This window comes from Pseudanabaena minima str. Chao 2107 (assembly GCF_051131155.1).
In the GTDB taxonomy this organism is placed as follows: domain Bacteria; phylum Cyanobacteriota; class Cyanobacteriia; order Pseudanabaenales; family Pseudanabaenaceae; genus Pseudanabaena; species Pseudanabaena minima.
Map to the genome: position 1 here is coordinate 1,383,518 of NZ_CP159508.1, position 57,671 is coordinate 1,441,188.

At 41.4% G+C, this 57,671-nt stretch carries 50 protein-coding genes and 3 pseudogenes (2 of these 53 running past the window's edge); 26 read left to right on the forward strand and 27 right to left on the reverse strand.

What is annotated here, in order from left to right; genetic code table 11:
• Positions 1 to 76: the 3' portion of a heme oxygenase (biliverdin-producing) gene (locus ABM313_RS05975; RefSeq protein ID WP_434686768.1), read on the forward strand. Its footprint begins 659 nt before the window's first position; 76 of the gene's 735 nt are visible here — the last part of the coding sequence; its start codon lies off the left edge, out of view; it ends in the stop codon at positions 74 to 76.
• Positions 77 to 127: 51 nt separating this feature from the next.
• Here ABM313_RS05975 and hemH read toward each other — a convergent pair whose 3' ends face one another.
• Positions 128 to 1,279 carry a ferrochelatase gene (gene hemH / locus ABM313_RS05980; protein WP_434686769.1) on the reverse strand — a complete coding sequence of 384 codons (1,152 nt, stop codon included), beginning with the start codon at positions 1,277 to 1,279 and terminating at the stop codon, positions 128 to 130.
• A gap of 227 nt (positions 1,280 to 1,506) precedes the next feature.
• Positions 1,507 to 2,250 (reverse strand): cobalt-precorrin-6A reductase, encoded by a 744-nt coding sequence (locus tag ABM313_RS05985; protein ID WP_434686770.1) that lies wholly within the window; start codon positions 2,248 to 2,250, stop codon positions 1,507 to 1,509.
• Positions 2,251 to 2,595: 345 nt separating this feature from the next.
• Here ABM313_RS05985 and ABM313_RS05990 point away from each other — a divergent pair, with 345 nt between their 5' ends.
• Both ABM313_RS05990 and ABM313_RS05995 read left to right on the forward strand, forming a co-directional pair.
• Positions 2,596 to 4,644: an eCIS core domain-containing protein gene (locus ABM313_RS05990; RefSeq protein WP_434686771.1), complete on the forward strand. Its 2,049-nt coding sequence runs from the start codon at positions 2,596 to 2,598 to the stop codon at positions 4,642 to 4,644.
• A 242-nt stretch (positions 4,645 to 4,886) separates the two neighbouring features.
• Complete coding sequence (locus ABM313_RS05995; RefSeq protein ID WP_434686772.1) at positions 4,887 to 5,378, forward strand: DUF4255 domain-containing protein; 492 nt, start codon at positions 4,887 to 4,889, stop codon at positions 5,376 to 5,378.
• Positions 5,379 to 5,382: 4 nt separating this feature from the next.
• Here the strand turns inward: ABM313_RS05995 and tnpC (ABM313_RS06000) are convergent, their stop codons facing one another.
• Positions 5,383 to 6,738 carry an IS66 family transposase gene (tnpC, locus tag ABM313_RS06000; protein ID WP_434683540.1) on the reverse strand — a complete coding sequence of 452 codons (1,356 nt, stop codon included), beginning with the start codon at positions 6,736 to 6,738 and terminating at the stop codon, positions 5,383 to 5,385.
• Between the two features lie 166 nt (positions 6,739 to 6,904).
• On the opposite strand from tnpC (ABM313_RS06000), the gene ABM313_RS06005 reads away from it, so the two are divergent.
• From ABM313_RS06005 to ABM313_RS06040, 8 genes are all read left to right on the forward strand, one after another.
• Complete coding sequence (locus ABM313_RS06005) at positions 6,905 to 7,615, forward strand: carboxypeptidase regulatory-like domain-containing protein (protein WP_434686773.1); 711 nt, start codon at positions 6,905 to 6,907, stop codon at positions 7,613 to 7,615.
• Positions 7,616 to 7,742: 127 nt separating this feature from the next.
• On the forward strand, positions 7,743 to 8,906 hold the full coding sequence (locus tag ABM313_RS06010; RefSeq protein ID WP_434686774.1) for a phage tail sheath family protein: 1,164 nt from the start codon (positions 7,743 to 7,745) through the stop codon (positions 8,904 to 8,906).
• Between the two features lie 15 nt (positions 8,907 to 8,921).
• Positions 8,922 to 10,079, forward strand: coding sequence for a phage tail sheath family protein (locus tag ABM313_RS06015; RefSeq protein WP_434686775.1), 1,158 nt, complete (start codon positions 8,922 to 8,924; stop codon positions 10,077 to 10,079).
• Positions 10,080 to 10,146: 67 nt separating this feature from the next.
• Positions 10,147 to 10,587: a phage tail protein gene (locus ABM313_RS06020; protein WP_434686776.1), complete on the forward strand. Its 441-nt coding sequence runs from the start codon at positions 10,147 to 10,149 to the stop codon at positions 10,585 to 10,587.
• A gap of 32 nt (positions 10,588 to 10,619) precedes the next feature.
• A complete protein-coding gene (locus tag ABM313_RS06025; RefSeq protein ID WP_434686777.1) occupies positions 10,620 to 10,982 on the forward strand; it encodes a phage tail assembly protein in 363 nt (120 codons plus the stop codon).
• On the forward strand, positions 10,979 to 11,137 hold the full coding sequence (locus tag ABM313_RS06030) for a DUF6760 family protein (RefSeq protein ID WP_434686778.1): 159 nt from the start codon (positions 10,979 to 10,981) through the stop codon (positions 11,135 to 11,137). Before ABM313_RS06025 ends, ABM313_RS06030 begins: the two co-directional genes overlap by 4 nt.
• A 90-nt stretch (positions 11,138 to 11,227) precedes the next feature.
• Positions 11,228 to 11,632 (forward strand): phage tail protein, encoded by a 405-nt coding sequence (locus ABM313_RS06035; protein WP_434688382.1) that lies wholly within the window; start codon positions 11,228 to 11,230, stop codon positions 11,630 to 11,632.
• A gap of 51 nt (positions 11,633 to 11,683) precedes the next feature.
• Positions 11,684 to 12,820: a hypothetical protein gene (locus ABM313_RS06040; RefSeq protein ID WP_434686779.1), complete on the forward strand. Its 1,137-nt coding sequence runs from the start codon at positions 11,684 to 11,686 to the stop codon at positions 12,818 to 12,820.
• Here ABM313_RS06040 and ABM313_RS06045 read toward each other — a convergent pair.
• A complete protein-coding gene (locus tag ABM313_RS06045) occupies positions 12,741 to 14,330 on the reverse strand; it encodes an IS5 family transposase (RefSeq protein ID WP_434683668.1) in 1,590 nt (529 codons plus the stop codon). The two genes, ABM313_RS06040 and ABM313_RS06045, sit on opposite strands and share 80 nt — an antisense overlap.
• A 190-nt stretch (positions 14,331 to 14,520) precedes the next feature.
• On the opposite strand from ABM313_RS06045, the gene msrA reads away from it, so the two are divergent.
• Complete coding sequence (gene msrA, locus ABM313_RS06050; RefSeq protein ID WP_434688384.1) at positions 14,521 to 15,243, forward strand: peptide-methionine (S)-S-oxide reductase MsrA; 723 nt, start codon at positions 14,521 to 14,523, stop codon at positions 15,241 to 15,243.
• 52 nt (positions 15,244 to 15,295) lie between these two features.
• Here msrA and ABM313_RS06055 read toward each other — a convergent pair whose 3' ends face one another.
• Positions 15,296 to 17,413 carry a TIGR00300 family protein gene (locus ABM313_RS06055; RefSeq protein ID WP_434686780.1) on the reverse strand — a complete coding sequence of 706 codons (2,118 nt, stop codon included), beginning with the start codon at positions 17,411 to 17,413 and terminating at the stop codon, positions 15,296 to 15,298.
• 448 nt (positions 17,414 to 17,861) lie between these two features.
• Positions 17,862 to 18,845 (reverse strand): GTP 3',8-cyclase MoaA, encoded by a 984-nt coding sequence (gene moaA / locus ABM313_RS06060; protein ID WP_434688385.1) that lies wholly within the window; start codon positions 18,843 to 18,845, stop codon positions 17,862 to 17,864.
• A 168-nt stretch (positions 18,846 to 19,013) separates the two neighbouring features.
• On the opposite strand from moaA, the gene ABM313_RS06065 reads away from it, so the two are divergent.
• Positions 19,014 to 19,934, forward strand: coding sequence for a branched-chain amino acid transaminase (locus ABM313_RS06065; protein WP_434686781.1), 921 nt, complete (start codon positions 19,014 to 19,016; stop codon positions 19,932 to 19,934).
• Between the two features lie 85 nt (positions 19,935 to 20,019).
• Here ABM313_RS06065 and ABM313_RS06070 read toward each other — a convergent pair whose 3' ends face one another.
• On the reverse strand, positions 20,020 to 20,160 hold the full coding sequence (locus ABM313_RS06070) for a hypothetical protein (RefSeq protein WP_434686782.1): 141 nt from the start codon (positions 20,158 to 20,160) through the stop codon (positions 20,020 to 20,022).
• Between the two features lie 87 nt (positions 20,161 to 20,247).
• Here ABM313_RS06070 and ABM313_RS06075 point away from each other — a divergent pair, with 87 nt between their 5' ends.
• A complete protein-coding gene (locus ABM313_RS06075; RefSeq protein WP_434686783.1) occupies positions 20,248 to 20,412 on the forward strand; it encodes a hypothetical protein in 165 nt (54 codons plus the stop codon).
• A gap of 21 nt (positions 20,413 to 20,433) precedes the next feature.
• On the opposite strand, the gene ABM313_RS06080 is transcribed toward ABM313_RS06075, so the two are convergent.
• Both ABM313_RS06080 and ABM313_RS06085 read right to left on the reverse strand, forming a co-directional pair.
• Positions 20,434 to 20,808, reverse strand: a complete 375-nt coding sequence (locus ABM313_RS06080) for a type II toxin-antitoxin system VapC family toxin (RefSeq protein WP_434686784.1) — start codon at positions 20,806 to 20,808, stop codon at positions 20,434 to 20,436.
• The gene (locus tag ABM313_RS06085; RefSeq protein WP_434686785.1) at positions 20,795 to 21,031 is read right to left on the reverse strand and encodes a type II toxin-antitoxin system Phd/YefM family antitoxin; all 237 of its coding nucleotides are present in this window, start codon (positions 21,029 to 21,031) and stop codon (positions 20,795 to 20,797) included. Before ABM313_RS06085 ends, ABM313_RS06080 begins: the two co-directional genes overlap by 14 nt.
• A gap of 201 nt (positions 21,032 to 21,232) precedes the next feature.
• Here ABM313_RS06085 and ABM313_RS06090 point away from each other — a divergent pair, with 201 nt between their 5' ends.
• Complete coding sequence (locus ABM313_RS06090) at positions 21,233 to 21,502, forward strand: hypothetical protein (protein WP_434686786.1); 270 nt, start codon at positions 21,233 to 21,235, stop codon at positions 21,500 to 21,502.
• Positions 21,503 to 21,506: 4 nt separating this feature from the next.
• Here ABM313_RS06090 and ABM313_RS06095 read toward each other — a convergent pair whose 3' ends face one another.
• The 3 genes from ABM313_RS06095 to ABM313_RS06105 all read right to left on the reverse strand — a co-directional run bounded on the left by ABM313_RS06095 (position 21,507) and on the right by ABM313_RS06105 (position 28,468).
• Positions 21,507 to 24,488, reverse strand: a complete 2,982-nt coding sequence (locus ABM313_RS06095; RefSeq protein ID WP_434686787.1) for a DUF4365 domain-containing protein — start codon at positions 24,486 to 24,488, stop codon at positions 21,507 to 21,509.
• A gap of 415 nt (positions 24,489 to 24,903) precedes the next feature.
• Entirely contained in the window at positions 24,904 to 27,357 is a 2,454-nt protein-coding gene (gene recG / locus ABM313_RS06100; protein ID WP_434686788.1) for an ATP-dependent DNA helicase RecG, read from the reverse strand.
• A 448-nt stretch (positions 27,358 to 27,805) separates the two neighbouring features.
• A complete protein-coding gene (locus tag ABM313_RS06105; RefSeq protein WP_434686789.1) occupies positions 27,806 to 28,468 on the reverse strand; it encodes a cadmium resistance transporter in 663 nt (220 codons plus the stop codon).
• A gap of 371 nt (positions 28,469 to 28,839) precedes the next feature.
• Between ABM313_RS06105 and ABM313_RS06110 the strand changes: the two genes are divergently transcribed.
• The 4 genes from ABM313_RS06110 (at position 28,840) to ABM313_RS06125 (ending at position 31,833) form a co-directional block, all read left to right on the forward strand.
• Positions 28,840 to 29,589 carry a cadmium resistance transporter gene (locus ABM313_RS06110; RefSeq protein ID WP_434686790.1) on the forward strand — a complete coding sequence of 250 codons (750 nt, stop codon included), beginning with the start codon at positions 28,840 to 28,842 and terminating at the stop codon, positions 29,587 to 29,589.
• A gap of 216 nt (positions 29,590 to 29,805) precedes the next feature.
• Positions 29,806 to 30,366: a hypothetical protein gene (locus ABM313_RS06115; protein WP_434686791.1), complete on the forward strand. Its 561-nt coding sequence runs from the start codon at positions 29,806 to 29,808 to the stop codon at positions 30,364 to 30,366.
• 181 nt (positions 30,367 to 30,547) lie between these two features.
• Complete coding sequence (locus ABM313_RS06120; protein ID WP_434686792.1) at positions 30,548 to 30,976, forward strand: YidH family protein; 429 nt, start codon at positions 30,548 to 30,550, stop codon at positions 30,974 to 30,976.
• Positions 30,977 to 30,996: 20 nt separating this feature from the next.
• A complete protein-coding gene (locus ABM313_RS06125; protein WP_434686793.1) occupies positions 30,997 to 31,833 on the forward strand; it encodes a phosphate/phosphite/phosphonate ABC transporter substrate-binding protein in 837 nt (278 codons plus the stop codon).
• Here the strand turns inward: ABM313_RS06125 and ABM313_RS06130 are convergent.
• The 5 genes from ABM313_RS06130 to ABM313_RS06150 all read right to left on the reverse strand — a co-directional run bounded on the left by ABM313_RS06130 (position 31,820) and on the right by ABM313_RS06150 (position 39,558).
• On the reverse strand, positions 31,820 to 33,670 hold the full coding sequence (locus tag ABM313_RS06130) for an ATP-dependent helicase (protein WP_434686794.1): 1,851 nt from the start codon (positions 33,668 to 33,670) through the stop codon (positions 31,820 to 31,822). The genes ABM313_RS06125 and ABM313_RS06130 overlap by 14 nt on opposite strands.
• A 5-nt stretch (positions 33,671 to 33,675) precedes the next feature.
• Positions 33,676 to 35,523 (reverse strand): ATP-dependent nuclease, encoded by a 1,848-nt coding sequence (locus tag ABM313_RS06135; protein ID WP_434686795.1) that lies wholly within the window; start codon positions 35,521 to 35,523, stop codon positions 33,676 to 33,678.
• Between the two features lie 179 nt (positions 35,524 to 35,702).
• Complete coding sequence (gene tnpC / locus ABM313_RS06140) at positions 35,703 to 37,121, reverse strand: IS66 family transposase (RefSeq protein WP_434684214.1); 1,419 nt, start codon at positions 37,119 to 37,121, stop codon at positions 35,703 to 35,705.
• A 120-nt stretch (positions 37,122 to 37,241) separates the two neighbouring features.
• Positions 37,242 to 38,504 carry a tetratricopeptide repeat protein gene (locus tag ABM313_RS06145; RefSeq protein WP_434686796.1) on the reverse strand — a complete coding sequence of 421 codons (1,263 nt, stop codon included), beginning with the start codon at positions 38,502 to 38,504 and terminating at the stop codon, positions 37,242 to 37,244.
• Between the two features lie 100 nt (positions 38,505 to 38,604).
• Positions 38,605 to 39,558 (reverse strand): LysR substrate-binding domain-containing protein, encoded by a 954-nt coding sequence (locus ABM313_RS06150; protein ID WP_434686797.1) that lies wholly within the window; start codon positions 39,556 to 39,558, stop codon positions 38,605 to 38,607.
• 200 nt (positions 39,559 to 39,758) lie between these two features.
• Here ABM313_RS06150 and ABM313_RS06155 point away from each other — a divergent pair, with 200 nt between their 5' ends.
• On the forward strand, positions 39,759 to 40,400 hold the full coding sequence (locus tag ABM313_RS06155; protein ID WP_434686798.1) for a cadmium resistance transporter: 642 nt from the start codon (positions 39,759 to 39,761) through the stop codon (positions 40,398 to 40,400).
• Here ABM313_RS06155 and ABM313_RS06160 read toward each other — a convergent pair.
• The 5 genes and pseudogenes from ABM313_RS06160 to ABM313_RS06180 all read right to left on the reverse strand — a co-directional run.
• Entirely contained in the window at positions 40,389 to 41,015 is a 627-nt protein-coding gene (locus tag ABM313_RS06160) for a phosphatase PAP2 family protein (RefSeq protein ID WP_434686799.1), read from the reverse strand. The genes ABM313_RS06155 and ABM313_RS06160 overlap by 12 nt on opposite strands.
• A 53-nt stretch (positions 41,016 to 41,068) precedes the next feature.
• The gene (locus ABM313_RS06165; protein WP_434686800.1) at positions 41,069 to 41,863 is read right to left on the reverse strand and encodes a sulfite exporter TauE/SafE family protein; all 795 of its coding nucleotides are present in this window, start codon (positions 41,861 to 41,863) and stop codon (positions 41,069 to 41,071) included.
• On the reverse strand, positions 41,860 to 42,381 hold the full coding sequence (locus ABM313_RS06170) for a hypothetical protein (protein WP_434686801.1): 522 nt from the start codon (positions 42,379 to 42,381) through the stop codon (positions 41,860 to 41,862). The genes ABM313_RS06165 and ABM313_RS06170 overlap by 4 nt, the downstream gene beginning before the upstream one ends.
• Before the next feature lie 154 nt (positions 42,382 to 42,535).
• Positions 42,536 to 43,072 (reverse strand): MgtC/SapB family protein, encoded by a 537-nt coding sequence (locus ABM313_RS06175; RefSeq protein ID WP_434688387.1) that lies wholly within the window; start codon positions 43,070 to 43,072, stop codon positions 42,536 to 42,538.
• A gap of 136 nt (positions 43,073 to 43,208) precedes the next feature.
• Positions 43,209 to 43,448: pseudogene (locus ABM313_RS06180) on the reverse strand (sulfurtransferase); the annotation flags it as partial.
• Positions 43,449 to 43,525: 77 nt separating this feature from the next.
• Here ABM313_RS06180 and ABM313_RS06185 point away from each other — a divergent pair.
• Complete coding sequence (locus ABM313_RS06185) at positions 43,526 to 43,735, forward strand: Uma2 family endonuclease (RefSeq protein ID WP_434686802.1); 210 nt, start codon at positions 43,526 to 43,528, stop codon at positions 43,733 to 43,735.
• A 93-nt stretch (positions 43,736 to 43,828) separates the two neighbouring features.
• On the opposite strand, the gene ABM313_RS06190 is transcribed toward ABM313_RS06185, so the two are convergent.
• Positions 43,829 to 43,990, reverse strand: coding sequence for a hypothetical protein (locus tag ABM313_RS06190; RefSeq protein ID WP_434686803.1), 162 nt, complete (start codon positions 43,988 to 43,990; stop codon positions 43,829 to 43,831).
• Between the two features lie 28 nt (positions 43,991 to 44,018).
• Here ABM313_RS06190 and ABM313_RS06195 point away from each other — a divergent pair, with 28 nt between their 5' ends.
• The 5 genes and pseudogenes from ABM313_RS06195 to ABM313_RS06215 all read left to right on the forward strand — a co-directional run bounded on the left by ABM313_RS06195 (position 44,019) and on the right by ABM313_RS06215 (position 51,451).
• Positions 44,019 to 45,626: a DEAD/DEAH box helicase gene (locus ABM313_RS06195; RefSeq protein ID WP_434686804.1), complete on the forward strand. Its 1,608-nt coding sequence runs from the start codon at positions 44,019 to 44,021 to the stop codon at positions 45,624 to 45,626.
• Positions 45,627 to 45,898: 272 nt separating this feature from the next.
• A pseudogene (locus tag ABM313_RS06200) lies at positions 45,899 to 46,920 on the forward strand (transposase).
• 48 nt (positions 46,921 to 46,968) lie between these two features.
• Entirely contained in the window at positions 46,969 to 47,235 is a 267-nt protein-coding gene (locus ABM313_RS06205; RefSeq protein WP_434686805.1) for a hypothetical protein, read from the forward strand.
• A gap of 277 nt (positions 47,236 to 47,512) precedes the next feature.
• A pseudogene (locus tag ABM313_RS06210) lies at positions 47,513 to 47,635 on the forward strand (long-chain fatty aldehyde decarbonylase); the annotation flags it as partial.
• A 39-nt stretch (positions 47,636 to 47,674) separates the two neighbouring features.
• Positions 47,675 to 51,451: a PAS domain-containing protein gene (locus ABM313_RS06215; RefSeq protein WP_434686806.1), complete on the forward strand. Its 3,777-nt coding sequence runs from the start codon at positions 47,675 to 47,677 to the stop codon at positions 51,449 to 51,451.
• Between the two features lie 354 nt (positions 51,452 to 51,805).
• Here the strand turns inward: ABM313_RS06215 and ABM313_RS06220 are convergent, their stop codons facing one another.
• The 4 genes from ABM313_RS06220 to cysK form a co-directional block, all read right to left on the reverse strand.
• The gene (locus ABM313_RS06220; RefSeq protein WP_434686807.1) at positions 51,806 to 55,078 is read right to left on the reverse strand and encodes a PAS domain S-box protein; all 3,273 of its coding nucleotides are present in this window, start codon (positions 55,076 to 55,078) and stop codon (positions 51,806 to 51,808) included.
• Positions 55,079 to 55,179: 101 nt separating this feature from the next.
• Positions 55,180 to 56,202: a J domain-containing protein gene (locus tag ABM313_RS06225; protein WP_434686808.1), complete on the reverse strand. Its 1,023-nt coding sequence runs from the start codon at positions 56,200 to 56,202 to the stop codon at positions 55,180 to 55,182.
• A 228-nt stretch (positions 56,203 to 56,430) separates the two neighbouring features.
• The gene (locus tag ABM313_RS06230; protein WP_434686809.1) at positions 56,431 to 56,865 is read right to left on the reverse strand and encodes an RrF2 family transcriptional regulator; all 435 of its coding nucleotides are present in this window, start codon (positions 56,863 to 56,865) and stop codon (positions 56,431 to 56,433) included.
• 133 nt (positions 56,866 to 56,998) lie between these two features.
• Positions 56,999 to 57,671 carry the 3' portion of a cysteine synthase A gene (gene cysK, locus ABM313_RS06235; protein WP_434686810.1) on the reverse strand. Its footprint extends 296 nt past the window's final position, so 673 of the gene's 969 nt are visible here — the last part of the coding sequence; its start codon lies off the right edge, out of view; it ends in the stop codon at positions 56,999 to 57,001.

Genomic DNA, 57,671 nt, shown 5'->3' on the forward strand with positions numbered 1-57,671 from the left:
GAATTCTCTAGTTACAAAGATCAAGGGTGAACCCAAGAATACCTCTGTACGGCGCGAATCTAATGCTGCTAGCTAGTTAACAACAATAAAAAAGGGGCGCTTTGCGCCCCCTTTTTTATTGGGAAATTTATTGAAAGATTTGTCCGCGTCCTAACCAAAGCTCTAGGAGCAAAATTAGAAAACCTAACATTGCTAAGCGTCCATTCCAAACTTCGGCGGATTGGGTCATTCCCCATTCCCAACGCTCTTGAGGATAGAGTTTGGTATTTTTTTGAGGCTGAATTGTTTCGGCAAAGGCAATGGGGCGATCGCGTAAAGCTTTAAGCACAACATCGGCTAAGGCTTGGATAAACGTAGGATCAGTATCAGGAGCAGGAACTCGTGCAAAGGTTTCTATGCCTGCATGTTCAGCTATTTCTCGATATTCCATATCAATTTCTTCTAAGGTTTCGATATGCTCTGATACAAAACTAATAGGAACTACGACTAGTTCCTTTACCCCCTGTGTCGCTAGCTCCTCGATCGCCACATCAGTGTATGGCTGCAACCATTCAACTGGACCCACACGACTTTGATAGGCAAGCTTATAGGAGTTGGAGCGATTGAGTTTTTGCATAATCATCGCGGCGCAAGTTTCGATTTCCTTTTGATAGGGATCGCCTGCTTCTTCGATATAGCTGACAGGTACACCGTGAGCACTAAAGAAAATATAGGCTTCGTTGGGATTTTTAACTTGATCGAGTTTTTGGGAAATGAGGTTTGCCATCGCTTGCAAATAGCCTGCATTGTCATACCAAGAAGGTACAACTGTATATTTGATTTTTTGTAATTCTGGATCGGTCTTCCAGATGCGATCAAGTAATCGAAAACTAGAACCTGTGGTGCTAATTGAAAATTGTGGATACAAGGGTAAGATCACTAATTCTTCGATCTGATCGCGTTTGATTTGGGCGATCGCCTCTTCAGTGAAGGGATGCCAATAGCGCATACCCAAATAAACATTTACATCATGCCCAGCTTGCTGAAGCTGCGATCGCAGAGCTTGTCCTTGAGCTTCAGTGATGCGCCTTAGTGGTGAGCCACCACCAATTTTTTTGTAATTTTCCTGAGATTTTTTAGCCCGTAGCGTCGAAATTAACCAAGCTAGTGGAGCTTGCAGTAATGGTGAAGGCAAGCGAATAATTTCTGGGTCAGAAAATAAGTTATACAAAAACGGGCGGACATCTTCTAATTTGTCTGGTCCACCGAGGTTCAGCAGTAAAACGCCTAGTCGCCCCATATCAATCGCTATATCCTTTTATAATTTTGGATTTGTTATTAAGATCAAGTTTCATTAATTATAGCTAGGGTCAGGATCGTTATACCGTTTTGTACTGATCTTAAACCTATAGCAATGCAAGATTTTCTTAAGACATAAAGCCCCAATCAATGAAGACGGCGCAAAGCGCCGTCTTCATTGATTGGGGCTAGTTAGCTTTTTCGTATTCCTGAGCTATTTTCAAAAAACTAAAGCTGATTTAACCATGCGATCGCTTCTTCGATACTCGTGACTTTTTCACCTTTAGGCATGACGGGGCGCTGCACCATAATAATGGGAATTCCCAATTCCCTTGCGGCGATAATCTTGGCATAGGTCGCATTGCCGCCGCTATTTTTACTAACGATCGCCTGAATTTGATAGTCTCGCAATAATTGCCGCTCCTGTTCTAAACTAAATGGTCCACGATCAAGCAGTAACATGCTATTAGGTAATTCCAGATCGGGCGGATCGATGGAGCGCATTAAGTACCAGATATGCGGACTAATGTGCGATCGCTGTAAAAATGGCTCTAGTTGTTGTCTTCCTGATGTAATAAACACTCGATTTACCGATTCAGGAATGGCAATTGCTGCGGCTTCTACACTTTCTACTTCGATCCAATTGTCGCCAGCTAGTTTCTCCCATTGGGGACGAACGAGCATGAGGTGAGGGATGTTAACTGATTGTGCCGCGATCGCGCCATTAATAGTAATTTGTCCTGCACAGGGATGGGTAGCATCCATGAGAATATCAATAGAATTTGCTTGTAAGTATTGGGCTAATCCTTCTGCGCCACCAAATCCACCAATGCGAAACTTTCCAACTAGGGCGGCTGGTTTCTTGGTACGTCCTGCGAGGGAGCTAATGACTTCTATTTCGGGAATAGTGGTTAGTTTGGCAGCGAGTTTCACTGCATCACCCGTGCCACCCAAAATGAGAACTTTTTTCATGATTAGAGATATAGAGATATCAGGAACTATTTTTTGCTACTTATGGAGTTTTTGGAGATTGTATTTAGATAACATCTAATCAGGGACGTAGTAGTCATGTGACTCACTAGTAATACCAATTCACGAAAATGTGGCAACACTTTTGTGAATTAAAAACCAAACCCAGTAAGGGTTTTAAAAACACAAAATGGCTACGCCATTTTGTGTTTGGGTATAATTTGGTTGACTACATTACAAAGTTTAGTAAAATTGCGATCGTAGGTGAATATTTAGTAAGATAATCTTGAAATAATCAAATAAAACCATACTTAAGAATCATAATCTGATAGTAAAGGGAGTTTAATAATGGGAACAAGGCGTAAAAGTTTAGTAACACCGCAAGCCGAAAAAACTTCCTATTCATTTAAACCCCAACATTTTGAGGATGAGTGGTCAAGTCCAGTTAATGTATTACTAGAAGAGACGATTAAGCCACCCAAGCCACATTTTCATGGTTTGTCGCAGGAGTTGGCTGCATCGTTTACAACAAGTTTTATCCAGCCAAAGTTAGTAATTGGCAACCCAAGCGATCGCTACGAACAGGAAGCTGATCGAGTCGCCTCTGATGTCGTCCAAAAGATTCATTCACCACAACTTACTAACCAATCTAAAACCATTCAACGTAAGGAATTTAGAGAAAATGTATCATATGACATAGAGTCTGATTTGGAATCATCAATTCAACAGACAAGAGGTCGTGGACAGTCATTAGATGCAACCCTACAAGCAACGATGGGACAGGCAATGGGTGTAGATTTTAGTGGTGTGAAAATCCATACAGATTCGCAGTCTGATCACTTAAATCAGTCAATTCAATCCAAAGCATTCACAACTGGACGAGATATTTTCTTTAGGCAAGGAGCTTATAATCCAAGTAGCCGTGATGGACATGAGTTAATTGCTCACGAATTGACTCATGTGGTACAGCAAAATCATCCAATTGGAAGTTCTCAAACTTCTACTAATGGTTTGGGTAAGATGACTGTTCAGAGAAAGACTGAAATGGATGAAGAAGATTGGTCGCCTGAGAGTGCGGCATATTATATGATGAATAAGCAGGATGGTTTAAGGGGACAAAATAAAGCGAATGCATCTGTCTGGTATAACACATTGTTCTCGTCTGGACTTACTGAAGATGATCCTAAATATAATGAAGATCAAGAAAGAGTATTAAAAGAGCAACAAGCTATGCTTAAACGACACTTTCTTGCACAAGCTGTTTTTGGAGTGCAAGGTGGTACTCAATTCAAAAAAGGGAAGAAAAGAATAGGGAGGAATGATATACCTGATGTAGCAGAAAATTACAGACCCATTGAAGAATTTCAAAGTGATGAAGTATCAGCAAACTTAGCAACATTAGCATCAGGTGGCGGTCGCTTTAATTATCGTTCAGAAACTGGTATTGGAGATCTTTTTAATAATTTTTTGATGTTAGGAGAGATGCGTAGTGATGAAAGTTTAGATAATCGTAGAGACATAACAGGAGGAGGTCATGGTGGTCAGATGCCTACTTCATACATGGGAGCATATCAACGGGTAGGAACTCATGGTGAAGACTTTAGTACTGGACATATTCAAGAAGTAGATAAAACAACAGGTGGCATTGACTCTACAGGATTTGACATTCCTATTGGAGGTATTGGGTTGAAGTTACATGATACTAAAGGACGTGATGTGACAACAGGATATCAAGGTGTATCTGAAGCTGCACGTAGAGGTAGACATAGAGGAAGCAACACTAAGAAATATCAAACTGGTCATGGATTTCATCGTCATGCAACAGATGGAATGCAAAGTCTAACTCAAATCGCTTTTGAAGGAAGCGCTCCTCATACAGATAATATTCATGGAGGTTCTCATGGAGTTGCTGCAACTGTGGGTAAAAAAGTTTTCGGTGGAGCATCGGAAAGCACTCTTACTGGTCAAGATAAGCGTAGTACGTTAGGTTTACCCTCTAAGATAGGTGGCATTAAAGCAGATGTAACTGAAGCTGGCTTAGGAACACTAGAAAAAGCATATGGCTTACTTAAAAGATTAGAAAATTCGCCTTATCCTCATCTTAAAGGTATGGAGAAAAAGTTCTATCAAAAGTTATTGACATCTACTACAGCAGAAGAACGTAATGAGATAATTGATGACATCTTAGGTTTAGAGGAAAGAATAATTCAATCTGAGATACAGACTAATAGAAATGATGAAGTTGATTCCTCGTTGTTACCTCACAAACTTCTAGGTCTTAGCCCTGAATCTCGTATAATAGAGGATTTATTCAACCATCCTATGATTGAAAAATTTCGACAGGCACAAGGAGAACAAGAATTGGTTCAGGATGATAATGATGACTGGCAGACATAGTAGTTTGATTGCTGATGATAGATTTTTAGCTAATGCGATCAGCGTTCTTGTAGGTTAGTTTGAAAAATTAAACTCAACAGCAAAATTAGCCAAGGTAAACATTTAATACAGAGTCTATACAACTAGACTTGATGCGTGACAGGATTATTTCATCAATACTCTTATAAGTACATAGTTAAAGCTTTTTACCCCCCAAGAAAGTTTGCTTAGCGAAGTAAAGATCACTAGATGAGAGCCGAGTTATGCTTCAAGACTTGGATAGTACCTTAAAGGAACTGTTAGAACGCGAACTGCCATCAGATTTACTGCCATCATTGACAGAGAATATTAGCTTCGATGCACCTGTGCAAACTAACAAACCTAATGGTATTAATCTTTTTCTGTATGACATCCGAGAGAACATGGATTTGCGTAGTGGCATTACTGAGTATGAGCGTCAAGGTATTGGCTCAGCGATAAAAAAACGTCCCGCAGTTCGCGTAAATTGTTCTTATTTGATTACAGCTTGGTCGGTATCTGATAGAGCAGTACAAGACGAGCACAAGATTTTGGGCAACGTCATGAAGGTGTTATTGCGCTATCGCAAACTTCCTCAGGAGGTACTACAGGGAAGTCTAAAGGATCAAGAACCACCGATTCGATCTGCTTTGTTAGGACCAAATCTGTTACAAAGCTTTGGTGAGTTTTGGCAAGCGATGGGTGGGAAGCCCAAAGCTGCCTTAAATTACACGTAATTGCTCAACCTATAGAAAACAATGATTTGAGAGGATTCAAAGCGATAAGAATGGACTCAAAAGCAGAAAAGCCTTGTCTTTTTCCAGTATTGACAATGGAACGAACAGCCGCAAATAAGTCACGCCCCCAATCGGAGCGAAAACCATTCGTAACTTTTCTAAAAATGACACTCCAACGTAAAGCCTGTTCGCTAGAGTTATTAGTTGGCGGGATGGTGTGGTCATCCAAAAACAGAAATAAGTTTTCTCGTAATTCTAGATATCGCTTCTGTAATCTAAGTCCATCTTCTTGAGTAGGTAACAGAGCTAAAATATTGTCGAGGTCTCGATACAATCGACATCGATATTGATAACGAGTAGAGTCAGCTAAATCCGACCATCGCCTTCGCAGCACCAAAGCTCGTAGCAGCAGCTTTTTCATCCTGCCAGAGAAAATCTGGTCTCCTGCATCAATTCCATACTGACAATCTCTGAGTTGATGGGCAAGACAAACTTGCCATTCTGTCGCTGGATTGGTCTTTTGGGCGCTAAACAAATCTGATACCCACACCTCTGGTTGATGCTCTGCCATCACTTCGGCGATGACATCTGCGCCTCTAGACGGTCGGATGATATGAAAACATACTTGTTCGTTCTGAAATACCCATTCCCATTGATTTTTACCGTTTACCCTTGCACTGGTTTCGTCACTGCATACTAGACGAGATGTTTTTAGGGCTTGGAGTATTCCTGTCACCTCCGACTCTAGTTGTCCTTTCACCCTTGTTAAGAGATTGGCGATACCTCCTTCTGATATCTCTAAGCCAAATACTTCACTCAGCATTTGCTGCATTCTTCCATAGCTTATACCGTGACTGTATCTCATCGTTGTCACTAGGGCAGCTATTCTTTCTCCAAAGGGACTTCCTACTTCAAGTCCTACGGGTAATGCTGCGATTTGTTCCTGTCCACAATGCTCACACTTGCATCCATACCTTTCGATTCTGGTAACGATGGGCTTGATTGGTGGTATATCGATCTTGTCGTATCGTTCCAGTAATACCTGCATTGATTCAGCGATCTCTTTCCCACATTCTGCACAACTTTTTACAGTTGCTTTGAGCGTTTGGTCTGGATTTTCACTCAGTTGACGACCTCCTCCATCTCTTCCTATACTTCCTGCTCGTTTGCCTTCTGTTTCTTCTGGATTATTGATTTCCGCTTTAAATCCTTTGGCTGGTGGCAAACTTGAGTTCTTTGAAGTCTTCTTTGGTTTCTTTTCTAACTGTTTCTGTAGTTTTTGTAGTTCTTCCCATAACTTAACTATCAAGGCTTCTTTTGCCTCGTCTGTTAGTTCTTTTAGGTTGGGTAGTTCTTTCATTTCTTTAATTTATCAGCTTTTGCCCCTTTGTCAATTTTCCTACGTTGAGCTATTACAATTACACAATTACTATTTCGGTTCCAGTCGATGAGGCGGGTGAAGAGTTTCCTCTTGTTACTGATAGTCAGATTTACCTGCGGTCAAATTCTTAACTTAACCCAAAACTATGATCAAGCGTGAGCAAGACAATACTCAAATAGTAATGGAGAAAGCGATCATTCGTCATCGGGTAGCGATCGCAGGTCGAGTCATGAATGCTCAAACGCAACAGGCGATCGCAGGCGCACAGATTACCCTCAGTGAAATACCAGACAAGTATCGCTCGATCCTCAAGCTCAAAGCGATGCAGTATAGAGCCGAGAGTTGGGAGAAAATGCGTCCCGATCGCACTTATGCTGATCAGGATGGATATTACTTTTTTCGTAATTTGCCAGTAGGAGATTACACCTTAGTAGCTTCTTTCCCAAAGGCAGGAACTCGCTACGGTTCAGCGACCCAATCAGTAACGGTTGTTGCTGGTTCTGAGACAAGTGGAGTCATTCATGTCGATTTATGTTTGTCACCAACGGGAGTACAGGGCAAGATTACGGCTCCAGAAAATGAGAAGTTTATTGCAAAGGTTCGGATTCAGGGACAAAATGAGTATGCATTGACTAATGGTGATGGAGAATATTTATTAACAGGAGTGGAAGCTAGTTCGCAGGAAGTTACATTGGTAATTTCCGCCTCGGGCTACGAACTTAATCTATCTCCAGAGCTTTACCCACCAAAAATTTCTCTCTTGCAAGGTCAAGTACTGACTGAACAAAATTTCCATCTAAAACGTAAAGCTGTTACCAATGGAATTTCCACATCAGCGAATCGTTCTCCTCCTTGATTTTCCCAGAACTATAAGTTTTGATTAAAAGGTTTGCTATGCAAACCTTTTAATCAAAACTTATAGTTTTACTTGAACGCAAAGCGCTGTAAGTCTATTTGCATTTATCCATACAGGAGTTTCAATAATGCCAACCTATCTATCGCCGGGTGTTTATGTTGAAGAGAAAGCTTCAGGTTCGGCTCCGATCGCTGGAGTAGGAACGAGTGTTGCTGGTTTTATTGGCACAATTAACACTAATGCTTGGTCATCTGCTGATTCATCTGATGAATCAGCACCTTCTGGCTATGCCCAAGCGGGTGAGATTAAGCTGATTACTAACTTTACCGAGTTTAAAAAATTTTTTGGTGATTTTTTGCCTCCTAGTGGTGATAGTGCAGGACAAAATACCCTAGCCCATGCTGTCTATGGCTTCTTTCGCAATGGTGGTACTCGTTGCTATGTGGTTTGGATTTCAGAAGAGCAGCAGATTACGCAGGTTCTGGATGACTTTGAGGCGATAGATGAGATTGCGATTGTGGCGGCTCCTGGAAATCTAGACTTCAGAGACGATATTAAAGATCACTGCGAAAAGATGGGCGATCGCATTGCTATTTTGGATAGTGATGAAGCGATCGATCTAAGTGCCACGAACTTAGTGAGCACACTCAAACCCTTCAATTCTAACTATGCTGCTTTATATTTCCCTTGGATTCAGGTCTATGATCCAGCAAGTAATGCGCATATCTATGTTCCACCTAGCGGACATATGGCTGGGGTTTATGCAAGGGTTGATGCTCAGAAAGGCGTACACAAAGCCCCAGCTAATGAGTCGATTTTAGGTGCTTTGGACTTGAAATATACTCTCAGCAAAGCTAAGCAAGATGGGTTTAATCCCGATGGAATTAACTGCATTCGCAAACTGAATGGAAATATTCTGGTTTGGGGTGCACGTACCCTTGGCGGCGATGCGAATACCGAATTCAAATATGTGAATATTCGTCGGCATTTCTGCTACTTGCGCGATTCCATTGATAAAGGTACACAGTGGGTCGTATTTGAGCCTAATACTCCTGAGCTATGGGCAAAGATTCGTCGCAATATTTCGGCTTTCTTAACTGTAGAATGGCGCAAAGGAGCATTATTTGGCACAAAAATCGAAGAAGCCTTTTTTGTCAAATGTGATGAGGAAACCAATCCCCCTGAGATTCGCGATCTTGGGCAGGTAGTTACCGAGATTGGTGTTGCTGTGGTCAAACCTGCGGAATTCGTGATCTTCCGTCTCAGTCAATGGTCGGGAACGCAGGGTTAACAAGGTTAATAAACTATGCCAACTGTAGACTCGCAAATTTCTGGGCAAATTTCTGGACAAATTCCTGGTGTATATCTCACCCGTATCGTGCCGACCCCTGAGCCACAACTTCTAACGGGAGTGCCTGTGTTTTTGGGGTTTGCCTCGGTTAGGGATGGTGTCAATGAACCGAAAAAGCTCACACTGATGCTTCAGTTTGAACAGCACTTTAGTTCTATTGGCAATGGATATTTGGCTGATGCTGTGCGTGGTTTTTTTGCGAATGGTGGTCGTTTATGTTATGCGATCGCCTTATCAGATCACAAATTAACAACTTTACAAACAGCTTTAGAAACCAGCGAAATTTTAGAGGACGTTGACTTGGTTTGTGCGCCCGATCTCATGACAGTTCCAGATGCTGAGCAGCAAAGAATGCAGCAAGCAATTTTAGAACATTGCGATCGCATGGGTGATCGTTTTGCGATTCTTGATGCCTTAAATGTGGATGATGTGCAAGCGATCGCGCAGCAACAGCAGGGACTGTCTAGCCCTAACGGTGCGTTATATGCGCCTTGGCTACAGGTGGAAAATCTGAGTGAGGCATCTGTTCCTAAATTTGTGCCGCCCTGTGGTCATATTGCGGGAACCTATGCCAGTAGCGATCGGCAAGTCGGAGTTCATGGCGCTCCTGCTAATATTCGACTAGAGGAAGTACTCGATCTGAGTCTATCTCTAACTCCTGCTGATTTAGAATTGCTCAATCCGATTTCTGGCAATGGTGTGAACTGTATTCGCAGCTTGCGTGGTCGCGGCATCCGTGTTTGGGGTGTTCGCACACTCAGTAATATTTCCGAATGGCAATATGTGAATGTGCGACGGCTATTTCTCACATTTCGACGCTGGGCAGATCGGAATTTAGCAGATACCGTATTTGAACCTAATGCCTTTCCTTTGTGGATCAGATTGCAGAGAGAATTAAGTGTTTATTGTGAGTCTCTTTGGCGACAAGGCGCACTCCAAGGCTCTGTTCCGCAAGAGGCATTTTATGTCAACTGTGATGCGACCACCAATCCATCAGAATTGCGTGAACTTGGACAAGTAACCGCAGAAATTGGTTTAGCGCCAACGATCCCTGGTGAATTTATTCGGCTACTACTTGTCCAAAGTAGCAGTGGAATTAACATCACTACATAGTTATTGCGAAGCAATAACTATGTAGTGGATGGTAGTGTTAGATTTTTATTTTTTAGGAGGACTTCTTATGCCAGCACTTGCTAATCCCCATGATCCCTATAGTGGCTATAATTTTTGGGTGGAATGGGATGGAATTGTTCATGCAGGTTTTCGGGAATGCAGTGGCTTAACCGCTACTCGCAAAGCAGGAACTTATCGTGAGGGAACTGATAAATCTCTAGCTTCACGCCAAATTCCGGGGCTAAATAGCTACGGCAATATCACCCTCAAACGCGGAGTTACTGATAACCAAGAACTGTGGCTTTGGCACAAAAATTTACAAGATGGTGTTGCCGATCGCCGTAATTTGTCGATTATTTTGGCGGATGATACAGGTACAGAAAAAATGCGCTGGAATCTAGAAAAAAGCTGGCCGACGGTTTGGAATGCTCCTAGTTTCAATGCTACTTCCGATGAAATTGCGATCGAGACTCTAGAGCTAGTCCATGAGGGTATTACGGTTGGTTAAACTGCTAGTTAAGCCCAAAATCGATAAAAATCATGCCGCAAACTGAATTTCCTTTTCTCCTCCCTCAAGGTTATCTCGATTCCGAAGGGAATGTCCATCGACAAGGCATCATGCGTCTATCTACAGCATATGATGAAATCCTGCCTTTACGCGATCCGAGGGTTCAGAAAAACCCAGGCTATTTGGTAATTATTCTCTTAGCAAGAGTAATCACTAAATTGGGAGATCTCGATCAGCTTAACACTAAGGTAATCGAAGGATTATTTTCAGGAGATTTGATTTATTTACAAGATTTTTATCAACGGATTAATCAAAACGGGCATAGTCGGCTGTTGGTGGTTTGTCCCCATTGTGAAGGTGAGTTCGAGGTAGAAACATTGCCAGTGGGGGAGTGAGTCGCTACCCCTCTGAGCAATTGCTAGAGGAGGTAGCCTATCTTGCTTATCACTTCCATTGGTCTCATGACCAAATTATGACTATGGAACATCGCGATCGCCAACAATGGGTGGCACAGGTTGCCCAAATCAATCAAAGACTAAACAATTCCTAACTGGAGCATGATGTGAATTTAAAGTTTCTTAGCCTCAATAGCTCTCTAGCCGCAGGTTCTACCCTCAGCTTGTTGGGACATGATCCATTCATGACTTTTAATTTTGCCATGGAAGTTGGTGGAGTTGTGATTGGTGGTTTTAGCGAAGTTAGCGGTTTGAGTAGTGAGATCAAATTGGAATCCTATGAGGAAGGTGGACTAAATGGCTTTGTCCATCAATTTCCGAGTCGGACAACATATCCTAATTTAGTGCTGAGTCGTGGTTTAGTGAATATTGATTTGTTTTATTTGTGGTACAAAGCCACCAGCGAAGGCATCATTCAACAAATGAATGGCACGATTCTATTACTAAATAACCAACATATTCCTGTGATGTGGTGGACAGTGAAGAAGGCTTATCCTGTGAAGTGGGAAGGACCAAAGCTGAATGCAGGTAGTGATGAAGTGGCGATCGAACGAATTGAATTAGTACATCAAGGTATTTCCAAACTTTAAGTAATAGTTGAGTGAGTCGCGAAGCATCACTCCCAAAATCTAAGTAAAATTATGGCGAACACTTTATCAAATTGGCAAGATGCAATTAACTCTCAGTTATTAGGAAGGCTAGTACTTCCTTTAACTCAAGCAGGGGTGACGAAGAGGGACATGAGCCAAAAAATTATTAATCGCAGCGATCGCTTTTTAAATCGCCTACCCTTACTCAGTCAACAAATGCAACGCTGGGGCAATCTCAACACGTTATCCTCAGAGACTGTTCCCATTGTTTACGCTCAGAATTATGCTCAGAATAATGCTCAAAACATTGGAAGCGCAGTAGAAAGCAGCAATAGAGTCGATCAGTTGGTTTCGCCTCAAATTACATCTCACAATTTGTCTAATAGTCAATCTAGTGAAATGCCTTTACGGGCGAAGTTCGCTAATTCAGCAGGTTTAGTTGAAGCTACTTCACCAATCAGCGATCGCCCATCTACTAAAAGCATCTCGGATTCAAGAGGCGAATTTCCAGAGCCACAAGCTTTTGCTTCGGAGCATCCCATGGTCGCGCCTGAAGCGATCGCTCCTGCATCATCAACTATAGGAGAAATGACATTACAAGCAAAATTTGCTAGTTCTGAAGGTTTAGTTGATGCTACTTCACAATCGCCACCATCATTGACTTCCCCGCCATTAACTACCGAGTTAAATAATCCAAATACTCCTGACTATCCAGTTGTAACGCCTAAAAACATTGTAGAGACTTTTTCGGTAAATCAGGAAAATCGACCATTAAGAGAGAACTCAGCAGTTACTAGCGAACCTCTACTGATCGCACAGCCAAAGATCCCCAATCCTACTTCCGTATCTTCAGATTTGCCCATTGTTAACCGTCTCAACAACTTGAATAAAGACAAAACTTCTCAAAGCCCATCTCAAAGTTCAGCTTATCTAGGCGATCGCCATGATATCAAATCCATCAACTCGCAAATTAAGTCACCGATTAATTCGCAAATATTTTCTACAGATAGCCCGATTGTAACTAGCGCGGAAACTAGGGCGATCGCTGCAAATCCATTACCAAATTTAGAATTATCCCAAGACTACATAGGGCTTGCTGAAAAAGAGACTAAGGGAAAAGTAGTGGGCAAAGAGGAAGGGGATAATACTTTGAGTGTCTACAAGGAAATTGCCAAGAAAAAGAATTAAAGTTAAAAAGGGGTTTCCAAGAAGGAAGAACAAAGAGTTGCCAGCAAAAGATAAACCAAGACAAACCGAAAAAAGCAAGCTGCTTGAGCAGCGCTTCCAAATTCATCACCAAGAAAGTGATAGCGATCGCCGTTTCCGATGTATTTGCCAACTTGGACATGACGCGATTTAGACTGAACCGTCGTTTAGCCAGTCCAAACTTACCTTCAATTTGATTGCGAACCTTAGCATCTTCGAGAGTCTGCTTGCGAATAGCCGCCAACTCATCGGGTACAGGTCTGCCCAAAGGCGGAGCCGTAATCCGAATACCGAGATTTCGACAATAGGCGCGATTGCTGCGAGTGCGGTAAATCTGGTCAACGTAAACCGCTTCAGGATAATGTCCAAAGCGAGATTTAAACAATGCTACTTGTTGCTGCAAATCCCCCGATTCATTGAAGTTATCCCAACTGAGATGGTCGAGAAAGGCATGACCATCGACACAACTAACTGAGAGTTTAGCGCCAAACTCCACAGGTGTTCCTGCCTTACCTCTGACAATCGGACGTACATGAGGTTGCGTAATACTGACGATGCGGTCATCTATGCGATGACCACCTTGCTCGTACATCCATTGTTGTTGCCGATATACTTCACTGACGACTAGCAAGTTCCGATAGAGACTCCTCTTCAATTCCGATAGCTTTGCCCCTGCGGCAATTAGAGTGTCAATATGGGCAAGATTGCGACGCACATATCCCAACTGTTGGCGCAATGCTTTGCGAATCCTTTTACGATTGGGTTGGCGTTGTTTGGCAATTTGGAGATACGCTGTCCTTGCTTCACGGCGATAGGTGCGTGGTTTCTTCGCTAATTGTTCTTTCACTTGTTGGTAAAGAGCATCAATCACTATTTCCGTTTGTTCTCTTGCTTCGTTCAACAGTTTGATGTCAGTGGGATAACGGATGTCGGATGGCGCGACTGTTGCATCTAGCAGCAATTTTCCTTGGTTTGCTGGTTCTGGTTCTTTCTGTTCCTTTTCTATATTCTGCTCTTCTAACTTCTCTTCTATCTCTTCTCTTTCTTCTTTCTTGTACTGCTTTGCTTCCTTCTCTTTTTGTCCCGACTCTTTAGGAGGCTTCACAATCCGTTCGTTGATTCTGCCCACGATCTCTAGATTCAATCGCTTGCGGAAATGTACCATCATGCTTGCTTCAAATGGGGCGTTGTCGCTGTACTCTGATAAGCCTAGGAAGTATTGTAAATATGGATTCTCACGAATTTGTTCTACTGTCTCTTCGTCACTTGTTCCTAGCTTCTCTTTGATGATCAGCGCCCCAAGTGCTATCCGAAATGGTTTTGCTGGTGCTCCTTGTCCTTCGCTAAATTGTTCTGCATATTCATTCTCAAATTCTTCCCACGGCACTAGTTCTGCTAATCTTACCCATCGATTTTCTCCTGATAGTTTGCCGCCAAATGGTAAGTAGAAGTTCTCGAATGATAGCTGTCCTGTGGGGGATTGTCGGTACATGCAATTTTATTGGTGCAAGGGTTTTTCTAGCTTTTCTTGCTTTTTCTTGCATTTTATCTGTTTTCGTTCTCCTTAGAAACCTTTGCTTGTATGCTTTTCTTGCTTTTTCAGTAAGCCCTACTTATAACCAACCCATCAACAACGTTAAAGTTCCCATAATTTTAGATGGTTTTACGGAGAGTCTATGAATATGTTTCAGCGAAATTTATATGTTTTGGGCGGTATTGTTGGCAGCTTCGCGATCGCCTCTTTATTTCTGAACTCTTTTGTCTCAGTCAAGGCGATTAACACTGATCCTAGAGCATCGCAAACCTCTACTGCTGATATTCCTAATTTCAATCAGAAAGAAATGAAGACAGCCGTGTTTGCAGGAGGGTGCTTTTGGGGAACAGAGGCAGTATTTGAGCATCTAAAAGGAGTTTCCAATGTTGTTTCTGGTTATTCTGGCGGAAGTGCGGCAACAGCAAACTATGAAGCTGTCAGTTCTGGACGCACAGAACATGCTGAATCTATCAAAATCACCTATGACCCTTCTCAAATATCCTACGAGAAGCTTCTTGAAATTTACTTTCATGTCGCACATGACCCAACCCAACTAAATCGACAAGGTCCTGATCGTGGCACTCAATATCGTTCAGCGATATTTTTCACGAATCCTGAGCAACAGCAGATCGCAGCAGCCTATATTGAACGTCTCAATCAAGATAAAAGTTTTTCTAAACCTGTTGTAACTCAGTTAGTTCCCTTAGAGAATTTCTATGCGGCAGAGGATTACCACCAAGATTTTATTGTTCACAATCCTGACTATCCTTATGTGGTTGTCCATGACCTACCTAAACTTGCCCAATTAAGAGAAAAATTCCCTGAGATATATAGCTATAACCTGTATCAGAACAAATCAAAACCCAAATAGTGTGAGGCGGCGCTTCGCGCCGCTTCGCGCTATTTGGGTTTTGATTTGTAACCTAAGCCGCAACAGCCACTGGACTATCGAGTTTCTTCAATTGCTGCACCAGCAAGCTGAGGAATAGCCCGACATCAGTAACTACGCCAACCGACTCAACAGAACCGCGATCAGAGAGTTTGGTCACCACCGCAGGATTGATGTCCACACAAACCATCTTCACGCCTGCGGGAGTCATGTTACCGACACCGATGGAATGCAGCATGGATGACAACATCAAAATCATGTCAGCACCACGAATTTGTTCGCTATATAAGCGTTGTGCTTCCAGTAAATCCATTACGGTGTCAGGTAAGGGACCATCATCACGGATGGAGCCAGCTAGTACAAAAGGAACCTCGTTCTTAACGCATTCGTACATCACACCAGACTTGACAAATCCAGCCTCAACGGCTTTGTGGATGCTGCCATAGCGACGGACGGAGTTAATCACTTTCAGGTGATGGCGATGTCCACCTTTGACGCTCACGCCACGCTTGAGGTCAACGCCGAGAGAAGTTCCCATTGAGGACTGCTCCATGTCGTGAACGGCGATCGCATTACCACCAAGCATTGACTGCACATAGCCTTCACGAATTAAGTAAGCCAAGTGAGGAGCGCCGCCAGTATGCACAACGACGGGACCACAGGAGACAACTAACCTGCCGCCGCGATCACGAATTTGGCGAAGTTCCCATGCGATTTGCTCGACGACGAGTTCGACGCGACGTTCGCTAGATACACCTGCACCCATAAAGGAAAATTCTTCTTTTTTGGCGGTATCTCTAGCTTCAGGTTTACGCACAGTCCGCACGCCATCGTAACCCACTACGACGCGATCGCCTACGACGAGATCGCGTAAAAGCTTGCAGGTAGCAGTTTTACCATCGGGACTAATAGCGATCGCCGCATCCATCCGCTGATTGGTACAACGAATCCATTCGCCATCGACACAGGCATCGGTAGGATAAATTGTGGATACATAGAAATCATCAGGGGCAACGCCATCTTGCAAGACTGGCTCAAGATTTGCATCAGATGTGTCGCGATCCTGTAGGACTGCACCGATTTCAATCAGTTCACCCATGATTGTTTCCATGAGGTCATGGGATGGGGCTGAAATACGGATTCTGGCTAAAGAAGTGCTTTGTCTTTGTTCACCAAGATTAAATTCCAAGACTTGAAAACTACCGCCATTATCGGTTACCAAATCAAGGGCGCGATTGATGATGCCAGAATCTAGCAAATGTCCTGTTAATTCGACAATTCTTGCTTCTACACCACCTTGCTCAATGGCTTGGTCACTGCTTTCTGTGGCAATAGGAACTTCAATAGTTCTCAAAGTTAAACATTTTGCTGCGCCACCAGCTTTTAGAAACTCAGTGAGAGGAGTTTCGATCACGGTGAACCCAGCATTGGTAATGCGTTGTTTCAAGCGATCGCTGATTTTGTTCATTACTACATTGCGATCGACGTTGACCGCATTGCAAGCAAAATTAACAGCATCCGCCTCTTCGATCGCAATCCGTTTGTCCGCAGGAACGCGCATTTCAATCAAGCGATTGGAATAGGAATCAAATGCAGGTGGATAGTACAGCAAATATCCGCCTGTTAAAGGACAGAAGCAGGTATCGAGGTGATAGAAGCGATTGTCAATTAAACGTAGAGACAGAACTTCGACATCGAGCCATTTCGCCAAGTAAGGATGAGCATCTAGCTCAGAACGGAAGCCATAGCCAGCCCAGAGCCAACCACCACTGCGATCAAACAGGGCATCACCTGCACCTTCAAAGGGCAAATCCTTGGGCAGTTCAAACACTGTAAAGCCCTTAGACTCAAACCATGCTTTGAAATAAGGCTCTTCGCCTTGACGCTCTTTATGTAAAAAACGACTCAATACCGCTTTGTCGCCTAATACTAGACCAGCGTTGGCGGTGAATACCATGTCTGGCCAGCCTTTTGCGGGTGTCACTAGCTCGACATTAACTAAACCCTTGAGGACTCCATACAGTTTTTGCCATTGCTCTACAGCGCGATCGCGGCTAGATTTGTGAACGTTGCCCTCCATCCAAGGATTGATCACATAGTCTACGTCGTAGTGATCGGGAGCGCACATCAGATAATTCAGTTGGGCAGTCATAAATAAAAGTAAATAATTAGAGGAGAATGCAATTTTTGGTCACATCCATACTGGCAGCTACCAAAAATCGCCAAACAATTGCAAAGCTGCCAATCTTTAATCATACCTAATGCTTTATACCGAAAGCCCTTACAAAAGTTATCGTCTCTTGATAATTGTCATCAAAAAATTTTTCATAGGCTATTGCAAATTATGGGCGAATAGGCTAAATTACTAATAGACCCATCCTATTCCCCCCCGTGTGGGTCTAGTATCCCCGAAATGGCAATTACTTCCGAAAGGGGTAAGCGCAAATTGGTAGACCTAAAGCTATCCGCTACACATACGGTATGGTGGCTACTAATGCCGAAGGGATATTTTGTAATCCTACAACTAAATAAAACAAAAAGGCTCGCGTTGCGAGCCTTTTTGTTTTTTAGAAAATCTCGCAACGCGAGATTTTCTAAAATTAGCCGCCAATTTGGGACATGGTACGAAAATAGCTTTTTTGCTCACCAGTGCCGCGATCGCGTTCTTTAAAATTAATTTCGTCCTTGAGATTTAGTAAATCGCGCACCGCAATTCTTAGCTCCGCAAAATTTTTGCCCTGACGCATGGCAGTTTTTAGATCGATCTGTCCCGTTTCGTTTAATAGACATGGACGCAATAGACCGTCAGCCGATAGCCGCATCCGATTGCAGCGATCGCAAAAACATTCAGACATTTGGCTAATAAAGCCCAAAGTCCCCTTAGCATTGGGAATTTGAAATACATCGGCAGGTCCATTACCTTTGCATTTGCCAGTCTCTAGACCGTAGCGATCGCTGATTTGTTGTCGCAGAGTTGCTGAGTCTACCCAACCCTTATGCGTAAACAAGCTGTCGTTACCAATCGGCATAAACTCAATAAACCGAATATGCCAACGGCGATCGATGCTTAGGGCTGCTAAATCTAATATCTCGCGATCATTTACATCTGGCACAACCACCACATTTAGTTTGAGTGGATCAAAGCCCACTGCATGGGCAGCTAAGATCCCCGCCCATACTTTTTCCCAGAGATTGCGTCCTGTAATTTGCCGAAACACATCGCGATCTAGGGAATCAAGACTAATGTTAATTCGCCGTAAACCTGCTTCATACAGTGGCTGAGCTAACTCACCAAGTAAAAAACCATTTGTGGTCATCGACAAATCTTCTACCCCCTGTAAATTGGCGATCGCTCCTACCAAACTTACTAAATCTCGACGCAGTAGAGGCTCCCCACCTGTCAGCCGAAATTTCTTAAAGCCAAGGGGAATAAATACCTCTTGAATTAAGTTAATTAACTCATCATTGGTGAGGGTTTGCTGCGCCTGAATATAATCGACTTCCGAGCCTTCAGGCATACAGTAGGTGCAGCGAAAATTGCAGCGATCGATCAAACTGATGCGAAGGTAGTCAACATTGTTCACAGATTTAATGTCCTCATGGATGGCTTGGCAGAAATTAATTGTGGCGCTAAGCGCCACAATTAATTTCTGATTTTGTAATTCAGGGTGTAATGGGGTGTAACTAATTTTTAGGTTTTGATTTGTCCTAGCTATATGATAGAAAAATAATTGATCAAGATGTGTTAAACCATGACCTCACAGTACGCCTATATACGCGGAACATTTGTACCCCTCGAAGATGCCACAATCAGTATCCGCACTCACGCATTTCTATATGGTACGGCTGTCTTTGAAGGAATTAAGGCGTATTGGCTACCAGAAGAAAATCGGATGGCGGCATTTCGCCTAGCAGAGCATTATCAACGTCTCATCCAAAGTTGCCGCATTATTGGCTTACAACATCCCCTTGATGTCGAGACGATGGTTCATCTCACTACCGAGTTAATCCAACGAAATCAGTGTAATTCTGCTACATATATCCGCCCAATTATTTACAAGTCTGACCTGCGGATTGGACCAATTCTCAAAGTACCTCATACCCATGATGATTTTTGTTTGTTCAGCGTGCCGATGGATGGATATCTTGACACTAGCAACGGTATCAAAGTTGGTGTTTCTTCATGGCGACGTTTAGATGACAATGCAATTCCTGCTCGCGCAAAAGTGAATGGCGCTTATGTAAATACTGCTCTTGCGAAGACTGATGGCTATGCCTCTGGTTTTGATGATGTTGTTGTGTTAACTAATGAAGGGCATGTCGCGGAAGGAAGTGCGATGAATCTCTTTTTAGTAAGAGATGGAAAACTAATCACTAGTTCGATTACTGATAACATTCTCGAAGGGATTACTCGCAGTTCGGTAATAGAGTTAGCTGCTAAAGAATTAGGATTAGAAACTGTATCGCGCACAATCGATCGCACGGAGCTATACATTGCCGATGAAGCATTCTTTGTTGGTACGGCTACTGAACTCGCTCCAATTACCAGCTTTGATCATCGTCCTGTCGGTGATGGCACAATTGGTGAGATCACTAAGAAGCTTCGGGATTTATACAGCAAAGCTGTTCAAGGGCTTTTACCTGACTATCATCACTGGCTAACCAAGGTCTAAGTTATTACCAAGTAGTGTGAGGCGGCGCTCCGCACCGCCTCACACTACTTGGGTACTATGAAAGCCTACGAATTTTCTACTACGATTACGCCTGATGGAAAACTCGAACTTCCCAAACATCTAAAAAATTTGCCGAAGCAGCCGCAGGTTCGAGTAATTGTTTTGGTTGAATAGTTGCTGGATATTGATTTGGAAGAGCAGGATGAAGTCTTCGATCCAAGTCCATCGCAAATTGCAGCTAGTCTTCATAGAGCATTGCACGAGGCAAAGACTGGACAAACGAAACCAATCTCTCAACTTTGGGATAATCTGGATGGGAACTGAGCAGCCTATTATTCAAGTCGAGACTTCTGGAAACTTTGAGAGACAGTTTCGGATTCTGCTTAAACGCTATCATAAAATTCGCTCAGATGTACAACCTGTGATCGAGCAATTACAGTCAAGTATCTTGACTACGGAGATTGAAGAAACAGTCTAGATATTCAAATGAATGCTATTCCTACCATCTCGCATGGGTGTAGTTTTCAAGGATTTTGTGGTCTTTGCTTAGTAGGATATTTTCGTTGACCATTGCGTTTGCAACGATGAGGCGATCGAAAACGTCACGAGTCCATGTAATTTGCATGGCTTGTTGAATGATCTGGCTAAAGTCTTTCTGGCAAATTCTTAGGTTAGCTTGATTGGTTAAATATTCAATTATTTGATTTGGAGATGAGCCTAGCCTCCCAATCTCGTATAAATATTGCAACTCTAAACGAATCATGGGCGAGATATAGATATCATTTTGACAAATTAAATTCTCTGCTAAAGGCGAAAGCTTATTAACAGTATCTCCGTAAAGCCAAATTACAACATGGGTGTCAAGGTAAATCAAGGTTTATTTCATGCTCCCAAGAGATATTTACAAGATCGTCAGGATCGCCAATATATACTTCTGGATGAGGTACAAGATTGTCTAGTTTGCTTCTTTTCTGTATTGGTAGTATTTGGAAGCGTTTGCCTTGCCAATCAAGTTCGATGGGGTTGCCTGTGGTGGCTATTTCTTCTAGTAGGTTGATAAAGTTGGTGGTGAGTCTATCTACGGGTATGGTTTTCATATATTCAATTACGAATTATCAATTACGAATATTCTTCAAACTCTGGCAAGGGTGCATCAAAGTCAAGGGTGCATCATTATTATTTTACATTTAACTGCATGGCGGCGATCGCCTAACTAATCACCCTAAATCTAATCGTCATGCTAATTGAAATTGATAAATGTCTCAAGATTTTGTTCGATATTTAAGAAGATTCAAATCATGACGATTTTAGAAAGGGCTGTGAGTACGATGCAGCAGTTGCCAATTGAGAAGCAGCAAGAGGCTTTGAGTTTTATTGAATTTCTGGTTTTTAAGTTGGGCGATCGCCAAGTTAAAGATGATTATTCGTTAATTCCTGCTAGGCGATCGCTAGAAAATCTGTATGGTATTTGTGCAGACGATCCGATTGTTCTTGATGATTCTGGTATTTCAGAGAGTCCAGATAACGCTTCCATAGGCATCTTCTATAATAAGTTTGACATTGTATGAATTGCTAAGATTGTCTTAATGTAGCTATTCTGAGATCTTTCACAGTTTCAAGAGTTACTTCAACTCCATTAAAGGGGATAACACGATTTTCTAAATCTGTTCTTGTCTTGAGATATTCTGAAATATTCATCCAGTACATTTTTTCGTCTTTATCACGGATCACAAGATATACAGGGTAATTTTGTGATTGCCAGTATTGAATATGCCGTTTTTTAGGTATTGAGAATACTTGAGTTCCATCTTTTCTTGGCTTTAAGTAAGATGCACCAGATTTTAGTTGTACATATATTCGTTGACCTGATGCTTCACCTTGAGCATTTTTAAACTCAATTTCACCGTCAATACCCCAGTCATCGCTAATTAATGGACGGAAAATCTGTCCTGCTTTACTCACTAAAACCATAATTTCACCTTTGAGGATTGCCTCTTTGCTATCATTACCAAGCTGAACGTCAATTTTTTCGTCCATCTGACGGACTTTAGCTAAGAAATCATCATCTTTGCCAAAAGTTTCTTCGATGAGATCTGTGAGGAGAATATAAGTGGGTGCTGTCGGGATTGAACAATAGTTACAAATGATTGAGCTATATCCTTTCTCAAGACGAAATTGTACAGCCCTTCTTTCAATAGCTTCTTGGCATTTGGGACAGTGATAAATACGTTCTCGTACTACTTTATTGTTGAGAGACTTATGTTTTAAATGCTCGTGAACAAACTTTAGGAATAGAATTTTTGTTTCATCTGGAATATCCACTCCAAAGAATACGGAAATACGTCCCAATCCTTCGTCAATTTCCTTAAACACAAAACCACAACGTTTGCCACTCTGCTTCTTGTTCTTGAATCCATATGGTAGAAATATGGCAGCATTTTTCCAAAGTGAATCTAAAACGAATGCTTCACTATGATATAAACGAACAACTAATGTAGTGTAGGCGTTAATTAATGCACCTTCAAACTGATAAGAGACAACTGTTCCCTGTACTTCAGGATGTTCAGGAAGTTCGCGATTAAATTGTGATGGAAATATCAGCTTACCTTTGTCTGCAATAGCTAACTCTTTCTCTATAAATAGTTCTACAACTGATTGAAGAATGATCTGTTCATCATCCTTAGTAACTCGATCTAATGAACCAAAGTTGAATTGTCCCTCCCTCGCTACTTGCTCATCTAGGAATCCAAGACCATCTGGTTGCTCACGAGCCGCCTTTGCCATTGCTGAAGCATAGTTGTCTAGTAGCTCAGGCTGCAATAAAACGTAATCACCAAAAGATAGTATTTTGATGAGATCGTATGCTTCTACCCGTCCGAGTGCGGCTTGAAAATCTTGATCTTCAAAATCCACATCAAGATTTTTCATCCGAAAGTGCTGTATGAGATTTGTTGTTTTTTCTAAAATATATCCTTGACGTTTATGCTCAACAACGAAGTCTTTCATCTGTTTGAAAAGACTCTCAGAGATTGTCAATGGTAGGTTGTCCCAATCAATTGTTTCTTCAATGTGTTGTCTTAGTTCTTCTATTCCTAAGCCTGTAAGAGCGGCTGTACGGAATATCCCATCAAAGCCATGCTCTTTAGCAAAATCATTCATCCTTGCTTCTGTAACGCTCAGAGAACTGACATCTGTTCGAGCAGCAACTAGATATTTTTTAAGTTGATTGCTTCCTTTAGCTTGTTGTAAGGCTTTGTTCCAAAAAACAACTTCTTTAAACGGATTTGTAGGACTTGAACCATCAAATAAGACAAGAGCAACATTGATTTGATCGAGTGATAGTTGATGAATCAATCTATATTCTGCTTGTCCTGCTAAATCCCAAAGTAAGGTTTCTCGGATTTCCCATAGTTCATCACTGGTTTTATGATGTTTAGCTTCTAAACTCCATACATGACGACCATGTGTTGATGTAGTTGCTTTGAATGTTTCCCCAGCTAAAACCATTCCTAGTCCAGATTTCCCAACACCTGAGTCTCCAATCAATACAACTTTCGCATTACGATAGCGAACAGAATTATTACTTGAAGATACCTTCAAAATAGTATCAACGTCAAAATCCCAAATATGAATAGCCCTAGCATTTTCTCCTAAAATTGCAAATGTAGACTTCTTCGGATTGATAGCTATCTGTGAACTATGGTCTATATCTTTCAGGAATGTAACTAGTTGCCAAGTATCGCAACGCCAAAACCTAATAGCATCATTTGTTGAATTTGTTATGAGTAAACGACCGTCATGAGAGAAAGCAACTTGTTTTACTCTACTGGTATGCCCCTCAAGAACATTGAACTGTCCTTTCTTAATGTTCCAAAGCTTTACATTATAATCCCTAGATCTATTACTTGATGTAGCTCCAAATGCAATTATTTCACTGTCTAGCGACCAAGCAAATTGGCTATTCCAATCATAGTAACCTTCTAATTCGGCAACAATTTTTCCACTTTTGACGTTCCAAATTAAAATTGAATCTTGTGAAACTGAAGCAAAGAATTTACCATCTGGCGACCAAGCTCCAAAACGACTGCTATGCCCTTTTCTCTTGAGTGTTTTTATGGATTCGTTGCGACCAACATCAAAGAGATGAATCTCACCATCATACCCCCAGACTGCAAGCGTAGAACCGTCAGAGGAGCAAGCAAAATTGTGCCAATGTGAAGTTCCTTGAGGTGCTTCAATCGAATTTTGAAAATCAAAATTATCGGAATTCCATAATTGCATCCATGAATGATCTGGACTTCGATACCTGCCTGCTGTAATAAATGTCTGACCATTTGGAGACCATTCTCCTTTTTCCACAGAATCAAACTTGATAGTATTACATACTTTTCTAGTCTCTGTATCCCAGATATGGATTAGCATGTCACCAGATGGAGAAGCAAGCATTTTTCCATCTGGTGACCAAGCAAGTGAATAAACTCTATTTCTATGTCCTCGAAGCGTATGACGGAGCTTGAAACCAAGAGGAGCTTGAATACTGGGTTTTGAGGACATATGAGAAAATCACTCAGTTGAAGTATAAAAGTTGTGAATAGTGTGAATAGTTTTAGAAAATCATTATGGTTTCTGACTATTTACACGGTTACTACTTACCATAACATAGATAAGTTTTTGCTTAAATCGATTAAATCTAGACTAAACAATAGCGATTTAGTCATGTAAGAATATCAAACGAACAACAGGAGATCAGATGTTTATAGTTGATAAGAGGTTAAACTTAAAAAAATTAAGACATAGGACAGAATAACAACAAGATAGGAGAAATAGAGCTATGATGATCGTCCAGATTGAAAACCTTATTCGTTATGTTACTGATGCAGAATGCAAAACAACCGATGTGCTTGTCCCCTTAGAAATTTGACAACAGCTAATCCATTCCTTTTTGAGAAGACGCTACAGCTTAAATATTTTACGTGAAAATTGCGCCGCCTTGTAGGCGTTGATAATGCATTTCAAATTCTGCTTTTAATGCAGGAAAATGCTCCAATGTGGCATCTTTTTTGATAATTCTTTCCGCCGCTTCACGGGCTATTTGGAAAATCTCTTGACGCGCAGCCTCATCAGGCAACCGATCCTCAATCGAGAAACCTGCATGTCCAGACTGTTCTGTCCCCTCATCTTTACCCTTACCGCGCATCTGGAAATCACGCTCAGCAATAAAAAATCCATCCTGCGACTGTTCTAGAACTTGTAAACGCTCTTGCGATGTCTGAGATTTAGAGCCGCTTAGTAATAGACAATAGGACTGCGCCGCACCACGCCCGACTCTCCCTCGTAATTGATGAAGTTGAGCAAGACCAAAGCGATCAGCATGTTCAATGAGCATCACCGAAGCGTTGGGAATATCTACACCGACTTCAATCACCGTAGTTGCTACCAGAATTTGGGTTTCACCTCTACGGAAAGTATTAATCGCCTCATCTTTTTCTGCCGAAGACATTTGACCATGAAGTAAGCCAATTTGGAAGTTGGGGAAAACTACATTTTGGAGATGCTCACGTTCTTGGGTTGCTGCCTTAATATCTTCCATTTTCTCGGACTCTTCCACTAGAGGAAAGACAATATAAGCCTGACGCTCTTGAGCGATTTCACGCCGAATTAAATCGTAGGCATCTTTGCGTTGTGAGGGTTTCAGTAAGACAGTTTGAATCGGTTTACGCCCAGGAGGAAGCTCGTCGATGATACTAACTTCAATTTCAGAATTAGTGAGATAGAGAGTGCGAGGAATTGGCGTAGCAGTCATGATCAACACATGGGGGTCATTCCCTTTTTGCAAAAGCCGCGATCGCTGATCTCTCCCAAAACGATGTTGTTCGTCGATTACCGCTAGTCCTAATCGCGCAAAGTTTACACCATCCTGAATTAAAGCATGGGTTCCAATGACTAAAGGCAATTCACCTGTTTCGAGTTGTCGTAAAATTTCGCGACGTTTTGCCGTCTTTGTGGAACCAGTCAAAATTTCTACAGGTAGATTTAGCTGCATAAACCATTCCACAATCTTGCGGTAATGCTGCTCAGTCAGAACTTCCGTCGGAGCCATCAGTGCGGTTTGGTAGCCAGCCTCGATCGCAGTTAACAATGCATATACTGCCACAATCGTTTTACCTGAGCCGACATCGCCTTGCACTAAACGGTTCATCGGCGTTTGACCTTGCAGATCAGCCCGAATTTCGGCAACAACTCGCTTTTGAGCATTGGTTAACTCAAAGGGAAGAATCTTTTCTAGTTGAGCGATCGCTTGGCTTTGGGGTACAAAATGAATTGCTTTTTGCTGATGACGACGATAGAGCGAAACAAGGCGACGATAGAAATATTTATCAAAGGTGAGCCGAATTACTGCTTGTTCTAGGGTTTCGCTGGTATCTGGGTAATGCACTTGGGCGATCGCCTGAGCCAAAGGCATCATTTTGTAGTCATTAAGAAAGCGATCGGGCATCGGATCGGAAATCTGTGATACGGCAGGTAAACATTGCGCCACAAGGCGGCGAATGGCTTCGGGTGTGATGCCTTCCGTAAGCGGATAAACTGGCACGACGCGCCCGACAGTTTTGGACTGGATTGTATCTTGAGTATGTTCAAGAACTTCCACTTCATAATTCTCTAACGTCAAACCATATTTGCTCTGTTTGACCACCCCTGAAGCTGCCACTGTACAGCCTTGAGGGTAAAGTTTTTTCTGTGATTCTTGCCAACCTCGATTGGAGTAACGTTTGCCAGTCCAGAAGCGGCTAAGCTTAATCTGCCCCGTATGGTCACGCAAAATAATTTCCACAATCGTGAGATTGGGATTTTTGGGACTAGTAAAACATCCGAATTTTTTAATTGTGCCGATTACGGTGACCGTATCACCATCTTTCAGTTCACGAATGGGAATCTGGCGAGCATAGTCAATATGATCGCGAGGATAATAACTGAGAACATCGCGCACCGTATGCAAATCGAGAAGCTTAAACTTTGTTGCCATAAATGAGCCAATACCTTCAAGGCTTTTTAACTCGGTATCAGGCAATATTTTTTTAGTGGCTTTGGGTTCCGTAGCAGCGATCGCTTCAGTCTTGGGTTTCTTAATCTTGGGTGCGGCGTTGGTTTCTGCTATTTCACGGCGACGTACTTCGTAGAGCAAGCGACGGGTTTCAGCTACTAGGTGTTGTCTGCGTGATAGGGGTAAATCACTATATTGAGCATATTGTTTGGCAAGGGTTTGGGCTTGGAGGCGATCGCTCATTTCCCAGTCTTCAGGGATTTCTTTTAAGCTCACATTCAAAAAATCTGCAAACAAAAATTGCTTTCCCTGTAAATTGGAAAAGCCTTTTTCAGCCTCGATACTTAAGGCTTGTTGCAAACGATTTATATCTAGTGGCACAAGTTAGATTGTAGGCAATGATTTGATATTGCGTAATAAGTTCTTGAATTGCCGATACAAATATATTATGACGCATGTACTCCTACAAACCCAAAGACAAGTGGCGGCACTTTGCGCCGCCACTTGTCTTTGGGTAATCCCTAAGTAAGACTTACATTAAAAACCATATGCGGCGTGCTTCGCACGCCGCATATGGCGGAAAATGGCTTAGCCATTTTGTGGATAGTTTTTTTTAATCCATGTTGCTATGGCTAAGGGTACTTACAAAAAATTAGAGCGATCGCTGATCTTGTCGCAATTGACGCATATCATCAAAAACTAACTTTGCACCTGCGGTAATCAATACCTCTTGATGAGAAGAATGGCGATCTTGTTAACCAAAAGCTAAAAGCGGTAAAAATTGCAAAGCAATTTTTACCGCTTTTAGCTTCTTACATTTGTTTTGTCTTTATACGGGCAGAATTAGACGATAGGATTCATTCTTAATGATGATCGATAGACCTAACCAAATGATTACAAAGGGAGCAATCTTGCGACCATAGCGAGCGACTAGAGCAGAAATAACAGGGAAACGGGTGAGGTTATAGGAGCAGAAGCACCAGAAACCAATAGTCATATAGCAGACGCTCAAAATGATGCTGAGACTAGGTAAATTGCTGCTGGCGAATAGAGGAATGTAAATACCGATGTTATTCCCGCCATTGGAGATGGTTACAGCCGATACACGATGGGTTTTAGGATCTTTAATTGTTGACCACAAGGATTGCTTGATTCGAGGTCTACCAACTTCTGTATGTATTTGTTCAATTTCATGGGTGATATCTTCAATATTGTCATCATCTTTACTCATGAGTTGATGAATTCCAATCATAATCGGAATTATGCCCAGTAGTCCTAACCACATATCTGAGACAATCAATCCACCAAAGAAGCCGATCAAGCTGACACTGACAAGAGTTGTAAATCCGAGAAATTCACCAACCACAACATGACGGGGACGGAAAGTGCGACTAACTTTGCTGAAGAAAGAAGTTAAATAAATATTGTCATCAAAGGTAGTTGCTAATGCAACGGCAGCCCCTGTCGCAATCGTTCCTTCTAACCAACTCATTTCTTCTTTCTCCTAACAGTCTTTTGATAACTCTTAAATTTTTAATTCTGAATAATTGGTTTCAGTTATTTCTTAAGTTGATTTGATAATATCGACTTTGATTGATAGAAACAAATATTGTTTCTTTTTAAAATGATAAATAGAGATTATAGACTTTGTAAGAGCTAGTGGTGGCGTATCAAGCCGCCACTGACTTCCTAGACTATCACTTGATTTTATGGTTTTGAAAAGAAACAATATTTGATTTTATTGATTGCGATCGCTATATTTAGTTCATCCGCAAATCAAATATTTTCACGGAGAAAATTCTACAGTTATTACGTAAGAATTCCGTTAATTAATAACCAATATGGTTAGCTAAATAAAAAATCATGAATGATCTATTTACCGCAATTCCTACTGCAATTACGGCTTTTACTGCCACCAATTTAGATGATGTTTTGATTTTGTTGCTATTCTTTTCCCAAGTGAATGCTGCCTTCCAAAAGAAACATATTGTCATTGGTCAATATCTCGGCTTCGGAGCATTGGTACTAGCCAGTTTGTCAGGATATTTTGGTGGTTTATTAATGCCCCGTGATTGGATTGGGATGTTGGGTATCTTCCCAATTTCTATTGGGTTACATCGGTTATTTATCCCTGATACGGACGACTCTGAGCAAGAAGAGGAAATAGTTGAAAATAGTGATTCTTGGTTATCTAATTTGCTCTCACCGCAGGTCTATAGCGTAGCGGCTGTAACCTTTGCCAATGGTGGTGACAATGTGGGAATTTATGTCCCTATGTTTGCAAGTGCATCATGGGAAAGCTTGTTAATGATTTTAGGTGTGTTCTTTACAATGGTTGGGGTTTGGTGCTATGCCGCTTATCGAATGATTCAAGTACCAGCGATCGCTGATTCGTTAAGTCGCTATGGTAACTACCTTGTCCCTTTTGTGTTAGTAGGCTTGGGCATTTTGATTATGATTGACAGCCATACATTAGAAAATCGAGGACTAGCGGTATTGAGCTTAGTAATCGGTGGTTTAGTAGTTCTCAATCTGGGACGGAATATTGCAGAACTTAATGCTAGTAACGTTTTAGCAAATGGATTGAGAGCTAATGAAGCCCAATTGGATTAGATAAGTTTAAACAAGGGGCTTAAGCTCCTTGTCTATAGAGCTTTCAGATTAGAAACCATTTAAGAATTACTTGCTGCCGTCTAAAACTCTAAGAGATCCCCCTCAATCCCCCTTAAAAAGGGGGAAGAATTTGATTCTTCCCCCTTTTTAAGGGGGGCTGGGGGGGATCTAAAGCAATTCTTAAATAGGTTCTTATATATTTCTAGGAGAAAATCAATGAAACTTTTAAAGAATCTCGTAATCGCTTTGATGCTGGCATGTAGTTTAGCGATCGCTCAGCCAGCTTGGGCAAATAAACCGCCCGTTACTAGTAATCCTGACTATATTGCCATAACTAAAGAACTAACTGCCGCCACTGATCCCGTAGATATTGCCAAGCTCCAATTTGAAAAATACATCATTGAAACAGGTGAATCCTTTGCCGAATGCCGTAATTTAACAGCAAATCCTTTAATCGTCTATGGTAAAAAGTCAAAGCTCGATACTTCTACTTTTGACAATGCTCTTTACACGATCCCTGCTGGTGAGACCACCAATGAGGATTGGAACTGTCAAGGTATTTATCTCAGCAATGGATTAGACAATGACGGTATACCTGTCGCCGCTAAGATTGTTACAGGGACGCAATTAGTGGCTAAAGCTAATCCTGAAACTGGAGCAGTGGAACTAAATATTCCTGTTGCTAAAGTTTTTAAACAAGGTGAAGTAAATTGGAATATCCCTGAAAGTGCTGAAGTCTTGGCAACTTTACAAATTCCCCAAGCTCCTTTAGATTAAACTATTTCTTTCAACAATAGACAGCGATCAGTATTGTCTATTGTTGAAAGAAATGACGGTTTCTAAACGGTAATTAAACCTTGAGAATCTATTGTATATAAGGATCTTAGAGATTAGAATATAAGAGATTTTTTCTTGCTGTTCCTATATAATATCAATTCAAAGATTCAGCAGCTACATAATGATTTCACTGTTCAAACCGAAACAACCGACTGAAGAACAAGTGCTTCTAGGTAAGCAAAATCCTAATCGTGTGCGTGACCATTTAGCTAATGAAAGAACCTATTTGTCATGGATGCGAATGGCGATCGCTCTTTTAGGTGTGGGTGTAATCGTAGTGAGGTTACGAATTTTAAAACCGCCCATGATGCCTTCGGTTGGCAATGGCTGGAAGTTGGGCTTGGCTTTTGCAGTGATTGGGATGTTGACTGTATGGCTATCGACCTATCATTACTTTGCAGTGCGGAATGACATTGATACAGACACTTTTGATCCCCCTGACCGCTGGGTAGTTTTGTTTAGTTTGGCGATTACGCTAATCTGTGCAGGAGTAATCTTCTATGTATTTGCTGCCCCCTTAGAGCAACTGAATTATATTATTCCTGAGTAATGGAATGATATAGGCAGCAGATGACAAGGCTCAAGGCTATTTCGTATCTATCACCGAATTTATTTTGGTTGTATCAAGAAGTTGTACAAGCGATCGCGAGGCGATGTGATTGCCATATTGAATTAATTGGTGCAACTTGCGATCCCCTTGAGGATTCTCTGCTAGAGCATGATCAAATTGATCTAGCTTTTATCTGTGGATTGCCGTTAATTCGCCATAACCGCATTGCTAAACAACCTCTAGAAATATTAGCTGTGCCTGTAATGCAAGGCGATCGATATCAGCAGCAACCAATTTATTTTGCTGATATTGTTGTTCGTGCAGATAGTAATTTTTATGAGCTTGGGGACTTAGCAGGAAGTCGGTTTTGCTATAACGATCGCGGTTCTAATAGTGGCTATAACTTAATACGTTACAGAATTTTGCAATATCTAAAATCTCAAATTTTACCCGCTAATTATCAATTTTTTCAATCATCACAAACATCGGGTTCCCATCAAAATTCTCTCCAATGGATTGCATCTGGGCTTGCTGATTGCGCGGCGATCGATAGTGTAGTGATGGCGGCAGAGTTGCGACAGTTTCCTGAGCTTGCTCAATCTCTAAGAGTGATTGAATCAATTCCTTCTCCCATACCACCAATTACGATTTCATCAAGGCTTTATAATCAGCTTGGCGGTGAATTTGTCAAAGAAATGCGCCAAGCTATTTTAGAACCTGATGCCTCTTTGCAAAAGGCGATGGAAATAGCGGAGGTAAGTCATTACACGACTGCGAGTATTAATGATTATGCAGAGATTGGTATGTTTTATGATCAGGCGATCGCCGCTAATTTCAATATATCTAGCATTGAATAAGTTCAAACTGTTTTAAATACCGAGATGGGTTCTGCAATCGGCTATCTCCCCAAGGCATAGTTCGTGATTGTGGGTATGAGAGAATTAAAACTCTTCGAGCGCGAGTTACAGCAACAAACATATTGTTATCCTCTTCATTAAGTAAAGTAGGATTTTTTGCTCGATAATCTGGGAAAATACCTTCGACCAGTCCAGCTATAAAAACAATGTCAAATTCCAAACCTTTAGCGGAGTGAACTGTTAGTAATGCAATTCCTTCATGAGTAGTCTTTTGATTTACTCCAATAGCAACTTGGCTCAAGAATTTAGAGAGACTAGCCTGCCCTCCTACTTTAGCTCTTAAATAGTTATCCCAACGCTCACTCCAAAGTTTTATATCTTCAGTAATTAATAAACGTTCTTCCTCATGTTCAATATTATTGGCAAACTTGAGTAAAATATCTAATGACTTTGAGAAATTACAATTAGGGTAGTTCAGTTCGTCAATTGCTTCTAAAACTGGTTTGCGATTTGTAGGTGTGTTTGAATTTAACCATTTTATTAATTGATTATTTTCGTTGTCAAACCTATCAGCAATAGATGATGTATCTATTTCCCAACGATTTATCAAAATATTAAAATGAAACCGATCCTGTGGATTAATCAAAAGCCTCATACACAACTCAAAGTCTTTAATCAGGTCAGATTCGCTTTCTTCCTGTCCTGACAGCTTTTTGTAGAATTTAATGTCGTGACGACTCAGTTCTTGCTCAATCTTTACCAAAACATATCGATTTCTTCCTAAAATCGCACATCGATCTAATGTGATGGCATCTTCTATGTCTTGATGACCACTATCAATTAAAAATTTTAGGTGATTTACTATTAACTCTGCTTCTTCCTGCTCGGTTTTTGCCTGAAGGAGACAAACCTCTCCTTTGATAGGTAATACGCCTACCACCTGATAGACTGGTTTTAATTTTTGAGCAAGATTTACGATTGCTTGAGAAGAGCGAAAATTTTCTGTTAGTTCTATATGTTTAGCATTGAAATCCATTTTTAGAAGTTGCATAAACTTTGGATCTGCCCCGTTCCATCCAAATATTGCTTGATTGCAGTCACCAACCATCATAATATTTTGGTAACTATCACTGCATAAAGACCGTATAACCTGATACTGAGCTTCATTTAAATCTTGTGCCTCGTCAATGCAAATGTATTTATACTGACGACGGTAAAAGTCAGCTATTTTAGGTCTATCTGTGAAAAGTTGGTATGTTAACAACAATAAATCATCAAAATCTAAAGTATTAGAAGCTCGAAGTGACAAGTCATATAGCTCGTAAACTTCTCGAACAATTGGATCATCAATAGCTTCTGGAGACATTAGTTTTTTCTTGGCTTGCTCAATTTGCTCAAACCATTCACTCAATAGCTTTTTCTGTCCTTTACTATCTTTAGATCTTAGTATTTGTTGTAAAACAACATCACCCATTACAGATTGTAGTAACATTTGACGGCGTTCTTGGTTTGATTCCATAATATGAGGAGTACCTTCAATGCCTACTGGTTTACCTCTATTCGTTAACACTTCTAAGCAAAAACTATGTAAAGTACCAATAAATGCACGTTGCCGAATATTTGGCACTTCGGTTAGACGCTCTTGCATTTCGTTTGCTGCCTTATTAGTAAAGGTTAGCGCTAGGATACGAAAAAAACTTTTATCTTCTGCAAGTAATCTACGAATTCTTTCTGTGAGAACTCGCGTCTTACCCGAACCAGGTCCAGCGCTTACAAGTAATGCACCTTCATTATAATTAACAGCTTCCTTTTGCTTTTCCGAAAGTAATATTCCCATTCTAGTTATGCCTCCGTAATTTCACGCTTCGGTAAACTTAGATCGTCAGATATTTTCTCAAAGAGTTTGCGTATCTTCGTAGGAAATTGCTTAGATTCATCGCTTAAACCAAGTATTTCTTGCGCCAAAGGTAATGCGTATTGTGTTTTGTCATGAGATAGAATGTGATACATTGCTCTGTTATCCGCTCCTTCTGATTGATAATCTCTAGCACCTCCTCCAAGCTTCTTTTTTAGCTTTCTGCCATGATATTCAGTCTTATATTCACTTAAGTAATCGGATGTTTCATGGTAAATGTTCAACATAGACTTGATAACATCACCGTAGTTTTGGTTAATGATATATAGTTCGTAGTCTTCACCTTCGGGAAGAATGATAATGTTTGGATGACTTGTGTAATTTTCTACATTTATAGATTCACAGGCACTTCTTAAATCATTTAGGGCTTCTATTTCTGCATCACTAAAGATATACCAAGGAATATTAAAATTCTTTGCTAATCGAAGGAAAGGTAGATAGTTCCCTGAACCACTAACACCAATAAAATTGATTCCCAAAGAGTTAGGAGAGAACCCTTCCCAGTATGCTTCTGCAAATTTAGGAAGTGCTTGTTCTTCTGTTTCACCTTCAAATAAAACAATAGCTTTTGCATATAGCAAATCGCCTCTTGTATTCATTACTTGACGATTGATTTTACGCAAATCCTCGTTATCTAGATCCGAAGTGTCAAATTGTGAAACGATGGTATTAGCATCTTCTTTGCGAAAGTGTCGAAATGTTGATATTTTAGCTTGACTGGCAATGTAAGGAGAGTGTGTACTAACAATTCTTTGCCCAGATATCTTTTCAATTTGCTCAAATAAAGCACGTTGGGCTTGAGGATGCAGATGCGCTTCTGGTTCTTCAAGCCCAAGCATTGGGTGTAAAGTTCCCTGTGCCTGATCGCGTTGTCTCCAATCTATGTATGCACGAAAGATTAGTAACACTGCAAGGCTTCGTGTACCCATACCATGACGGATAAGAGGAAATGTTTGTGCGCCTCTAGTTGCAAAATTTATATCAGCACTTTTACCCGCATTTCGTAAATTTTGAGAAATTGGACTAATTGACAGACTACCCTTTTCGCTAGGAATAGCTTTGCATAACTCATCGAGAAATTTTTGAGTGTTTTTCAGTACTGGACTAGCCAATCTAATTTCATTATTTAATTCTTCTAAACTTGTTTCTACTTTGGTAACTATTGAATCATCTAGATTGAAGTCGGATATGAGTCGGTTCCAAAAAGAACTTCTATTGGATAACTCGTCTTGTATATCACGCTTAGCATCCATTAAATAAAGAGCAAACGGTTCAATATATTTAGCATAAACCTCAGCATTTTCCTTAGCTTGAGATTTGTCCCACTGGTCAGGCTCTATCTCCCAATTTTTTAAAAACTCACGCTTTGTAATATATTCGCGCTGATCATTATCCCATTTAGCTTGAGTGCGAATACCTACAAAATCATTGTCATCATCGTCCTGTGATATACCATTTCCCCATAGTAAAAGCCAAAAATCTGAAAAGTTCTCTGATATAGCACTATGATTATCTACAGGACGAATGAGAATATCAATTGTGACAATTCTATCTTTTGGTACAGATGTTTCATTTAAAGCAAGATAAACATCATCTCTCAAAATATTTCGCTGCCCCAAACCGATCGCTATGTGAAGAGCTTCAAGAAAACTAGTTTTACCAGAATTATTTTCGCCAATCAGAACAGTTAGGTTGTCCAACTTAACATCAACCTGCCTAAGAGATCGGAAATTACGAACCCTGACTTCTACAACTTGAATTCCACTGTTTGACATAAGCTATTTTCTAAATGATTCTTACTAATTATATAGTAAATTAACTGCCTACCAAGAGCAGCTATGGTGGTTAGTTATAATCATCTTCAGTAAAAGCCTATTTCTAGTAAGGCTATATAGTGTGGCTATGCGATATTATTCCAAAAGTATCTGAGTGTTTAATGAATTCAAGTAAGAATTCAGGTAAGAATAGGGATGAGAGAGATGGAAGAAGGATCAATTAAAGCTTGACGGAAAAAATCAATGACAGATTTACCTTGAGCTTTACAAGTTTGAATAACCGTCAATAAAGCGGCGGTATTGCGAAAACCATCCATAGAACGGGAGCCACCACAAACTTTGCGTTTGGTAACAGCAAGTCTGAGATTACGCTCGGCACGATTATTGTCAGGAGGGACATGAGGATTTTCAAGGAAATACCACCATTGAGCCGATTTCTTCTTGAGGGACTTTAATAAATTACCTGCGGCATAGCCAACTTTGGGCATCCAATCCGAGATAGCTTGGCTGACTCGTTTTTTAAAATCAATCGCCCAGTTAAAATATGGTCGAGTATCACGATTTTTTTGCCAAGTCGCATGATGTTCAAATGCTTCATCAATCAGCCTAATGAATATACGCCCAATTTCTTGTTGAGATTTAAGGGTTAATTTAAGTAGTGCTTTAAAGTGTCGTCTTAGGTGAGCCAGACATTTCTGTTGTCGCTCAACGGCGTAACCGTTATACACACTATAGTCGTCACTACACAATACGCCATCATAGCTTTCTCCCAACATTGACTCTAGTTCGGCACGACTACGAGTATCTGCACCACGATATAGCGCATAACCTTCACCACTGAATGACCATAGCCATTCTTTTACGCCTTTGACGAGCCACGGTGTTTCATCGACTTGAACTTGGGGTTGGTCTTTAATCCAATCTGCTAGCTCTTCCACTTTTGCTTCAATACTGTCTGCTACTCGCTCATTGGTGGCGGCGATGGTTCCTAGTCCGATTTCGACTAGTCCCATCTCTTTTAGCAATTCTTGCTGTTTTTTATAACTCATATGTCCATAATTCCCTAACCATACCAACATCCCTTGTAGGCTTGCTTCTAGGTCTTGTTCGCCAATCACATCTTTAGGCAATTCTCCCCACACCACTGCGCCACAGTGCTTACATTGACATTCCTGTTGCTGATATTCAACGATTTCAATTGGTTGTTCTACCAATCTTGCTGTTTGTCTGATGCTGACTCCTATCTCTGTCCATGCTTGTCCTCCGCAATTTGGACAGCCTTCGGGCGAGAGCGTCTCAAAGCGATCTACTCGATTAAATCCTTTTCTCGTTTTTCCTTTATGTCCGAATTGTCCTCCTACTTTTTTCTTACCCTCCTCTTCTGCTATTTCTTCGACTTTTTTCTCTGACCGTTTTAATAGGTCGCTTGATGGCGGTTTTGATGAGTCTTTGCTACTTCTGTTGTTGACTGCTTTTAGGCTCTCTATTTCTTCATATATTTGCTGTGCCCATTCTTGTTGGCGCACGATTACTTCTACCAGTTCTCCTACTGGCATGTTTTCTAGTGCTTCTCGTTCATATTGTGGTGGTTCTTTCATCCCTTTACTTTAACCACTTTGACTCTTTTGTCAATTTCTTACCTGATTCTTTACGAATTCAAAGCAAAGACGCACTGGATTCTTCAAGCACATCTTTGCAAGAAAAGTTTTTAATTGGATTTATGAAGCGATCGCTTCATAATTTCGGCGATAGTGATTGTTAATAATCACTTCACGGTGAGCATCATCAAATATTTGCTCAAACAGTTGACGCTGGGTATTACTACCCCCAAGCTCTTGCAGTCTGGTCAAAATGGGCTTAAATTCCTTGCGGGCTTTTTTATAATCACAAATAGCATGGGCGATCGCCCCTCTCGCAGCAGGTAAAGCAACCTCTCGCCAAATCTTTTGGTGACAGAGTTGAGCATCATGGGCATAGCTTTCCATACTAAATAACATTTCTCTAGCTAAGTCCATCCGATTAGTACGCGCTAAAGCGTAGATATAATGTAGATCTTGAAAGGGAAGTGAATGTTCATGGATACGCTCAAATAGATAATGAGCAACCTGTTCCCAGCGATCGCCGACATCAATCCCACTTAATTCAAGTCGCAGAAGCAAAGAGATAGCGCCTACTTGATCCTTTGGCGATCGCTTAGTAGCTTTACCCCAGATATGCCGATCAAAAAGAGATAACACATGACGAATTTCACCAATGGCTAAATAGGAGAGTGCAACATGCCACCAATTATGGGTATAGAGCATCGAGTTACAGGATTCCCAAGTGTCAGCAAAACTTTCCATCCATGTAATCCCTTCAAGATAACGTCCTTGGGTTTCCATCACATGAATTACGGCATGTTGCGCCCAAGGGTCAGCCCGATTGATTTCGAGAGCGAAGCGAGCGAGTCGTTCCGCTTGAGCAAGGTGATTACTCTGCTCTAATCCAAAAGCAATCATTCCCATCAAATAATGATTACCTGCATTGGCATCAAGAACAGAACCTGCTACAGATGTTAAACCTGATTTATTGCCCGTATAAAAGTAATGATATTGCGCTTGTTGGACGGCTAAGAGATCTTGAGGATACCTTGTGACAATCTCTTCGCAATGGGCGATCGCTTGATCGATTTTTCGCTCAGCCCATGCTTCTGTGGCTAGTAAATGTAATCTTTCTCTTTCGTTAATATTTATAAAATTCTTTCTCGCTTGCAAAAGATAAGAATTAGCCAGTTTCGCATCTTTGGCGTTTTCTTGGGATAAATAGTACGCTGCGGCGAAGGTATTTGCTAAGACACATGCTGGATCAGCCGCGATCGCTTCCAAAATACAGGCTTCAGCGCGATTTCCGTAGCTCAAACATTGTTCAGTATAGGCATTGATTGCCTTGATCGCCGACAGGGAATTGGTGGTAATAGTGAGTCCTTGAACAACATTAAGCATGGGAATACCTGTTTTGGTCTTGACTGAGTCTTTGGTAAATTACGCTATCTTGACGTATTTACCGTAGATTAGTTTGGTTGGTCACTGAAAGTCAAGTTATCTAGGAGACATTTCGGCATAAAATTTCGCCAAACACCCTTGCAATTTTGGTTTGAAAGCGTTGATTGTGGGTTAGTTTTAAAAATGGACGCTTAATTTCTAATTGCTGAAGGCGATCGCTTTGGATTTCAGCTTCCTGCATACTTCCAACAGGTTTAATAACGGTAACTTTGCGTAATATATCCAATTGAAATTCTTTCTGCACCATTAATTCAGAAATAGCGGCGGCTCGGACACTACTTTCTAGGGCAGCTTTTACCATTTCGCCGCTACTCAACACCAACATAATTTCCAGTTTTGATAACTCAACGCCCCAATCTAATAATGCTTGTTCAAAAACCTGTTGTGTTCCTGAACCTGATTCACGCATTACCCAAGCGGTTTCGTAAAGTTGTGCGAGGGTGATTTCAGGTCGTTCATACCAAGGATGTAATTTGCCAACGACAATCACTAAGCGATCGCTTCCAATCTCCTCTGACTTCAGCATCTTTTGCAGGGATGGCTTGATCCCTGCTTCAATGAGTCCTACGTCAAATAAACCTGCGGCAGTTCCATCACAAATCTCTTCAGTATTTGCCAAGGTACATTTAATCGAAATATTGGGATATTGTTCTTGAAATTGACTGATTTTTGCGGGGAGCCAATAGTTACCAATGGTGAGACTAGAGCCTAACTTTAATTCGCCCCTTTGCAAATCATTTAACTCTCGCAATCCTCGTTCCATTAACTTGACGCGATCGAGAATGTCCTTAGCTTCTGTTTGCAGCAAAGTTCCTGCATCAGTAATTTCAATATGGCGACCGATGCGATGAAATAATTTCACGCCAAAATATGCCTCTAAGCTATGCACAGCCGCACTGACAGCAGGTTGAGTGATATATAGTTCTTCAGCAGCACGAGTAAAGTGCAAATGTTCTGCAACTGCTAAAAAAATCCGTAATTGTTCGAGCGTCATTCAATCTTGTTTGAGCGTCAAAAGTTAGTGAAAAGCATCTTACATCACTCTCAAACAACGCTGATTAACCGTGAATAGATTAAAACCCAGAGAATTTTGAAAGAGGCTTCGACTTCGCTCAGCCAACATATATTGCTGGCTGAGCTAAGTCGAAGCCCTCTTTTTGCTATACTTCTACTGACTATTAACCTGAGGAAAATATGGAATGGATTATCGGTACGGTGGCGATCGCAGTTACTGCTTTTACTGCCACAAATATCGATGACATTCTCATTCTCACCATTTTCTTTGCTCAAGTCGATCATAAATTTCGTCCACGTCATATTCTGATTGGTCAGTATTTAGGTTTTGGAATAATTCTCTTAGCAAGTTTACCGGGGTATTTCGGTGGTCTAGTTATTGACCATAAATGGTTAGGCTTATTGGGACTGTTACCGATCACGATTGGGCTGAAGAAATTAATTTCTAATCAAGATAATGCTGAAATAAATGTTCAAACCTGTGCGAGCGCCAATCAAAAATCATTAAATAAAGCCCCAATTATCTCGCCCCAAACTTATCATGTTGCGGTAGTCACCTTCGCTAACGGCGGCGATAATATCGGTATCTATATACCCCTATTTGCGAATTCTAATTCAGTTTCTTTACCAATTATCGTCATCACTTTCTTGTTAATGATTGCGGTTTGGTGTTATGCCGCGTATTTGATTAGTTCTCATCCTTTAGTGACAAAAATAATTACTCGTTATAGTCATATCCTTGTCCCCTTAGTATTAATTGCATTGGGCTTGTATATCATGTATGAAAGCAAAACTTACCTTCTCATTCCTCTATTTCAGTAACGCTTTACTCCAAAAGATTGCTAATAACCAGCCACCGAGAATATCACTGGGATAATGCACACCCAAATATAGCCTTGTCCAAGCGATCGCCATCAACCAAAATCCACCTGTAAATAACCAAATTAATCGCCAATGTCTCTGAGGAATCAGCATCGCGATCGCTATCACTAGACTCATACTCAGCATCGCGTGACCGCTAGGAAAAGAGAAATCTGGCTGTGGCAATGGAGAAACCCACAAATCAGGACGATGACGATGAAAGAGAAGTTTTGCAAGAAAGTTAATCAAGCCACTGCCGATGATCACTAGCCAGACATAGCCTAGCGATCGCCATTGTTTGCGCCAGAATAACCCAATACTTAGTAAGGAAGTAATGGCAGTAATGGCTATACCTCTAGCAGTTTGGGTCAAGGCGATCGCAATTTGATCTAGTTCTAGGCTTTGCGAGTTATGGACTTTTTCGAGGATTATGCTGTCCCAGTCAGTGATTAATGGCAAGGTGGTCACAGCGATCACTAATAGACCAAAGGTAGTAAGCAGAGAGAGAATCACCAAAAGATTTTTTAAGGTTGCTTCTTTTAACTCAGATATAGATAGTGGTAGATACTTAGACATAAAAAATGTAGTGAATTAATTTTTTTGAAAGTTCTACCTAGTGAAAAAACTTGTTAAGCAGAATGGATTAATTTCCAGCTAACCGTAATTAAGATCACAAAGATGAGATAGCGTAAGGCTCGTTGGGGAGCGTGTTGGCACAGTTTTGAGCCAAGCAATACCCCTGGGACAGAACCAATCCAAATTGGAATCACGATGTGCCAATCAACAGTACCAAGGCTAAGATGTCCGAGGGATGTAAAGCCCAATAGAATTGCGGCTTGAGTAATATCAGTTCCCACCAACTTTCTCGAATCTAGTTTAAAGAAGGTGATTAACACTAGAGCAAATAAAGAGCCTGATGAAACACTGGTTAAGCCTACCATGCAGCCCAATAAAAAAACGATCGCCACAGTTTTGATCTTGCCATCTACAGTTTCCAAATCAAAGGTAGGCAAACTTGGTAATGATAGATCTGGCGCAAAGTTGGCGAGCAGTAACTGGGCTAAACCTGCCACGGTGACAAATAGAATCATCGTGCCGATGGAAGGTAACAGGAAACTATCTAAACTCCATCCATAGGATTGCAGTAAATGCAAAATGAATACTCCTAATAAAGCACCTGGAACACTGCCCGTAGCCAGCCATTTCACCACCGATAAATCTACGGTTTCTTGCCGCCAATGACTGATACTTGCCACAGCCTTCATCATCGTTGCGGCGACAATATCCGAACCAACAGCGATCGCCGCAGGGACATTAAACATAAAGATCAACATTGGCGTAATCAATGAAGCGCCGCCGATCCCCGTCAAACCTACAACTGTACCAACGATAAAACTAAACCCCGTTAGTAAAAAATAATTCATAGCTGCACCTCAATCGGTAAAATCGCGCTGAGGTCGAGAACATGAAAATAAACTAGCGCCACAATAATTGCCGTGTATGCAGTCGAAGTCAGCACCCCAGAAAAAATCTCATGTTTGAAACTCCGCTTTTTTGCCGTAGTTTGCAAAATATCCTTTGTCCCCATCTGCACCAGAACTATACCAACCAGATTTGATAGCCAGTAACCTGCGATCGCTGCGCCAAAGAACCATTCCGATCGCCAAAGTGAAACTACATAACCAAATCCATAGGCGATCGGCAAATTAATGATCAAGTCATTCCACCAGCAAAGTGGTGACAGCAGATAACCTACCACCAACAGAATTCCACCCTTGAGCTTTTGGAGAATCCCCGTTTTATTGCCGTTGTTTGATTGGCTTTTAGTAGCGTTTTCAGTAATTTGGAGAGAACCATCTAACGCAAGAGTTGCGCTCTCTGAGTCGTTTATATATAGGTTTTTATGAATTTCTATAGTTTTGGTGACTGGCTGATTTGTCATAAATCTACGGTATAGTCATGTAATTACCGTATTTTATATCAAATAGCTACATTTGCTACAAATACTTAAAATAAAAATGAGAGTTAGACCAAAGGTCTAACTCTCATTTTTGGAATGCAAATTTGGGATGCAAAAATTGAATTTTGAGGAACAACTATTTTTCAGAATCATTAGGTAAATTCTCGCGCTTTTTCTTAGTCCAGCCAATTTTTAGCGATCGCTTCTCTGCCAATGTACGCAATTTGACTTTCCGATGTACTCGCTTGACTCCACTGAGGGTAAACAGCGTTAGAAAAGCCCCAAGTAGACTTACTTGCCACAAACCACAACCCGTTGCGGCTCCTAATGCTGCGGCTACCCAGACTGTAGCTGCTGTCGTTAAGCCTCTCACTTTAGAAGTGCCGCGATCAGAACTTGGTTGCAAAATTAAACCTGCTCCCAAAAATCCTACTCCCGTAGATACGCCCTGTAGCGTTCGACTTAAGGCATTAGTAGTCGCAAAGCTAGAATCTCCTTCTGCTTGCAAAGGAATCATCACAAACAAAGCAGCTCCCATACTAACCATCATGAAAGTTCGCATTCCTGCGGATCTGCCTCCTTTCTGACGATTGAAACCAATAATTCCGCCTACGATCAAGGCTAAAACTAGACGAAATGACAACTTCCAGAAATCATGGGAATTAACAAACATCTCTTCCATCAAAAATACCTCTAGTTTTTTATGCAATAGAAAAGCGGCGCTTTGCACCGCTTTTTTTGATGAGAAATTAAATTACGGCAAACACTGTAAACAAAGAAGCGAGTGGTACTCGCTTCTTTGTTTTTGATTAGGTCAGAGGGCGCTCTGCACCAGTTTCTACAGGCAAATCAGTCTGACTATATTCTGTCCAAGAGCCTTCATATACTCTGACCTTGGGATAGCCCAGCAGATGCTTTAAAACTACGTACTGCAAAGATGCTTCGCGACCTGTGGTGCAAGTGACAATAATATCCTTGGACTTATCAATCTTTTTCTCATCAAGAATCTTTTGGATTTCGGCTAAGGGCTTTAGCTTGTGAGGGTTTTGAGGATCGGTAGTTACGAGGCTATATGAGAAAATATCTTTAGTTGTGACTAGGGAAAAACGGAAGAGAAAGATCGTGGGTGAAATTTGCCCCTTATCAAACTATTGAATCTTTGCAAGAATATTTATTAGTTAGTCAATGGGAGCAACGAGTGGAGGTGTTTCGCCGCCGCGATCGCAAGTTTTTGCTATTACAGACCTATACAACCGATGAAATTGTTGAATTACAAAGTATTAATATCGAAATTCCCATTGCCGCAATTTATGAAGGTGTTGACTTTGGCAGCTAAGTACAGGACAAAAAATTAATGGAGTTGAAAAAGGCAATAGAATTGAGGTGTAATTCAAATTTAATATAGAAAACCTACTTTCAAGGATTACATTTAATGAGAAGTCCTTTGCGGTAAAGCCATCATCAGAGGCTTGAGGATCTCAGTCACCTTGATGATATTAGAACTACTAGTAAAAGACAAATGAATCATCATTACTATCAATTTCCCTACATTGCCCAAAATCCTTGATGCGTTTTGAGAAACTTCTGGCATAATACTAGGGATTTTTTTGAGGCGTGAGATGTCTGAGTTACGAGACTATCAAAAACGGGTCATCGATGAGATTTATGCAACTTGGCGACTCGGCAAACGGGCGATCTTGCTAGCGATGCCCACAGGCTCAGGCAAAACCCGCACCTTTAGCGAACTTGCCAAGCATTTTTACGATCGCCATCAGCGCGTTCTCCTATTAGTACATCGTGAAGAATTACTCTGGCAAGCAAAAAATACTTTAGAAAAAACTTTGCGATCGCCTGTTGGAATTATCAAAGCCGATCAGCCCATGCACCTAGAGCATCCCGTGCAATGTGCCTCTGTGCAAACCCTAGTAAAACGCCTCGAAAAACAAGAAATAGACTTAGGCGCGATCGCCCTCGTAATTGTTGATGAAGCACACCTTTCCCTAGCCCCAAGCTATTTAAAGATTTTAAGCTACTTTCCTGAAACCTTGATTTTGGGCGTGACGGCTACACCTTCGCGGCTGGATGGGAGAGGATTTGATCGCCTTTACGAAGCATTGGTCGTTGGTCCATCTGTTTCTGAATTGATTTGGCGTGGATTTCTCGCCGATTATGACGTACTTGCGCCTGAAAGCTTTTTACCCACTGAAGAAGGGATTCGGATTGCAGGGGGCGATTTTAATTCGGCGGACTTAGCAGAACGCATTGATCGCCGCTATGTAGCAGGTTGTGCCGTCGATGCTTATTTACGCCATGCCCATCAAAAGCGCTGTGTCGTATTTGCAATTAACCTCGACCATTCCAAAGCGATCGCTGAACGCTACCGAAGCGCAGGCATTACCGCCGAACATATCGATGGTGAGACTGTCCCAAAAGAACGTCAAGCTATCCTCGAACGCTTTCGTGCTGGTGAAACTAGAGTCCTTTGTAATGTCAATTTGTTTACTGAAGGCTTTGACGTTCCTGAAATCGAAGTGATCCAACTCTGTCGTCCTACCAAATCCGTTGCGCTCCATTTGCAAATGCTCGGTCGAGGCTTACGCCCCAAGGGTGGACGGAAAGCATTAGTTCTCGATCATGCAGGAAATTGCTTGCGATTAGGCGGCGCAAAAGCAGAACGGAATTGGACATTGCAGGGTTTAGTAGAAGAAGTTCCTAGCCTAGAATCTGTTCCAGAATTACTTACAGAACCATTGCTTGAACAGTCCACAATCGATATTCCTAAAGCCCAAATAGATTTACCAAATTTCCCCAAACGCCGCATCGAGATTTACGAAACTGGGGCTGATTTCTACAACATTCCTACCCATGCAGAACTCGAAACCCATTTAGCACAGCAAAGCTATCGCCAACCACCTCAACCAAGAACTGTTCCAAATAGAGTACAGCGATCGCCTTCAGACTCCGCACAAACCCAAGCAAATCGCGATCGCCGTTCTGTGCCAACTCGTAAAATCAATGCCAAAACATCTCCCAAAGCCTCCTCAACAAGCCGAGTGAGTCGTCCGTCTCGCCAGTTATCCCCTTTGCAAAAAGTAAGTAAGGCAGCGATCGAACTTGCGGAAATGCTCGAAAGTATTCTCGTTTGGGTCTGGCGATCGTGGTTCCCTCCTAAGCGTCAAAAGGTCGATATCTCGCAAAAATACAAACGTCCTCCTAACTTCCATTAGGAACGCATAGTATAGCTGTAGTACATAAAACCCAAGAAGAGAATGGAGGCGCATCGCGCCTCCATTCTCTTCTTGGGTTTTATGTACTAATACACTTGCCGACAGCTATAAAATAGAGAATCGGATTTCTGGTAGCACGGCTTTGTCTCATAAACCCAGAACATCTATAGCAATCCTAAATGGTTTGTGGAAGGACACCCCGATGGGGTGTCCTGGCACTGGTCATTGAATTAGTGGTATGAGAAAATAGAGGCAGAGGAAAGGAGAAAGCTATGGAATGCCCCCACTGCCAGAGCCAAAAGATCATCAAAAATGGCAAACATCACCACCAAGATGGCAAAGCTATCCAGAACTATTTGTGTAAAGGGTGCGGCAAGAGATTTAGTGAAAGGACAGGAACACCAATGTCAAGGCTGAGAACACCAGCAAGTGTCGTGTCCCTAGCAATGAAAATGAGGAGTGAAGGGATTGGAATCAGAGCCAGTGGGAGAGTACTAGAAAAATCCCATGTCAGCATCATGAGATGGGAGCAAAAATTGGCAGAGCATTCACCGCAATGGAGTCCATCTGCCCCAACAGGAGGAGATGTCACCATCGAAGGCGATGAAGTTTATACTCGCGTAGGCGAGAACCATTCGACTGGCGCTCACGGCAAGCCTTTCCCCCCAGTGAGTCAAAAGGTTGGACAGTGACATTCATTGAGCGTAAGAGTCGCTATTGGATTGAAGCAAAAGCAGGGTTCAAAAATACTGAACTATTTGCTAAAGCAACCAAAACAGCATGGCAATGGGCAAAGGCAAGTCAATACATCCGATGGTTTACCGATGGCGAAAGACGCTATGCCCAACAACTATGGCAAATGGCAAGTGTGCGCCTCAAATCCACCGAAGTAAGTCGTGAGTATGGACATCGGAAGGTATGGCGACATGGATTAGAAGTTGCTATCAAAATTAAAAGTTCACAAGGCAATCGTCGTGTCGAATGGCTCAAACCAGAGCATCCCTATACGGCTATTAGCGATAAGAGAGACGTTCATGCCAATCACAATGAAGCAAACAATAGTGCTTTGAGAAGGAGGTGTAGCGCTTATCGCCGTAGACAAAACCTGTATGCGAAGAATACCGAAGGATTACAACGAGCAGTCACTGTGCAAAGATTAGTTCACAACTGGGTGAGACCTCATGTGGGCTTAGGGAAAAATAAGACTCCAGTTATGGCGATCGGGCTATATCATCGACCGCTTTCCATGCTGGAGTTGCTTTCACTACGAGGTTTTCACTCCCTCACGATTTAACTGACCAGTGCCATTCTATATGGGCTATACCAACTTCCTCCCCTATCATTGAGTGAATCATTAAAGGAATTGTTAAGCGAATCGTCAATACTTGCTCAAGCTAAATCTTTAGGGCTGATTATTGCCTATGTTGCCTTTGCAGGAGCGAATTTATTTTTACAAGTTCCCATCAGTGTTTTAGGTGTGTTGTCAAACAATGAGCAGCAATTCGACGCGATCGCTCCTTACCCAACCGAAAAGATCCTCCAAGATTTTACTTTGGCAGGTTTCCAAGTCGATAAAATTATCGTGATCGAGCAATCTCTCCAAAAGTAAGGGCTTCGCCGTGCCATCAAATTAAAGCGGATTGATTGATCTGCAACTCAATTTTTTGGGCAGCTTTACTATTGCCAAGAATGTTACTAAGTAGCTAGACATAAGTAAACTAAAAACCGAGAAGTTTGTTCCGCCCGCTATGCGGGCGAAACAAACTCTGGTTTTGGATTTTAATTAAGTTGAGCTACTTATTACTGGGAATGAGACTGACAGCCCTTACTGAATGAAGAGATCGATTCCATAGTGTCAGTTTACACTAGAGGAGATTTGTTAATAATGTTTTGCGATCGCCGCTTATAATAACTATATCCCTATTGCCGATGATTTTGCCCGTAAAGTTACTGAATCAGTAGTTGCTAATGAATATCTCCATCTCAATTTTGGAGAAGTATCGCTCAAGGCAAAATTGTAAAAAATCTAAGGAATCCAATTTTTTACCATGCCATTAACCAATGCTGCTGAGCGTCATTTAGAAGACATTTTAGAGAGCATTACATCGCTATCTTTACAAATTAATAATGCCTCTAATTTGATTGATATGTTAAATATCACCGTCCAGCAGTCAAGGATGCTATTGGGTGGCGATCGCGCATTAATATATCAGTTTCTTCCTGATGGTGATGGCGTAGTGATGGCTGAGTCGGTGGGTGAAGGGTGGAAAGAAATTTTGGGGGAATTGATTGGTGATCCTTGCTTTCATAGCAAATATACTCAGCTTTATCAAGCAGGTCGATATAGTGCTATTGATGATACACATACTCAGCAGATCGAGCCATGTTATGCGGACTTATTAGCAAGGATGCAGGTGAGAGCAAATCTCGTCATGCCAATCTTGGTTGATGCACAACCATCAGCTTATTTATATGGTTTGCTAATAGTGCATCAATGCGATCGCCCCCGCCAATGGAAACCTCTAGAAATCAGTCTACTCCGCAACATTACAACTCAATTGGGTATTGTGCTAGGAAGTGCTAAATTTCAGTTGTCAATCACAAACCCAGCCAAAATTCCTGAGCAAACTACCCAACCAATATTTAACTTGGCAGAATATAGTCAAGTTTCGCCAGAACTACTCTGGAAAGATGTGCTACTGCAAACGCTGTCTGAGACATCCCCACTAGCTTTTTGGGTAGTGGACAATCGTACCGATAATATTCTCTACTTTAACCATTATTTTTGCGAGATTTGGAATATTGAGCATTTAGAGGCAAAAATGCAAAGTGGGGAACTCAAAAACAACGACATTATTCCTGATTGTATTCCCTTAATCGTTGATTTACCTGCTTTTATTGATTCCTGTAAACCTTTACAAAGTGAAGAAAATCGTATAGTCATTGAAGATGAAATTCAGTTTGTAGATAAGCGAACAATTCGCCGCTTTTCTAAGCAAATTCGCGATCTCCAAGATCGATACTTTGGCAGATTATATATCTTTGAAGATATAACTGAGCGTAAACAGAAAGAACACACCCTCAAAGTTGATGCCGAACGCAGACAATTTGCGATCGAAAGTAGTGGAGACGGCATCTGGGACTGGAACGTACAAACCAATGAGGTTTTCTTCTCTCATCGCTGGAAAGCTATGCTTGGGTTTGAAGATAGCGAAATTAGTAACGATTTTAGCGAATGGAATATTCGGGTTCATCCAGAAGATATCGAAATTGCCTATGCAGAAATTTTTAAGCATTTTCTTGGTGAAACCAGCCAATACGAGATCGAGCATCGTCTTCAATGCAAAGATGGTAGTTATAAATGGGTTTTGACAAGGGGTAAGATTTTTAGTCGCGCCGCTAATGGAGCGCCCTTGCGATTTCTGGGTACGCATGTAGACATTAGCGATCGCAAAAGGAGCGAATTGGCTTTACAAGAAAGTGAAGCACAACAACGTGCCATCCTTGAAGCTATACCAGATTTATTATTACGAGTCCATCGTGATGGTTCATGTCTAGATTTTATTGTTTCTTCGATTACCGATAAAAATCAGTTTGTACCTATTCAGCATCATCTATCAGAAGTCTTGCCAGCCGATTTGCTACAACGTCAACTCCAAGCCATTGAGCAGGCGATCGCAACCAATCAATTACAGATATATAAGCATCAACTTCTTAAATTTGGGAAACTTGCCTATGAGGAAGTACGAGTTGCCGCAATTAATAGCAATGAAGCACTAGTAATTGTTCGAGATATTACAGATCAGGTTGCATCAGCACAACGATTGGAGCAAATTTCCCGTCACGTCCCTGGGGTAATTTACCAATATCATCTTAGAACCGATGGTAGTTCATATTTTCCCTATGCGAGTCAAGGGATACGAGATATTTATGATGTATCTCCTGAAGATGTCTGTGATGATGCTTCTGTAGTTTTTTCGCGGATCTATCCAGAGGACTTAGAACTTGTAGTCAAAACGATTGCTGAATCATCGCAAAATCTAACGGTATGGCAATGTGAATATCGGGTGCATTTCAACGATGGGCGAATCAACTGGGTACAAGGTCGAGCCACTCCCCAACGTCAAGCTGATGGCAGTATTCTCTGGCATGGATATATTAATGAAATTACTGATCGCAAACTTGACGAATTAGCATTGAAGGATAGTAGGGAAAAACTGAGAGAAGCTTATGACGAGCAGAACGCACTATTTGCCGCTATGAGTGATGTGGTGTTAGTTCGTAATGCTGAAGGAAATTGCCTTAAAGTTGTTCCTACTAAAACTACAAATTTGCTAGCCACTCCTGAAGAAGTCATAAGCAAGTCCATTTATGAGCAACTTCCTCGGTCAATTGCTAGCATCATCGTGAAGGCAACTAGAGAAGCTTTAGAGACCAAAAAAATAGTCAACTGTGAATATAGTTTAGATATTTATGGAAAAGAAGTTTGGTTTGATGCCAATATCTCACCTGTATCCGAGGATCGAGTAATTCAATTTGCTAGAGATATTACGGAGCGCAAGCTAGTAGAATTAGAACTCGCAAAAGCAAAGGAAAATGCAGAAGCTGCAACAAAGGCTAAGAGCAAATTTCTGGCAAATATGAGTCATGAACTACGTACACCAATGAATGGGGTATTGGGTATCACAGAATTGCTTGCCTCAACTAATTTGACAGCAGAACAACAGAATCTTTTACAAATTATTCAACATAGTGGGAATACTTTAGTAGCGATCGTTAACGATATCCTTGATTTCTCTAAAATTGAAGCAGGGATGATGACCTTGGAAGCAAAGGAGTTTGTTTTAGATGATATTTTGTCGTCCATATGCAAGCTTTTGAACAAACAAGCCTTAGATAAACAGATCCAACTCAATTATGCGATCGCATCCCATCTTCCCAGCAAATTTATTGGCGATAGTACGCGATTACACCAAATCTTACTCAACCTAATTGGTAATGCAATTAAGTTTACGCAAAGTGGTCATGTAGCGATCTCTGTCAATGGTCAATCGCCTGCTGATCATCAAACTGAACCATACAAACTCACATTTAAAGTTCGGGATACAGGCATAGGCATTCAGCATGAATATCTAACGGAACTCTTTCAAGCCTTTACTCAAGCCGATGCTTCGATCAGTCGAAGATATGGTGGCACAGGGCTAGGCTTAGCCATTACCAAACGTTTAGTAGAATTGATGGGCGGAACAATCTGGGCGGAAAGCTTTGGTCATGTTGGTGGCAATCCACCGTTAAATTGGCTACCCACACTAGACTCACAAGGCTCTACTTTCTATTTTGCGATCGCTCTATTTACTAGCTCAGCAATTCATCAATCCCCAAAGTTAGATATATCTAAACTCCCAATTGATACTCAGATGGCTGAAAAACTTCCTCTACGCATTTTGTTAGTGGAAGATAACGTTTTCAATCAAAAGATTGCTAGCCTAACCCTTGAAAGATTGGGATATCAAGCTGATATCGCTAATAATGGATTAGAAGCTCTAAACCTAGTCCAACAAAAAAATTACGATCTGGTGTTAATGGATGTGCATATGCCAGAAATGGATGGCTTGACTGCCACCAAACTAATTCGTCACAGTATCAAATATAAACCTTGGATAGTAGCCATGACTGCTAATGTCTTACCAGAAGATCGCCAAGCTTGTTTTAAAGCAGGAATGAATGACTATCTGAGTAAGCCATTCAAAATTCAAGATATAGTTCAAATATTTTCTACTTACATCCAAAGTGAGGAAGGCGATTCCACCTTACTGGGTTTTTGATCGGATTACATCAAGTCACCCAAAAGTCGGAGATTTGAACGGCTTTATACAACATCAACAATCAAAAAAGCAGAAATCATCGAAGGCATCGTAAACGTGGCATCTCTCCACAGATCTCTAATACCAATTCACGAAAGTGTTGCAACACTTTTGTGAATTAAAAACCAAACCCAGTAAGGGTTTTAAAAACGCAAAATGGCTACGCCATTTTGTGCTTTGGTATAACACCTGTACCGCAATAATTAAACTCAAAAGAGTTAGCTAGTACAAAACCCAATAAATGAGTTGTGGCGCGAAGCGCCACAACTCATTTATTGGGTTTTATGTCCTAAGCAAACCTTGCTTTGCTATAAATCATTTTAGACCTGAAACTAGCTGAATAATCTCTCGTATATTAACGGGTTTACTGATGTAACCATCCATACCCGCATCGAAACAGACTTGCCGATCTTCGGGCAGTACATTAGCGGTCATAGCAACAATCCGCAGGTGAGAATTTTCGGAACTTTGACGAATCAATTTTGTTGCTATTAATCCATCCATTACAGGCATTTGGATATCCATGAGGATTAAGTCATAGGAATGAACTTGAACTGCTTGTAAAGCTTCTATGCCATTTTTAGCTAAATCTGTTTGATAACCTAATCTTTCAAGGAAGGTGGTGGCAATTATCTGGTTAAATGAATTATCTTCCACTAATAAAATTTGTAAGGGAAATTTTTCCGCTAATTGGGGATCGATCGCAAGGGGTACATTTGAAGATAGTTGCATCTGATCGATCTCATCTTTCTCGATTTCAGAAGTTGAGATATCGATCATAAAATGGAATATTGAACCTTGGGTTGAACATTCGGTAGATGCTTCCGAACTCCAATCTATGCTTGGATTGCCACCGATTCGACCAAAACTTTCTACCCAAATCGTACCACCCAACAATTCCACAAGGCGCTTACTGATAGCTAAGCCCAGTCCCGTGCCCCCATATTTGCGGTTAATGGAGACATCAGCTTGAGTAAATGGTTGAAATAATTGGTCGATCTGATCGCCCTGAATGCCAATACCTGTATCCGCGATCGCAAACTTTAGTATGTGGTTGCTGCTTGATGGAGTACTTGATAAAGTGATTGAAACTGTCACAGCACCGCTTTGAGTGAATTTAATGGCGTTACCGATAAGATTTAGCAAAATTTGCCGCAGACGGAGGCGATCGCTACAAATCGTAGTCGGAACATTAGGGGAGATCACATATTGGAGGTTAATTTGCTTAGCGATTGCTTGACTATTTAAGAGTTGGCAAACCCAACTGATTAGCTCTTCTAAGTTAAATTCCCATTTTTCTATGACTAACATTCCCGATTCTATTTTTGAGAAGTCAAGAATATCATTAATTATGTTTAAAAGTGTATCCCCACAATCTTTAATCGTTTTCACAAAATTCGCTTGTTCATGATCCATCTCCGTAGTTTCCAGCAGTTGCACCATCCCTAACACACCATTCATAGGAGTACGAATTTCATGGCTCATATTAGCCAAAAATGCACTTTTGGCTCTAGTAGCTTCTTCTGCTGCTTCTTTCGCTTTGAGTAGTTCTATTTCAGCGTGTTTACGAATGGTAATATTAGCGATGCGAGCCAGACTAAAATGTCGTTCTCCAAAATTAATTCTCTTAAGCAAAAGATCTCCCCAAAATTCATGTCCTTTGAAAGTGACATATTCCAACTCTAACTGGCAAAATCCTTTTTGGTCAACTTCTTGATTAATCCATGCAATTTCTTTTGCTGTTAGAGTGTGCTTGTGAAGTTTGCCACCCACGATGTTAAGTAACTGGTTTTTATGATCTGCTTCAAATAGTTCGATGGCTTGTTGATTGCAGTCAAATATGAGCGAAGTCCTACTATCGAGTAAGAACAGTGCGTCGGTGGATTCATTAAAAAGTAGTTCTCGTAGATCGTGGCTGTAGATTAACTCCTGTTCCAGTTTCTTGCGATCGCTAATATCGCGAATCAGGATCGTGGCTTCATTGTCTCCACTGACAACAATTCGAGCCTCCTCGTAATGAATTTCGCCATTGATCAAAATTTGGTATTCATGGAATTGAATTTCTCCAGTTTGAAATGCTTTTTCGATATAATACAGACGTTGTTGTGCAAGTTCTGGGGCAAGTACATCCAATATATTTTTACCAAGCATTTGTGCAGGAGGAACTGCAAACTCAATCTCATCAGAGGCAATTGCATCTAAATAGAAACCATCACGGCTCACACGTAAAATGATATCGGGAATTGCGTCGATCAAGGCTTGATTGATGGCAACAGCTTGCCGTAGATTTTCTTCGGTTTGTTTTTGCTCACTCAGGTCAATATCTAAACAATAGAGTTCCTGTTCTCCTTCAGTGTTAGTCAACATTAAGTGACTAGAATAAACTGTTACTCTGGAACCATCTTTACGAATTAAGTTCAGTTCATCGGCTGGAATAAGCTGCCCATTTATAAGCCAATTTTGAATTGCATCAATTACACCTTGTCGCATTTCTGGAGGGAAAACCAGATCCTCAAGTTGCTGACCGATTGCCTCGGCTTTGGTATAACCATAAAGATGTTCACTTGCATCATTCCAGTAAATTACTTGCCGTTCACGGTTGTAACCTTGGACTGAGATTTTTGGGGTAGACTCAAATAGGTTGCGAAATCTCTGCTCACTTTTTTCTAACAAGCCTGCGGCTTGTTTGCGATCGCTAATATCTGTCAAAATCCCATTCCAAATAATTGCCCCATTTTCTTCCTGATGAGGAATGGATTTTCCTAAAACCCACTTAATTTTTTCGTTAGCAGTTTGAATGCGAAATTCAAAATCCCAAGGTTCTAAAGTCTGAGCCGAAATAGCAATGGATTGCTGTAATAATTCCCAATCTTCAGGAAAAATCAAGTCCCAGATGACTTGGATATCGTTAATGGCATGTTCTGGAGAAATCCCTGCTAATTCTTGAATGCCCTGACTCACGAATGGCATACTGAATTCTCCTTCGGGGCTGAGTTGAAATTGGTAAACAGCACCTGGTATCGCATCGGTGAGATTGCGTAGCTTGATTTCACTCTCTTGCAAGGCTACCTCAGCTTGATTGCGTTTGGCTTCATTATTTAGGCGATCGCTAATATCCTGAAAAGTGGCGATCTCATAAACAACCTGTCCCTGCTGATCAAAAATTGGCGTAGTTATCACTTCTAAAGGCACAACGCGATCACGACAATGAAACTCTAAATTTCTAACTTGAATAGCTTCTCCTGCAAAGGCGCGACTACTGGATAAGTCTTGAATCGGATAGGGTTCTTTAGTGCCTGCACTATATGGTTGGAAAAATTCTGAAAGGCGATCGGTTTCGGATTCTGAGTATTGATTAGTACCGAGTAGCGATCGCCCTATATTATTGATATAAATTAGTTGCCCTATTGCGTCATGAACAGCAATTCCCATTGGTGTCGCATCTAAAAATTGGATCAGACGGCTTTCGTTGACCGCCAAAGAAGCATTAGCGACCAGTGAAGCTAAAAGACGTTTGACATTAGTTGGTGTGTTTTCCCAATCTTCTGGAGAAATCTGCTCAGACCCTAAAGGAGACTGTTTTCCCATAACTACAACATAGACAAGCTTGCTTCAATTTATTCATTGTATAGCTAATGACATGCCAGTCAAGAATTAGCGGTGTGGGTTTCTAGCGATACACCTAATATTTAAGCCTGAAATTGTGATAGAAATTCTAGCATCAACTCTTCTTCCGACATTTGCTGCTGCATCAGTGCCGATGGACTTCTCAAAAACTCTTGGATAGTAATGCGGCGATCGCGGAAATCAATCACAAACTGATGTAGCTGTTCAACAACATTGACATGAGCCTCTACCTCACGTAAAGCCTCCCCAATAGGATCACCGCCATACTTAGTGATCTTCTTAAAAACGGCAGTCATTTCACCTTGCTGAGTCTTTTTCGTAAGTTTTAATTGTTGCTTGATAGTTGCAAGTTGCTCTTTAAGAAAAGCATTTTCTGACTCTACCTTGGCGCAATGACGGGTCAGATCATCAGAACTATCGCGATCAATTACAGACTCTAACTCTTGCTGTTTTTCGATCGCCAAAAGTCGAGCTAAATCAGCATTTTGATAAGCCAGATTAATTTCCTTCATAATCTCAGTGCGATATTCCTTCTCATCTGTATCAGTAACCTTATCAGGATGAAAGCTTTCGGCTAAGCGTAAAAAAAGCTGACGAATCTTTTTTAGTTCGTCACGATCAGGCTTGTTGATATCTTCCGTAAATTCATGATGAGACCGTCCCTTATAATTGTTTTCATGACTATCCCCAGCCTCATCAACCTCAAACACCTCACGCTCAAAGGATATTTGCTGAGGACTGATCAGACCATTTGCTTGGAGATAGTAATAAACCGACTCAATATCTTTACGTGACTTCTTACCTAGTTTCCGACCAGTAAAGATTTCTTTAAATACCTCATGGATTTGGCGATCAAGTTTGAATATTTTCTGCCGAAAAGGAGCAATACGTTGCGCGATTTGAATGCTAACTTCTTGAATGCTATCGTTCAGCTTATTTAACTTGGTACGGCTAGACTCGATTTGTTTGATCAGTTTGTCATTTTCCTTTTCCAAGAAGTTGAGACGAACACGTAGGTCAGATAGTCCAAGCTCACTTTTAGCGGAAGAAGTCTTAGTATGAGAGGTGTTAGGTTTTCGCGCCATAGAAATTAGGAGGACTAAGAGTCAAAGTTGACATCCATCAGAATCGTACCATCAGTTGCTCGATAGATAAACCAAATAGTGTGAGGCGGCGCGAAGCGCCGCCTCACACTATTTGTACAGGTGACCATAGCTATAGGACTGCACCCCGAAATAGTGAAACAAACATGGCTCTACAACTTCCCAAAGAAAAGAGGAGGCGCTTAGCGCCTCCTCTTTTCTTTGGGAAGTTTAAATGTAGAACATTATACCTGAACGTTTTTTCTCCTCACATTTTCTCACTAAGTCCTCTAAAGTATGATTACTCAATACATCAGCAGCTCCTTTTCTCGCAAGCTCGCGCATATCTAGAATTACAGACTTCTCAGGTGTAGTTAGGTTATCATTTTGAGATTCTCTATAGTCATTACCATTAAGAGCAATCACGACATCAATAATTTTAATTTGCCAAGGTTCCTGAGCAAGGTGATAGCCTCCTTTGGCTCCCCTCTGACTAGTAATAATACCTGCTCGCCTTAGCATTCCCATGACTTGATCGAGATAGCGAATAGGAATATTTTGACTATGAGCAATTTCATTAACAGAAATGGGTTGTCCTTGTCCATGCCGTATCGCTAGTTGTATTAGTGCGATACAGGCGTAATCGACCTTACAAGATAGTTCCATATAAGTTTTCTAAACTATGATTGACCTAGAGATGGCTGTTAGAGATTCGCAGTAAAATAAGAATCCAGTTTTTTGATGGTGCGGCAAAGCCGCACCATCAAAAAACTGGATTCTTTATTAAGTTAGAAAGCTCTTATCTAGTGGTAGTTGAACCTGAAGTTGCAAATTCAGGCTCTTGGAATAGAGGGGTACTGAGATAGCGCTCACCAAAACTTGGTTGAACCACCACAATTAAATGATCGCGATTTTCTTCACGCTTACCCACAGCGATCGCTGCCGCAAGAGCCGCCCCTGACGAAATCCCTGATAGCAAGCCTTCCTCATGGGCTAGGCGACGACCATAGACGATCGCCTGATCATCGGCAATGCCAATGACCTCATCAATCAAATCCGTGCGTAAAACTTGAGGGATAAATCCCGCGCCAATTCCCTGAATCCGATGCGCCCCCGGTGTACCGCCTGCCAACACAGGACTATTTAATGGCTCTACCGCGATCGCCTTAAAACTCGGCTTACGTTGCTTGATTATTTCTGCAACTCCCGTAATTGTGCCGCCAGTACCCACCCCCGCAATCACAATATCCACTTCACCATCAGTATCATTCCAAATCTCTTCGGCTGTAGTACGACGATGTACAGCAGGATTTGCAGGATTATTAAACTGTTGCAACATATAGGCGTTGGGCGTAGAACTAGCGATTTCTCCAGCCCGCCGAATCGCACCCCGCATCCCCTCGCTAGCAGTAGTCAACTCTAGCTCTGCACCATAGGCTCTGAGCATGGCACGACGCTCTAGACTCATGGTT

What these genes read in the sequence shown, in the direction of transcription:
- ABM313_RS06150 (WP_434686797.1), bottom strand. Translation starts at nt 39,558, where the DNA reads ATGACGCTCGAACAATTACGGATTTTTTTAGCAGTTGCAGAACATTTG.
- ABM313_RS06135 (WP_434686795.1), bottom strand. Translation starts at nt 35,523, where the DNA reads ATGTCAAACAGTGGAATTCAAGTTGTAGAAGTCAGGGTTCGTAATTTC.
- ABM313_RS06015 (WP_434686775.1), top strand. Translation starts at nt 8,922, where the DNA reads ATGCCAACTGTAGACTCGCAAATTTCTGGGCAAATTTCTGGACAAATT.
- ABM313_RS06190 (WP_434686803.1), bottom strand. Translation starts at nt 43,990, where the DNA reads ATGCCAGAAGTTTCTCAAAACGCATCAAGGATTTTGGGCAATGTAGGG.
- ABM313_RS06070 (WP_434686782.1), bottom strand. Translation starts at nt 20,160, where the DNA reads ATGGACTTGGATCGAAGACTTCATCCTGCTCTTCCAAATCAATATCCA.
- ABM313_RS06010 (WP_434686774.1), top strand. Translation starts at nt 7,743, where the DNA reads ATGCCAACCTATCTATCGCCGGGTGTTTATGTTGAAGAGAAAGCTTCA.
- tnpC (WP_434684214.1), bottom strand. Translation starts at nt 37,121, where the DNA reads ATGAAAGAACCACCACAATATGAACGAGAAGCACTAGAAAACATGCCA.
- ABM313_RS06175 (WP_434688387.1), bottom strand. Translation starts at nt 43,072, where the DNA reads ATGTTTGTTAATTCCCATGATTTCTGGAAGTTGTCATTTCGTCTAGTT.
- ABM313_RS06105 (WP_434686789.1), bottom strand. Translation starts at nt 28,468, where the DNA reads ATGAGTTGGTTAGAAGGAACGATTGCGACAGGGGCTGCCGTTGCATTA.
- ABM313_RS06095 (WP_434686787.1), bottom strand. Translation starts at nt 24,488, where the DNA reads ATGTCCTCAAAACCCAGTATTCAAGCTCCTCTTGGTTTCAAGCTCCGT.
- ABM313_RS06055 (WP_434686780.1), bottom strand. Translation starts at nt 17,413, where the DNA reads ATGACTGCCCAACTGAATTATCTGATGTGCGCTCCCGATCACTACGAC.
- ABM313_RS06155 (WP_434686798.1), top strand. Translation starts at nt 39,759, where the DNA reads ATGGAATGGATTATCGGTACGGTGGCGATCGCAGTTACTGCTTTTACT.
- ABM313_RS06035 (WP_434688382.1), top strand. Translation starts at nt 11,228, where the DNA reads ATGACTTTTAATTTTGCCATGGAAGTTGGTGGAGTTGTGATTGGTGGT.
- ABM313_RS06090 (WP_434686786.1), top strand. Translation starts at nt 21,233, where the DNA reads ATGACGATTTTAGAAAGGGCTGTGAGTACGATGCAGCAGTTGCCAATT.
- ABM313_RS06165 (WP_434686800.1), bottom strand. Translation starts at nt 41,863, where the DNA reads ATGAATTATTTTTTACTAACGGGGTTTAGTTTTATCGTTGGTACAGTT.
- ABM313_RS06195 (WP_434686804.1), top strand. Translation starts at nt 44,019, where the DNA reads ATGTCTGAGTTACGAGACTATCAAAAACGGGTCATCGATGAGATTTAT.
- ABM313_RS06230 (WP_434686809.1), bottom strand. Translation starts at nt 56,865, where the DNA reads ATGGAACTATCTTGTAAGGTCGATTACGCCTGTATCGCACTAATACAA.
- ABM313_RS06215 (WP_434686806.1), top strand. Translation starts at nt 47,675, where the DNA reads ATGCCATTAACCAATGCTGCTGAGCGTCATTTAGAAGACATTTTAGAG.
- ABM313_RS06145 (WP_434686796.1), bottom strand. Translation starts at nt 38,504, where the DNA reads ATGCTTAATGTTGTTCAAGGACTCACTATTACCACCAATTCCCTGTCG.
- ABM313_RS06065 (WP_434686781.1), top strand. Translation starts at nt 19,014, where the DNA reads ATGACCTCACAGTACGCCTATATACGCGGAACATTTGTACCCCTCGAA.
- hemH (WP_434686769.1), bottom strand. Translation starts at nt 1,279, where the DNA reads ATGGGGCGACTAGGCGTTTTACTGCTGAACCTCGGTGGACCAGACAAA.
- ABM313_RS06110 (WP_434686790.1), top strand. Translation starts at nt 28,840, where the DNA reads ATGAATGATCTATTTACCGCAATTCCTACTGCAATTACGGCTTTTACT.
- ABM313_RS06040 (WP_434686779.1), top strand. Translation starts at nt 11,684, where the DNA reads ATGGCGAACACTTTATCAAATTGGCAAGATGCAATTAACTCTCAGTTA.
- ABM313_RS05985 (WP_434686770.1), bottom strand. Translation starts at nt 2,250, where the DNA reads ATGAAAAAAGTTCTCATTTTGGGTGGCACGGGTGATGCAGTGAAACTC.
- ABM313_RS05990 (WP_434686771.1), top strand. Translation starts at nt 2,596, where the DNA reads ATGGGAACAAGGCGTAAAAGTTTAGTAACACCGCAAGCCGAAAAAACT.
- ABM313_RS06125 (WP_434686793.1), top strand. Translation starts at nt 30,997, where the DNA reads ATGACAAGGCTCAAGGCTATTTCGTATCTATCACCGAATTTATTTTGG.
- ABM313_RS06160 (WP_434686799.1), bottom strand. Translation starts at nt 41,015, where the DNA reads ATGTCTAAGTATCTACCACTATCTATATCTGAGTTAAAAGAAGCAACC.
- ABM313_RS06120 (WP_434686792.1), top strand. Translation starts at nt 30,548, where the DNA reads ATGATTTCACTGTTCAAACCGAAACAACCGACTGAAGAACAAGTGCTT.
- ABM313_RS06170 (WP_434686801.1), bottom strand. Translation starts at nt 42,381, where the DNA reads ATGACAAATCAGCCAGTCACCAAAACTATAGAAATTCATAAAAACCTA.
- ABM313_RS06045 (WP_434683668.1), bottom strand. Translation starts at nt 14,330, where the DNA reads ATGTACCGACAATCCCCCACAGGACAGCTATCATTCGAGAACTTCTAC.
- ABM313_RS05995 (WP_434686772.1), top strand. Translation starts at nt 4,887, where the DNA reads ATGCTTCAAGACTTGGATAGTACCTTAAAGGAACTGTTAGAACGCGAA.
- ABM313_RS06225 (WP_434686808.1), bottom strand. Translation starts at nt 56,202, where the DNA reads ATGGCGCGAAAACCTAACACCTCTCATACTAAGACTTCTTCCGCTAAA.
- ABM313_RS06085 (WP_434686785.1), bottom strand. Translation starts at nt 21,031, where the DNA reads ATGAAAACCATACCCGTAGATAGACTCACCACCAACTTTATCAACCTA.
- ABM313_RS06220 (WP_434686807.1), bottom strand. Translation starts at nt 55,078, where the DNA reads ATGGGAAAACAGTCTCCTTTAGGGTCTGAGCAGATTTCTCCAGAAGAT.
- msrA (WP_434688384.1), top strand. Translation starts at nt 14,521, where the DNA reads ATGTTTCAGCGAAATTTATATGTTTTGGGCGGTATTGTTGGCAGCTTC.
- ABM313_RS06025 (WP_434686777.1), top strand. Translation starts at nt 10,620, where the DNA reads ATGCCGCAAACTGAATTTCCTTTTCTCCTCCCTCAAGGTTATCTCGAT.
- ABM313_RS06075 (WP_434686783.1), top strand. Translation starts at nt 20,248, where the DNA reads ATGGGAACTGAGCAGCCTATTATTCAAGTCGAGACTTCTGGAAACTTT.
- tnpC (WP_434683540.1), bottom strand. Translation starts at nt 6,738, where the DNA reads ATGAAAGAACTACCCAACCTAAAAGAACTAACAGACGAGGCAAAAGAA.
- ABM313_RS06005 (WP_434686773.1), top strand. Translation starts at nt 6,905, where the DNA reads ATGATCAAGCGTGAGCAAGACAATACTCAAATAGTAATGGAGAAAGCG.
- ABM313_RS06115 (WP_434686791.1), top strand. Translation starts at nt 29,806, where the DNA reads ATGAAACTTTTAAAGAATCTCGTAATCGCTTTGATGCTGGCATGTAGT.
- ABM313_RS06130 (WP_434686794.1), bottom strand. Translation starts at nt 33,670, where the DNA reads ATGGGAATATTACTTTCGGAAAAGCAAAAGGAAGCTGTTAATTATAAT.
- ABM313_RS06020 (WP_434686776.1), top strand. Translation starts at nt 10,147, where the DNA reads ATGCCAGCACTTGCTAATCCCCATGATCCCTATAGTGGCTATAATTTT.